This window comes from Kitasatospora sp. McL0602 (genome assembly GCF_052076145.1).
GTDB lineage: Bacteria > Actinomycetota > Actinomycetes > Streptomycetales > Streptomycetaceae > Kitasatospora.
This window is the reverse complement of record NZ_CP197246.1, coordinates 5,622,216-5,678,267: the sequence shown is the minus strand read 5'-3', so window position 1 is coordinate 5,678,267 and position 56,052 is coordinate 5,622,216. Positions and strand designations below refer to the sequence as shown.

Genomic DNA, 56,052 nt, shown 5'->3' with positions numbered 1-56,052 from the left:
TCCCCACCACCAGCTCGTCGCCCCGCCGGACGAGTTCGAGGTCGGCCCGGTCCGCGCCCGGCAGGGCGAGCTGCCAGACCAGCAGGCCGTCCTCGGCGAGCCGGTCCTCGACCGGCCAGGTCAGCGGCTCCGGCGACGGGCCGGGCCCGTCCCCGTACAGCTGGGCGGCCATGCCCTCCAGGGTGGCCTCCGGCTGGCGGCAGACCAGCACCGGCACCCGCACCGAGCCCGCCAGCTCGGCGAGCCGCTCCTGCTGGCGCTCGGCGAGGGCCGCCAGCCACGGGTCGGCCGAGCCCGCCGCGCCGACCGGCAGCGCGCGGTGGGCGATCAGGGCGTCCAGCCGGTGGCCGGCCAGGGCGAGTCCGGCGTGGATGCGGCGCAGCTCGTCGGCGCTGTGCGTCTCGGCGTCGAGCACCAGGCGGACGGAGGTGCCGGGCGCCTCGATCACGGCGCGGGCCTCGGCGAGCGCCTTCGCGGCCCAGCCCCGGGCCTCGAAGAGCCAGTCGGCGGGCATCGGCACTCCGGCGACGGCGGCGAGCAGCGGCCGCAGGGCGCGGGCGGCCTGGCGCTGCTCGGGCAGCAGCCGGGCGAGGTAGCGGTCGAGCTGCTCGGGCAGCGCGAGGGCGGCGAGGAGTTCGGCGGGCGGCGGCGCGGCGACGACCAGCACCTCGGCGTCGGCGGCGCGCAGCGCGCGGAGCAGGGCCAGCTGCCGGGTGCCGGGCAGCGCGGTGAGCTCCTCGGGGTCGAGCGGTGCGGCGCCGAGCAGGTCGAGGGCGGGCCGCAGGCGCGGGCCGAGCTCGCCGAGCGCCGTCCGGAAGGCGGCCTGCTCGTCGACCCGGGCGGCGCTGAGGTGCTCGGCGTACGGGGTGGGGTGCTCGGTGAGCCGGGTGCCGAGGACGGCGTCCAGCGTGCGGTGCGGGTCGTCGGCGGCGAGCAGCAGCGTCCGGCGGCCCTGGCGGGCGGCGTGGAGGGCGGTGGCGGCGGCGACCAGCGCCGAGCCGTCGCCGCTCACCAGGATGGTGCGGGCTACCACTAGCCTTCGACGCGCTTCTTCAGGCCGGCCAGGGCGCGGTCGATGATGACCTTCTCGGCCTTGCGCTTGATCATGCCGAGCATCGGGATCTTGACGTCGACGGCGAGCTGGTAGGTGACCTCGGTGCCGCCGGCGACGGCGGCCAGGGCGTAGGAGCCGTCGAGCGAGCGCAGCATCTGGCTCTTCACCAGCGTCCAGCTGACCTCGCGGTCGCCGTCCCAGGTGTAGGCGAGCACGTGCTCGTCGCGGATGGCACCGGCGTCGAGCAGCAGGCGCACCTCGGCGGCCCGGCCGTTCGGGGCCGTCTCCAGCACCTCGATCTCCTTGACCTCGCCCGTCCATGCCGGGTAGGCGGCGAAGTCGGCGATCACGGCCATCACCTCGGCCGGGGTCGCGGCGATGGTGATGCTCGACCTGGTGTGTTCCGCCATGGAACGGCCCTCCGCGTCTCTTCAGATGTGCGCCCAGGGCAGGTTATCGCGCCCGGCGGCGCCCGCTTGCCCTTGGGGCGCCTGTTCGTCTGTCGCTACCGGCGGGTCACGGAGTGGCTGTCATAAGGTGCGGGGAGAGGCCATCGGCACTCCGACCTGCGGGTGTGACTCTTCGAACACCGGGGCCGACTCCCCTGGCCGAATCCACCTACCGGGCAGTAACGTCCTGCCGTCCCGCAGCGTCGCAGACGAGGAGCAGCCTTGCTCGAGTTCAGCCTTCCGGCCCGCTACCAGGTACCGAGCGGCGGTAACCTCTCCGACCTCGTCCACCAGAACGCCGAGCAGTACCCGGGCGTCGCGGTGCTCAGCCGGAAGACCGACAGCGGGTGGGCCGACCTGACGGCAGCGCAGTTCCTCGCCGAGGTGCACAGCGCCGCCAAGGGCCTGATCGCCGTCGGCATCGCGCCGGGCGACCGGGTCGGCGTGATGTCCCGCACCCGCTACGAGTGGACGCTGCTGGACTTCGCGATCTGGTGCGCGGGCGCCGTCACCGTGCCGGTGTACGAGACCTCCTCCGCCGAGCAGGTGCAGTGGATCCTGGGCGACTCCGGCGCAGTCGCCGTGATCACCGAGACCGATGCGCACGCCGCCGTGGTCGAGCAGGTCCGGGGCTCGCTGCCCGATCTCGCGCACAGCTGGCAGATCGAGCGCGGTGCCGTGGCGGCCCTCGCGGCGGCGGGCGGCAAGGTCGCCGACGCCACCGTCACCGAGCGCCGCTCGACGGCCTCCGCCGACTCGCTCGCCACCATCGTCTACACCTCGGGCACCACCGGCCGCCCGAAGGGCTGTCAGCTGACGCACGGCAACTTCATGTCCGAGCTCGGCAACGTGACGGCCCGTCTGGAGCCGCTGTTCACCACCGGCGAGAGCTCGGTGCTGCTGTTCCTGCCGCTGGCCCACGTGCTGGGCCGGATCGCCGAGATCGCCGCCGCGATCGCGCCGATCAAGCTCGGGCACGTCTCCGACATCAAGGACGTCACGGCCGAGCTGGCCGCCTACCGTCCGACGCTGATCCTGGGCGTGCCCCGGGTCTTCGAGAAGGTCTTCAACACCGCGCGGGCCAAGGCCCAGGCGGACGGCAAGGGCAAGATCTTCGACCAGGCCGCCGACACCGCGATCGCGTACAGCCGCGCGCTCGACCAGGGCGGCGCCTCGCTCGCCCTCAAGCTCAAGCACAAGGTCTTCGACCGGCTGGTCTACTCCAAGCTCCGCGCGGCACTGGGCGGGCGGGCCACCCACGCGATCTCCGGCGGCGCGCCCCTGGGCGAGCGCCTCGGCCACTTCTACCGGGGCATCGGCTTCACCGTCCTGGAGGGCTACGGCCTGACCGAGACCTGCGCGGCGACCGCCTTCAACCCGCACGACAAGCCGAAGATCGGCACCGTCGGCCAGCCGCTGCCGGGCTCGGCGATCCGGATCGCCGAGGACGGCGAGGTGCTGCTCAAGGGCCCGCAGGTCTTCACCGGCTACTGGAACAACCCGACCGCGACGGCCGAGGCCCTGCGGGACGGCTGGTTCGCCACCGGTGACCTGGGCACCCTCGACGACGAGGGCTACCTCTCCATCACCGGCCGGAAGAAGGAGATCATTGTCACAGCGGGTGGCAAGAACGTCGCCCCCGCCGTGATCGAGGACCGCATCCGGGCCCACCCGCTGGTCGGCGAGGTGATGGTCGTCGGTGATCGCAAGCCCTTCATCGCCTGCCTGCTGACGGTCGACGAGGAGTTCTTCCCGAAGTGGAAGGAGCTCAACGGCAAGCCCGCAGCCGCGACGGTCGCCTCCCTCCAGGACGACCCGGACCTCCTCGCCGCCTTCCAGTCCGCCGTGGACGACGGCAACCTCGCCGTCTCGCACGCGGAGGCCGTCAAGAAGTTCCGCGTCCTCGACGCCGACCTCTCCGAGGCCAGCGGCCACCTCACGCCGTCCCTCAAGCTGAAGCGCAACCTCGTCCTCAAGGACTTCGCCGCCGACGTCGAGGCGCTGTACCAGCGCTGAACAGCTGAGAGCAACCACCACAGGGGCGCGGGGAAGTTCCCCGCGCCCCTGTCGGTTCAACAGTTGCGTCAAGCGGCGAGCAGCGACGTGAGCCGCCCCGCGAGGGTGTCCCAGCGCCAGGAGCGTTCGACCCAGCGGCGGCCGGCCTCGCCCATCCGCTGCCGCAGTGCCGGGTCGTTCAGCAGCCGGACGATCCGCTCGGCGAGCGCGTCGGTCGAGCGCCCGGGGACGACGTAGCCCGTCTCGCCCTCCAGGACGGCGTCGGGCGCCCCGCCGGAGTCCCCGGCGACGACCGGCAGGCCGGTCGCGGAGGCCTCCAGGTAGACGATCCCGAGGCCCTCCACGTCCAGGCCGCCGCGCCGGGTGCGGCATGGCATCGCGAAGACGTCCCCGGCGCCGTAGTGGGCGGGCAGCTCCTCCCACGGCACCGCGCCGGTGAACCGGACCGAGCCGGACACGCCGACGCTCGCGGCGAGCTTCTCCAGGTCGGCCCGGTAGGGGCCGCCGCCGACGATCAGCAGCACCGCGTCCGGCACGTCCCGCAGGATCTGCGGCAGCGCGGAGATCAGCGTGTCCTGCCCCTTGCGCGGCACCAGCCGGGAGACGCAGACGATCACCGGACGGTCCGTCAGCCCGAGCCGGGCGCGGATCTCGGCGCCGCCGGAGTCGGGGCGGAAGGTCTGCTCGTCGACCCCCGGCGGGAGCTGCACCATCCGCCCGGCCGCCTCCGGCCCGACGGCGGCGGCGATCCGCGAGCGGGTGTACTCGCCCAAGTAGGTCAGCACGTCCGTGCCCGCGCCGATCCGCCGCAGCAGCTGCCGGGAGCCGGGCAGCTGGGCCCAGGCCGCCTCGTGGCCGTGCGTCATGCCGAGCAGCTGCCCGGCCCCCGCCCGGCGCAGCGCGGGGGCCATCAGACCGAGCGGTGCGGCGGCGCCGAACCAGACCGAGTCGCAGCCCTCCGCCCTGAGGATCTGGGCGGCCCGCCGGGTGACCCGGGGGGTGGGGACCATCATCTTCGTCCGGTCCCTGATGACCGGGAATGGCTGTTCGGCGTCGAACTTGGCGACCTCGCTGCCGTCCCGCCAGGTCGAGGCGTAGACCACGATGCTCCCGGCGGGCTGGCGGACGGCCATGTTGTGGACGAAGGCCTGGATGCCGCCGGGGCGCGGCGGGAAGTCGTTGGTGACGATGAGGGTCTTGTGCATCCACGGCTCGCTCGGTCGGGGGGTGCTCGGTGTACCCCTCTCTGATCCGTACCATAGGTCAACACCACCGCTCGCCGGGAACGCCGTCGGGCCGCGCACCGTTCGTCATAGGTCGCGCCGGCCGGAGCGCCGGGGCGGTGTCCGGGGGCATCCAGCGCGCGGCCGAGGTGCGCGGTGTCCGAGAGATGCGAGGAGCACAGTGGAGTTGGTCCCTGCCGGTCGTACCGGCGCCACCGGCAACGGCGGCAGTACCGCGCTCTCGCTGCCTCCCTCCCCGGCGGGCGGTGCCCTCTGGGGCCTCGGTGCGGCCTGGGTCGTCACCCGGGTACTGATCGTCCTGATGGTGCTCGGCATCGTCAGGATCTCCGGCACGGACGTGACGGCGGACGTCTCGGTGATCTACCACGGCTGGTACGAGGTGCTGCAGACCGGCACCTTCCCGCTCGACGACGTGACCTGGCAGTACCCGCCCGGCGCGGCGCTGGTCATCCTGCTGCCGGGGCTGCTGCCCTGGTCGTACCTGATCTCCTTCTACGTGCTCTGCGGGGTCTTCGACGCCGTCACGACGGGGCTGCTGATGCGGGCCGGCTCGCGCCGGGGCCGCAGCTTCACCGGCGCCTGGGTCTGGGTGGCGGGCGTGCCGCTGCTCGGGCCGACGGTCTACTGCCGGTACGACCTGATCGTCACGGCGATCGCGGTGGCCGGGCTGCTGGCGGTGCTGCGGCGTCCGGCGCTGGGCGGGGTGCTGCTGGGGATCGGCGGCATGGTGAAGATCTGGCCGGTGCTGGCCCTCGCGGGCACCCCGCGCGGCCGCCGCACCCGGCGCTCCTGGACGGCCGCGCTGGCCACCCTGAGCGCGCTCGGCTTCCTGCTCGCGGCGGGGATGAACGGGGCCTTCGAGTTCCTCAAGTTCCAGCGCGACCGGGGCATCGAGGTCGAGTCGCTGAGCGCGCTGCCGCTGCACTTCGCCCGCCTGGCGGGCAGCTGGCACGGCCAGGTCTCGATGAACTACGGCTCGCTGGAGCTGCTCGGCCCCTGGGTCACGGTGATCTCCAAGGTCTCCGTGGGGGCGACGGCCGTCGGCTTCGGCTGGCTGCTGGTCTGGCGGCTGCGGGCCCAGCGCTGGCAGCCCTCCACCCCGTACGACGCGGCGCTGGCCGCGCTGCTGGTCTTCACCGTCACCAGCCGGGTGATCAGCCCGCAGTACCTGGTCTGGCTGGTCGGTGTCGCGGCGGTCTGCCTGACCGTCCGTGGCACCAGCCAGAAGCCCGTCGCGGTGCTGGTCCTGGTCGCGACCCTGGTCACCACGCTGGAGTTCCCGGTCCTCTTCGGCCAGGTGCACGCCAGCCAGCCCTGGGGCGTCGCGGTGCTGACCGTGCGCAACCTCCTGCTGCTGGCCGCCGCGCTGCTCTCCTGCCGCCGCCTCTGGCGCTCCACCCGGGCCCCCGAGCCGGCCCGCACCGTCGTCCTCCCGGCCCTGGAGTCCGCCACCCCGGCGGCCTACTCCGTCCGCCCGGGTATCGCGTACGAGCAGCACCTGCTCAAGTAGCCGGCGGGGCCACTAAGAGAGCGTCCGCCTGAGCTCGGCGACCCACAGCCGCAGGAAGTCGTCCAGGCCGATCCCCAGCCGGTCGCGGAGCAGCCCGTCCAGCCACTGCTCGCGGGAGCCGGTCGGCCCGGCCGCGCCGACCGCGCGGTAGAAGGCGGTCAGCTGCGGCTCGCCGTACTTGGCGGCGATCAGTGAGCAGGCCGACCAGCCCTGCTCGTACGCCTGCGCTATGCCCGCCGAGCCGGCCTTGAAGTCGGCGTCGGCGGGGAGGGCGGTGGGCAGGCGGCCGGCCTTGACGTCCTTGGCCAGTTCGGGGGCGATCTGCCGGGGGGTGCGGCCGCTGGTGCGGTAGCCGGTGTAGTCGGCGACGCCCTCGGAGAGCCAGAGCGGGGTCCAGGCGTGGGTGTCGGCCCGGGTGGCGACGTGGGTGGCCTCGTGGGTGGTGACGACGCGTCGGCCGAGTTCGGTGAGTTCGGCGTAGGCCTCGGGGTTGACCAGGATGCGGTCGGCGGCGGCGTGCAGCGGTGCTCCGGCGGCGGCCGTGGTGACGGCGGCTATGCCCTGGTAGTCCTCGGCCCTGACGCCGAGCAGCTGCGCGAACTGCGCCTGGGTCGCGGGGGTCTCGACCAGCAGGCGCCCGGCCCAGCCGGTGCCCCAGAGGGCGCTGACGGCGGGCACGGCGTGGTCGGCGAGCGCCGCCGTCCGGGCCAGCTCTGCGGGCTCGGCGAGGCCGAGGACGACGCTGTGCTGCCCCCGGGCGACGTGCACGGCGCCGAGGTCCCAGAGCGCGACCGCCCCGGCGGGCTCCTCGGCGGCGAGCAGCCAGCGGCCGCCGGGCCGGGTGAAGGTGAGCGTGCGGGTGAGCAGCGCGGGGTGGTCGTCGGTGCCGCGCAGGCAGTAGCCGAGTTCGGCGGTGGCGGTCACCCGGTCGGCGCCGGGGGCGGCCGGTTCGGTGAAGGCGGTGATCCGGTAGTCGAGGTCGTCCAGCGGCAGCTGGGCCAGCCGGTCGAGGGTGGCCAGCTGGGCGGCGGCGGCCTCGGGGGCGGCGCCGGCCAGCAGGGCGGCCCGGTCGGGGCGCAGCAGGGCGGCGGAGCGGGCGGCGAGCAGGGCCTCCAGCTGCGGCCGGACGGGCGGCGTCGTGGCGGGCGGGGGTTCGGTGGCGAGCGCGGTGCGGCGGCCGTAGGGGGGCGAGAGCAGGGCGAAGGCGCCGGCGGCGAGCAGCAGGGCCCCACGCCGGGGCAGCACGGTGCGACCCGCCCCGGGTGTCCTGGGCAGGTCGCCGACCAGCTGCTCGCCGTCCGCGCTCAGACCCGCACCACCCCGCTGACGGGCATCGCACTGACGCTCTCGAAGCGGACCCGGGCGCCGGGGTAGGGCGCGTGCACTACGACACCGCCGCCGGCGTACATGCCGACGTGGTGGCTGTCCTTGTAGAAGAGCACCAGGTCTCCCGGTCGGGCCTCGGAGAGGCTGATCCGCTGCCCCGCGTGGGCCTGTTCCTGCGAGGTGCGCGGCAGCGAGACTCCGGCCTGCCGCCAGCTCCAGTACATCAGACCGGAGCAGTCGAAGGTACGGGGGCCGGTGGATCCGTAGACGTACGGGGAGCCGATCTTGCCGATCGCGGCGGCGAGCGCGGCGGCGGCGCGTTCGGAGGAGGCGGGCTGGCTGCCGAGGTCGAGGCGGTCGGTGCCCCGGGTGGCCCGGGTCTCGGCCTCCTGGGCGTCCTGGGCGACGAGCCGGGCCCGTTCGGTGGCACCGAGGCTGTCGAGCAGGCGCTGGGCCTTGGTGAGCCGCTGCTGGACCTGCTGCTTGCTCTCGGCGAGCGAGCGGCGGACCTGCTCCAGCTCGGCCAGTTTGGCGGCGGTCTCGGCGCGGTGCTGGTCGAGGCGGCGCTGACGGTCCACCACCTGGTGCAGCGTCTCGCTCTGCCGCTCGGCGGCCTGGTCGAGGCTGCGGGCCCGGGTGAGATAGGCGGCCGGGTCGGAGCTGAGCATCAGCTGCACGGTGGGGTCGATGCCCCCGGCCCGGTACTCGGCGGCGGCGACGGCGCCGAGGTCGGCGCGCATCCGGTTGACCTCGGCCTGCCCGGCGGCGACCTGGTCCTCCAGGGCGCCGGTCTCGCCCTGCAGCCGCTTCTGGTACTCCTGCGCCGCGTTGAACTTCTCGGAGGCCTGCTCGGCCTCGTCGTAGAGCTGGTCGACCTGGGCCTTGACGTCCTTGCGGGTGGGCGGCTCGGCGGGTGCGCCGGGGGCGGCCTGGGCGGTGCCGCCGACGGCGGCGCCGATGACGCCGGTGGCCGCTGCGGTGATGGCCAGCGCACGGGCGAACCGGTGGACGCCCGGCAGGGGGGAACGGCGGGGCGTCGGCATGCGGCGGCTGCTCCATCTCTGCGGCCGGGCCACCGCCGCCGCCCGGAGTGGGCGGCCGTCCTCACGGAGGTCCGGGGGCAGACGTTAGCGAGTCCCGGCGATCTAGTCCAAACCTCCGCAAGCTCGAATATTCGCCCACTAATCGGACATCAGATCCACTTCGGGGTAACGCCGCAGGCCCGGCACCCCACCGCGGAGGTGGAGGTGCCGGGCCTGCTGGAGCCGTGGGCGGTGCGTCAGGTGCGTCCGGTGCGTCCGGTGCGTCCGGTGCGTCAGACCCGGACGATGGCCGAGACGCCCATCGTCGACGCGGACTCGTACCGGACGACCGCGCCCGTGTGCGGGGCGTGGACGACCTGGCCGCCACCGACGTACATGCCGATGTGGTGCGCGTCGGCGCCGAAGACGATCAGGTCGCCGGCCTTGGCGTTCGCGAGGTCGGTGCCCAGGTTCGTCCCGGCGTGGGCCTGCTCCTGCGAGGTACGCGGCAGCGTGACACCCGCCTGGGCGTACGCCCACTGCATCAGACCGGAGCAGTCGAAGTTGTTCGGGCCCGCTGCGCCGTAGACGTAGTCGGCGCCGAGCTTGCTCTCCGCGGCGGCGAGCGCGGCGGCGGCGAAGGAGCTGCCAGGCGCGGCGCTGCCCGGTGCGGGGGTGCCGAGGGTCGGGCGGCTGGTGCCCCGCGAGGCCCGGTCGGTGGCCTGGTTGGCGGCGGCCTTGGCGTCGGCGGCGGCCTTCGCCTCGGCGGCGGCGAGCGCGTCGCGCTCCTGCTGCGTCAGGGTGTCGAGCAGCGCCTGGGCCTTGGCCAGCTTGGCCTGGACGTCGTCCTTGTCGGCCTTGAGGCTCTTGGTGGTCGCGTCGAGCTCGGCGAGCTTGCCCTGCGCCTCGGCCTTCTGGTCGTCGAGCTTGTGCTGCTCGTCCTTGAGGGTCTTCAGCGCGTCGGCCTGCGAGGTGCCGATCTGGTTGACGGCCCCGGCCTGGGTCAGGAAGGAGTCCGGCGAGGCGGAGAGCATCAGCTGGACGGTGGGCGAGATGCCGCCGTTGCGGTACTGCTCGGCGGCTATCTCGCCGAGGCTGCCCTGGATCGTGCTCACCTGGGCCTGCTGGCGGGCGACCTGGTCCTGGAGGGAGCCGACCTGCTTCTGCAGGGCCTGCTCCTTCTCGGTGGCCGCGTTCAGCTTCTCGGTCGCGACCTCGGCCTGCTGGTTCAGCTGGTCGACCTGGGTCTTGACCTCGTCCTTGGTGGGCGCCGGGTCTGCATGGGCGCCGGCCTGGGACGAGAGTGCCACCGCGGTGGCGGCAGCCGCGGTCATCAGGGTGATCCGGGTGCGACTTGCGGGCTTGGGACGACGATGGGACGCCACGAAGGCGGGCTCCTTCTTCCTACGGCCGCCTACCGGGTGAGCTGACGGGTTCGGGCTGGAAGAGATGCCCTACGACGCCTCACCGGTGGGCCGTCTCGCGACGGCCGCCCGACCTGGCGCCGATTCACCCCGAGGAAACGTGGTTCCCCGGCTCCGATACACAGCTCCCCCGCAGGGGATTCCCCGTAAGGCAGGTGACCCTGCCCCGCTGCTTCTCGAACTCGGCGGTAACCACCGCCGCCACCCGGCTGGGTGATCGACTGTGCGGTGGTTCGAGGCACGACCCTAGTAACGGAACCGTGATCCGTTCAAATCCTTGTCGGAAAAAAGTCTGAGCATGAGCCAAGTTCGATTGTGATTACGACCGAGCGTGACGATCCCTGCACGATCGGCTGACAAATGTTCAACTCCCGGTCATGAAACAGGCCCGTCGAAGGTGTCCCGGATCACAGGACGGTTTCGACGGGCCCGCGCGTGTCACTGGCCGTCAGATGTACCACCTGACAGCAGTTGTCCGCTTTTGCGGCATTCGACAGTGGGTCAGACGCGAGTGGGTCAGACGCGGCGGATGGTCTTGATGGTCAGCGTGTTGGCCGGCATCAGCTTCACCACGTCGCCGGTCTTCGGCGCGTGCACCACCATGCCGCCGCCGACGTACATCCCGACGTGGTGCGCGTCGTTGAAGAAGATGACGATGTCGCCGGGCTGGGCGTTGGCGATGTCGGTACCGACGTTCGTCCCGACGTGCGCCTGCTCCTGCGAGGTGCGCGGAAGCGAGACGCCCGCCTGCGCGTACGCCCAGACCATCAGGCCCGAGCAGTCGAAGGTGTTCGCACCCTCGGCGCCCCAGACGTAGTCGTGGCCGCGCTTGCTCAGCGCGGCGCTGACGGCCACGCCCGCGTAACCGCTCGCCTGCGGGAGGTCGGCGGGGAGGGGGCTGCGGGCGTCGCTGCGCGAGGCCCGGTCTGCCGCCAGCAGGGCGGCCCGGTCGGCGCTGCTGAGCTGGCTCAGCAGCGTGCGGGACTCCTGCAGCTTCTGCTGCACCTGCGCCTTGGCGTCGTTCAGGACCTTGGTGCTCTGGTCGAGCTCGGCGAGCACGTCCGCGGCTTCCTGCTTCTGCTGGTCCAGCCGGCGCTGCTGGTCCTTGAGGCCCTTCAGCGTCTGGGCCTGCGTCGCCGTGACCTCCTCGGCGCTGGAGGCCTGCGCCAGGTAGCCACTGGGGTCCGCGGAGAGCATCAGGGCGACCGAGGGGTCGATGCCGCCGTTGCGGTACTGCTCGCCCGCGACGGCCGCGAGGCCCGTCGCCAGCACGCTCATCTGCTCCTGGCCGCGGGCGACCTGGTCCTGCAGCTGGTCGGCCTGCTTGTGCAGCTGGTCGGCCCGCTCCTTGGCGCCGTTGTAGACCTCGGCGGCCTTCTCCTGGTCGTCGGTCAGCTTGTCGATCTGTGCCTTGACCTCGTCCTTGGACGGCTTGGCGGGCGCAGCGTGCGCGCTCACCTGGGCGGACAGGGCGACCGCGGTCGCTGCGGCAGCGGTCAGCACGGTGACCCGTGCGCGGCTCGGCTGCTTGGGGCGGCGGTGGGAGGCCAAGGGACTTGCTCCTTCTTCCTGCTGGACACACCCGTTCGGGCGACTGTCCGGAAAATAGGTTTGACGCCAGACCCTAGTGAAGTTGACGGATTAACGCCACTCTCCTGCCCCTACGAACTTCCCCATCGGGACAGGCTTTCACCGCACCCACACATCCCCGCCATGTCGGGCCGGTGAAGCCCCGTCAGCTGCGGGATCAGCTGCCGGATCAGCTGTGCGATCAGCTGCGCGAGAGCCGGTTGAGCAGCAGCACCGATGCGACCGGCCGGGCCCCGGCCTTGCGGACGCCGTCGGCGACCTCCCGGTCGGCGGAGACCACCACCACCGGCCTGCCCTGCGGCTCGGCCCGCACCAGCCGGCGGATGAGCTCGTCCGCCGTCTCCCCCGTCCGGCTGAAGCGCACCCGGACGCCGCGCGGCGGCGCCATGATCACGGGCACGTCCAGGTCCTGCCCGTCGAACACACAGGTGACCTCCGCCTGGGTGCGCTGGGCCAGCATCGCCAGCCCGCCGAGCAGTCTGATCCGCTGCTGCTCCAACGGCAGCGCCGGGTAGCCGGTCTTGGTGACGTTGTAGCCGTCCACCACCAGGTGCACCTGAGGGATCGCCAGCAGCTGGTCGAGCAGCGCCGGGTCGTCCTCCGCCAGCGCCCGCCGGGCGATGTCGTGCGGCGAGGCCGAACCCGGCACCACCGCCTCCACCAGATCGGCCGGGTGGATCTGGGAGACCGGCAGCGCCAGCTCCCGCTGGAGGCCCTGCGCCGACTGCAGCACGGTGTCCAGCAGCAGCCGCAGCCGCATCTCCTCCACCGTGCGGCCCTCGCGAGCCGACCGGCGCCCGGCCTCCAAGGCCGTCTCCAGCTCCGAGACCCGGTGCCGCAGCCGCCGCGCCTCGCTCTCGGCGGCGCTGCGCTCGGCCGAGGTCAGCGCCCTCGCCGCGTCCAGCTCGGACTGCAGCTTGCGCGCCTCCGCCTGCGCCCGCCGGGTGTCGCTCTCCAGGCTGCGCACCTTCTTGCGCAGCGACTCCGCCTCCCGCCGCACGCTCTCGCCCTCGGCCCGCTGACGGTCCAGGTCGGCCCGCGAGTGGGTCCGCAGCTCGGCCAGCTCGGCCTGCAGCTTCTCCACCAGCCGGGTCGCCTCGGCGGCCATCCCCTCGGCGCCCGCCCGCTCGACCTGCTCACCGGCGTCGGCGACGAGCCGGCTCCAGCCGGCCGGGCGCAGCAGGTACGCCGCGGCGGCGACGTCCATCGGGTCGGCGGCGCCGGGCACGCTGCCCGCCTCCAGGGCCTTCACCAGATCGGGCTGCCCCAGCCGCAGCCGGTCCGCTATCCGCACCCGGAAGGCGGGCTCGGCCTCCAGCGCGGCGGCCAGCGCCGGGGCGGCGTACTTCGCCCGGCGGGCCGGGGTGAACTTCGCGTACTGGCGCAGCGTCGCGGGCAGTTCGGCCGCCGGGAGGCCGCCCAGCGCGTCGGCGGCGATGCCGACCACCCGACGGCGGACGCCCTCGGGGAGCGGCCGGTCCAGCCGCTCGACGGACGCCGCGGTCTCAGCAGCAGGCTCAGCAGTCGGCTCAGCGGCCGGTTCCGGAGCCTGCTCCGGGGCCTGCGAGAGCGCGTCGGCGGTCTCGGTGCCGGGCTCGGCGGGCGGCTGCCCCTGCGGCTCGGCGGGCCCCCTCGCTTCGTCCACCACGTCCTCGGCTCCGATTCTGCTCTGCGGGGTCCGTGCGGCCCGGTGCCGCTGCCCTCAAACCCACCGCTCTCTGCAATTGTCCCGGGTACCGTGCCCCACCCGGGACCACGCCACACTCCGGCCCGGACCGAGGAGTACCGATCCTGCACCCGGACGGCCGTCCCCCGGCCGGACCGGCCAGGAGTCGGCTGCTCAGCGCCTGCTCAGTCCTCGGCGCCGGGGCGCGCCACCAGCTCGACCTGGTCGACGGCGTTGCACCAGCGGCAGCGGACGGACTCCAGCGTCTCGGTGACGACCTCGGTCTCCTCCACCTTGGCCTCACCGGCCAGGTCGAAGTGCAGGAACTCGATCACCTTGGACGACCTGGTCACGTCGAAGCGGGTCAGGTTGCCGCAGAGCGTGCAGCGCCAGCGGGTCTCAGCGGTAGGGGCGGCGATGGTCATCGGGAGGTCCTCTCGGCTGTCACCCAGTTCTGGATGGAGGCAAGCCTATTGCCTGGCCTCACCCCCCTGTTCACCGGTCCGGACGCTCAGGCGCGTTAACCCACACGCAGTACACCCCGTGTCGGCACCGACCCCTGGAGGAATGCTCGCCCTATGGCGCTCTCCGTCCTCGACCGGCTCGGCACCCGTGACGCCGACCCGGCAGCCCGGCGGCCGGTGGTCACCCTCGCGCTGATCGCCCTGAGCGCCCTCGTCCTGCTGACCGGCCCGAGCTTCGGCCTCAACCCCGGCTACGGCACCGGGCAGGCGAGGGTCTGCGCCGAGCAGCGGTACGAGCAGCGCTGGGGCGCCGTACCGGTCGAGCTGACGACCGGCCACCCCCTGACCGCCGATCGGCTCGCCGCCCTGCCCAGGGCCACCCCCGACTGCGAGGTCTCCCCCACTCCGGCCAAGATCCCGGTTCTCTCGGTCCTCAGTTCGCTCTTCGTCCACGCGGGCTGGCTGCACCTGCTGGGCAACGTGCTCTTCCTCTTCGTCTTCGGCCCCGGCGTGGAGGAGCGCTTCGGCCGGATCCGCTTCCTGCTGCTCTACCTGGCCATGGGCTACCTCGCCACGTACGGCTACGCCCTCGCCGAGACCCACACGACGGACAGCGTCCGGGCCGTGGTCGGCGCCTCGGGCGCGATCGCCGGGGTGCTCGGCGCCTACCTGCGGCTCTATCCGCACGCCCGGGTCACGACGCTGGTGCCGCTGCTCCTCTTCCTCCCGCTGCGGCTGCCCGCCTGGCTCGTCCTGGGCCTCTGGTTCGTGCTCCAGTGGTGGTCCGTGCACACCGGCGGGCCCGGCGTGGCCTACCTCGTCCACGTGATCGGCTTCTCCGCCGGGTACCTGACCGTCTGGGCCGTGACGGTCCGCCGGATACGCTGGCAGCGACCCCCACGGCAAGGAGAGCCCGAGTGATCACCGCGATCGTTCTGATCAGGACCAGCGTCGACCGCATCCCCGAGATCGCCGAGGCGATCGCGGCGATCGAAGGCGTCAGCGAGGTGTACTCGGTGACCGGCGGCTACGACCTGGTCGCCATGGTCCGCGTCCGCCGCCACGACGACCTCGCCGCGGTGATCCCCGGCCAGCTCAACAAGGTCCCCGGCGTCGAACACACCGAGACCCAGATCGCCTTCCGCACCTACTCCCAGCACGACCTCGAGGCCGCCTTCGCCCTCGGCTTCGACGACGAGTAACCGCTCACCAGGGGCGTGGAGCCCTACCGCCGGGTGTCGGCCACGCAGCGGCCGCCCTCGTTGCGGTAGCTCCACGCCGCGCCGTCCGTGACCAGCTCCCGGACGGCGGCGAGGAAGCGGTCCAGGTGCTCCTCCGGGGTGCCGGCGCCGAAGCTGACCCGGATGGCGTTGAGGCTGCGCTCGCCCGGGAGCGACGGCTCCGGCGCGCCGCACTCGGACGGCGCGGCGTCCTCCCCGCCCAGCAGCGTCCGCACGAGCGGGTGCGCACAGAACAGCCCGTCCCGGACGCCGATGCCGTACTCGGCCGAGAGCGCGGCGGAGAAGTGCGAGCTGTTCCACCCCTGCACCACGAACGACAGCACCCCGACCCGGGCCGCGTCGTCGCCGAAGAGGCTGAGCACCTTGACCTCGGGGATCGCCGCCAGCCCGGCCTTCAGTCGGGCGATCAGCGCCTGCTCGCGAGCCTCCAGCGCGTCGAACCCGGCCTCGGTGAGCGCCCGGCAGGCGGAGGCGACGGCGTATGCACCGATCACGTTCGGCGAGCCGGCCTCGTGCCGCGCGGGGCCGCTGTGCCACTCGACGGCCACCGAACCGTCGGCCTCCCGGGCGACGGTACGGCTGGCGCCGCCACCCGCGAGGTACGGCTCCGCCGCGTCCAGCCAGTCGGCCCGGCCGGCCAGCACGCCGGCGCCGAACGGCGCGTACAGCTTGTGGCCGGAGAAGGCCACCCAGTCGACGCCCGACTCCCGGACGGACACCCGGTGGTGGGGGGCCAGCTGGGCGGCGTCCAGGACGACGCGGGTGCCGTACCGGTGCGCGGTCTCGGTCAGCTCGGCGACCGGCCACAGCTCGCCCGTCACGTTGGAGGCGCCGGTGACGCAGAACAGCTTGGGGCCCTCGGGGGCGGCGGCCAGGGCCTCCGCCAGGCGGGCGACGGCCTCGGCGTGCGAGCGCGGGGCGCGGAGGTAACTGACCGTCAGGCCCGCCCGGCGCCAGGGCAGCAGTGAGGCGTGGTGCTCGGTCTCGAAGGCGAACACCCGGGTGCCCTCGGGGAGCACCCCGGCGAGCAGGTTCAGCGAGTCGGTGGTCGCCCGGGTGAAGACGACCTGGTCGCCCTCCCGCAGGTCGAGGAAGTCCTCGACCGTGCGGCGGCTCTGCTCGAAGAGGTCGGTGGAGAGCTGCGAGAGGTACCCGGCGCCGCGGTGCACGCTGCCGTAGTACGGCGCGTAGGCGGCGACGTCGTCCCAGACCCGCTGGAGCGCCGGGGAGCTGGCGGCGTAGTCGAGCGCGGCGTACTCGACCTTCTCACCGGAGACCAGCGGCACCTGGACATCGTGGCCGAGGACGGCGAGCGGGGCGCAGAGTTCGGTGGCGACGGACATGAGGGTGCACTCCTTCGGGGACAGGACCCCGGGAGTGCAGAGAGACACCGGTGGTCCGCGCTTGCCACGCGGACGGATCGCCGCGGAGCCCGGTCCTCACCCAGGGCACCCCGCCACGGACGGAGGGTTGCCGGACAGCAAGCTGGGGCTTGTCGCTGTCACTCATGACCTGTCCCCGACTCTAAGCAGCAGACCAGCACGTGGTCAAACACCCGTCCGCCATCCGAGACCCCCGCCGTCCCTACTCAGCGCAGCGAGGCCTCCGCCCAGGCCTTGAGGGTCGCCTCCGCCGCACCGGAGTCGATGGCCGTCGCCGCCCGTTCCATCCCGGCGGCGAGCTGCTCGGTCAGCGGAGCGTCCGTCAGGTCCAGTGCCGCCAGCCCGGCGGCGGTGTTGAGCAGCACCGCGTCACGGACGGCGCCGCGCTCGCCCGCGAAGACCCGGCGGGCGACGGCGGCGTTGTAGGTGGGGTCGGCGCCGCGCAGCGCCGAGATCTCGACCAGCTCGATGCCGACGTCCCGGGGGTCGAAGGCGGTCTCCTGGACCTTGCCGTCCTTCACGATCCACACCTGCGAGGTGGTGCAGGTGGTCAGCTCGTCCAGCCCGTCGTCGCCGCGGAAGACCAGGGCCGAGTGGCCGCGCTGGGCGAAGACCCCGGCGATCAGCCCGGCGAGCCGGGTGTCGAAGCAGCCGACGGCATGGGCGGTGACGCGGGCGGGGTTGGTGAGCGGCCCGAGGATGTTGAAGGCGGTGGGCACGCCGAGTTCGCTGCGGGTGGGGCCGGCGTGCCGCATCGCGGGGTGGAACCTGGCGGCCGCGCAGAAGGTCAGCCCGACCTCCTCGGCGATCTCGGCGACCCGGCGGGGGGTGATGTCGGGGCTGATGCCGAGCTTCTCCAGCACGTCGGTGGAGCCGCTGGCGGAGGAGGCGGCCCGGTTGCCGTGCTTGACGACCTTGGCCCCGGCCGCAGCCGCGACGATCGCCGACATGGTGGAGATGTTGACGGTCTTGGCGCGGTCGCCGCCGGTGCCGACGATGTCGACGGCGGGGCCGGGGATGTGCAGCGGCTCGGCGTGCGCGTACATCGCCTCGGCCAGGCCGGAGACCTCCTCGACCGTCTCGCCCTTGGCCCGCAGCGCGATCATGAACCCGGCGATCCGGACCGGCCCGGCCTCGCCCCGCATGATCCGGTCCATCGCCCAGGCGGTGTCCTGCTGGGTGAGGTCGGCGCCGCTGAGCAGCGTGCCGAGGAGATCCGGCCAGGTGCGGACCACCTGCGCGGGGTCGCTACCGCCGTTCGCAGGCTGCACGTTCACCATGGCTGACTCCAGCTCTCATCGCTTCATCGAACAAGGGACGGAGTCAGCCTAGCGAGCGGCACCGCACCGGTGCCGGAGTCTTCGGGTGTCTTCTCTCCTACTGAGACAACCCGTGCGGGACAACCCTCGGCGGCCGCCGCTAGTGCGCCGCCGGCGTCCGCCCCGCGCAGCGGGCCCGCAGCAGCGTCTCGGCCGCCCCCACGAGGGCGACCGGGTCGACGGGGTGCGGGACGGCGGCGTCGGCCCGGCTCCAGGCGGCCAGCCAGGAGTCCTGCGGCCTGCCGATCAGCACCAGCACCGGCGGGCAGCCGTAGATCTCGTCCTTGACCTGCCGGGCGACGCCGAGTCCGCCGGCGGGGGTGGCCTCGCCGTCCAGGACGCAGAGGTCGACGCCACCCTTCTCCAGCGCCTTCATGACGGCGGGCAGCGTCGCGCACTCCAGGTACTCGAGCTCGGGGAGATCGGCGGCCGGGCGCCGGCCGAGCGCGAGCGACACCTGCTCACGGGTGTTGCGGTCGTCGCTGTAGACAAGAACAGTGAGCGTCTCGTCGGTCGTGTGCGCCATGGGTCCTGCTCCCCGGGACTCGTCCTCTTATACGACTTACTCATAGCCGACCCGGATGTGACCCGGGCCACGTTCACTTCCGGATGCTACTCCCGAGCACCCCTCGCGGTGACCCCTTGACGCGATCTCTCTCAAGCCGCCGCGCGGGAGCCGTCGCCCACCTGGAGGACGGTCCGTCACCCTGGCGCACTTACATCACCCGTACGGCTCACCTGCTAGCGCACCGCACCCGCCACCAGGCGGAGGGACACGCCGGGCAGCCGGGTGAGCACGGCCCTCCGACCCCTCCGAAGAACTGTCAGAAAACGGACACCAGCCCCTCAGGCCCCTCGTCGGACGCCCCGTCGGACCTCAACAGGGCATACCGCACGCACCGGACACTCCGAGGTACACCCCCCGGCGTGAAGACGGAATAAGGGACCGACATAATGTCCGTCGTGGCGACAGCAACAGCAACAGAAACCGGACACGCGCACGGAGCGGTCAACAGGCCGAACCTCGTCAGCGTCGGAACCATCGTCTGGCTGAGCTCCGAGCTGATGTTCTTCGCGGCCCTCTTCGCGATGTACTTCACGCTCCGCTCGGTCAAGGGCCCTGAGTTCTGGGCGGAGAAGGCTCACGCCCTCAACGTCCCCTTCTCCTCGGTGAACACCACGATCCTGGTGCTCTCCTCCCTCACCTGTCAGCTCGGCGTCTTCGCCGCCGAGCGCGGTGACGTGAAGAAGCTCCGCTCGTGGTTCTCCATCACCTTCGTGATGGGCGCGATCTTCATCGGCGGCCAGATCTTCGAGTACACCGAGCTGGTCAAGAAGGACGGCCTCTCGCTGTCCTCCGACCCGTACGGCACGGTGTTCTACCTGACCACCGGCTTCCACGGCATGCACGTGACGGGTGGTCTGATCGCCTTCCTGCTGGTCCTGGGACGGACGTACGCAGCCAAGCGGTTCACGCACGAGCAGGCCACCGCCGCGATCGTGGTGTCGTACTACTGGCACTTCGTCGACGTCGTGTGGATCGGCCTGTTCGCGACCATCTACCTGATCAAGTAACCAGCTGATCAGGTCGCTGGCTGCCGGCGGACACGCAGGTGCCTGACCGCCGACCGCGCGCATCCCCAGCCGGGTAGAAGCCCCGGCACCCGGGCGCACTCACCAGCCGACCAGATCCTGACACCGGGGTTATTCCGTGAAAAAGCTCTCCGCACGACGGCGCCACCCATTGGCGGCGCTGGTCGTCCTACTCTTCGCCCTGGCGGTGACCGGGGGGCTGTACGCCGCGTTCGTGCCCGCCCAGGCGGCTCAGGCCGACACCTCGGCGCAGTCGCTCGCGATCGACGAGGGCAAGCGGCTCTTCGCCGTCGGCTGCTCGTCCTGCCACGGCCTCAACGGCCAGGGCAGCTCCGACGGTCCGAGCCTGGTCGGCGTGGGCTCCGCCGCGGTCGACTTCCAGGTCGGCACCGGCCGCATGCCCGCGCAGCAGCCCGGCGCCCAGGTGCCGCGCAAGAAGGTCATCTACTCCCAGACCGAGATCGACCAGCTCGCCGCCTTCGTGGCCTCCCTCGGCCCCGGCGCGGTCGTCCCGACCCCCGAGCAGTACACCTCGACCAACCCGAACGACGTGTCGAAGGGTGGCGAGCTGTTCCGCACCAACTGCGCGCAGTGCCACAACTTCGCCGGTTCGGGTGGCGCCCTGACGCAGGGCAAGTACGCGCCGTCCCTGGACGGTGTGGACGCCAAGCACATCTACGAGGCCATGCAGACCGGCCCGCAGAACATGCCCTCCTTCCCCGACACCACCATGCCGGAGGAGCAGAAGCGTCAGATCGTGGCCTTCGTCCGCCACACCACCAACGACGAGCCCAACCCCGGCGGTCTCGCCCTCGGCAGCCTCGGTCCGGTGACCGAGGGTCTGTTCGGTTGGATCTTCGGTCTCGGCGCTCTCATCGCGGTCGCGATCTGGGTCGCCGCCCACACCACCAAGGCCAAGAAGTCATGAGCCACGAGATGCCTGAAGAGAAGTTGCCCCAGGCGCACGACGCCTCCCACGGCAGCGAGGTCGCCGTGAACGGCGACCCGTTCGCCGACCCGGGCCTGCCGGCCCACGAGCCGCGCCGCACCGACATCGACGAGCGGGCCGCCAAGCGGGCCGAGCGCCAGGTGTCGCTGATGTTCGTGGTGTCGATGCTGGCCACCGTCGGGTTCATCGCGAGCTACGTGGTCTTCCCGATCGACAAGATCGTCTACGTCTTCCCGATCGGTCACGTCAGCGCGCTGAACTTCGCGCTCGGCCTGACCCTGGGCGTGGCGCTGTTCTGCATCGGCGCGGGCGCGGTCCACTGGGCCCGCACCCTGATGTCGGACCACGAGCTCCCCGCCGAGCGTCACGCGATCGAGGCCGACGACGAGGTCCGCGCGGACGTCATCGAGCAGTTCCGCACGGGTGCCGCGGAGTCCGGCTTCGGCCGCCGCAAGATGATCCGCAACACCATGATCGGCTCGATGGCCCTGGTGCCGCTCGCCGGCGTCGTGCTGCTGCGCGACCTGGGCCCGCTGCCCGAGAAGAAGCTCGCGCACACCGGTTGGATCGAGGCCACCTCGGTCAAGCCCATCCAGCTCATCAACATGAACACCGATGAGCCGATGAAGGCCGAGGACATCCAGATCGGCTCGCTCACCTTCGCCAAGCCCGAGGGCCTGACCGAGGCGGACGAGAAGTTCCAGGAGAAGATCGCCAAGGACGCCCTGATGCTCATCCGGATCGCTCCGGAGGACATCAAGGACGACAAGTCCCGCGACCTGGGCTTCGAGGGCATCCTCGCCTACTCGAAGATCTGCACGCACGTCGGCTGCCCGATCAGCCTCTACGAGCAGCAGACCCACCACGCGCTGTGCCCCTGCCACCAGTCGACCTTCGACCTGGCGGACGGCGCCCGCGTGATCTTCGGGCCGGCCGGTCACCCGCTGCCGCAGCTGAAGATCACCACTGACGAGAAGGGCTTCCTGGTCGCCACCGGCGACTTCGCGGAGCCCGTCGGCCCGAGCTACTGGGAGCGCTCCGCATGAGTTCCGCGAGCAGCGCCACCTCCGGCGCGACCAAGCCGAGCAGCACGCGAGCCAAGCCCGCCAACAAGGCGGAGGCGGCTGCGGACTACCTCGACGGCCGGCTGGGGATCTACTCCCTCGCCAAGGCCAACCTGCGCAAGATCTTCCCGGACCACTGGTCCTTCATGCTCGGCGAGATCTGCCTCTACACCTTCGTCATCATCATCCTGACGGGCGTCTACCTGACGCTCTTCTTCAAGCCCAGCATGGGCGAGGTCGTCTACCACGGCACCTACGCCCCGCTGAACGGCATCAAGATGTCCGAGGCCTACGCCTCGACGATGGACATCAGCTTCGAGATCCGCGGTGGCCTGCTGATCCGTCAGATCCACCACTGGGCCGCGATCGTGTTCGTCGCCGCGATGCTCGTGCACATGATGCGCGTGTTCTTCACCGGCGCGTTCCGCAAGCCCCGTGAGATCAACTGGGTCTTCGGCTTCCTGCTGCTCTTCCTGGGCATGTTCGACGGCTTCATGGGCTACTCCCTCCCGGACGACCTGCTCTCCGGTACGGGCATCCGCTTCATGGAGGGCGCCGTCCTGGCGATGCCGCTGGTGGGCTCGTACCTCCAGATGTTCATCTTCGGCGGCGAGTTCCCCGGCACCGACATCGTGCCGCGGCTCTTCACCGTGCACGTGCTGCTCATCCCGGGCATCATGCTCGGCCTGCTGGTGGCCCACCTGATCCTGGTCTTCTACCACAAGCACACGCAGTTCGCGGGTGCCGGCAAGACCGAGGAGAACGTCGTCGGCATGCCGCTCATGCCGGTCTACATGGCCAAGGCCGGTGGCTTCTTCTTCCTGGTGTTCGGCCTCATCGCCGCCATCTCGGCGATCGCCACCGTCAACCCGATCTGGGCCTACGGCCCGTACCGCCCCGACCAGGTGTCCACCGACGCCCAGCCGGACTGGTACATGGGCATGCCCGAGGGTCTGATCCGCGCCATGCCCGGCTGGGAGATCCCGATCTGGGGCCACACCCTCAACCTGGGTGTGTTCATCCCGCTGATGCTCTTCCCCGCGGTGCTCTTCTCGATCGCCTTCTACCCCTTCATCGAGGCGTGGATCACCGGCGACAAGCGTGAGCGCCACATCCTGGACCGCCCGCGCAACGCGCCCGTCCGCACCGCTGTCGGCGCGGCCTGGATCAGCGAGTACATCGTGCTCCTGATCGGCGGTGGCAACGACCTCGTCGCGACCCACCTGCACCTCTCGATCAACGACATCACGTACTTCGTCCGGGTGTCCTTCTTCGTGATGCCGGTGATCGTCTTCTTCATCACCAAGCGCTGGTGCCTCGGCCTGCAGCGCCGCGACAAGGAGAAGGTGCTGCACGGTCGCGAGACCGGCGTCATCAAGCGCCTGCCGCACGGTGAGTTCGTCGAGATCCACGCGCAGCTGCCGCAGGACAAGCTCTTCAAGCTCACGGCCCACGAGCAGCAGCAGCCGCTGGAGCTCCCGGCCGAGGTCGACGAGAACGGCGTCAAGCGCAAGGTCGGCCAGGCCACCAAGCTCCGCGCCAAGCTCTCCAAGGGTTACTTCGCCGAGGGCAACCAGATCAACAAGCCCACGGCCGAGGAGCACCACGAGATCACCAGCGGCCACGGCCACCACTGATCCCGGCCGGTCCGATCCGCCACCTGAGGCCCCTTCCCCGGCACCCGCCGGGGAAGGGGCCTCGGCCGTTCCCCCAGGAGCCCAGGAGCCCCCATGCAGCTGACGATCGACCCCGCCGCCGCCACGCCCCCGTACGAGCAGCTCCGCGCCCAGATCGCCGACCAGGCCCGCACCGGCACCCTCCCGACCGGCCTGAAGCTCCCCACCGTCCGCGCCCTGGCCGAGGAACTCGGCCTGGCCCCCAACACCGTCGCCCGCGCCTACCGCGAACTCGAGGCCGACGGAGTCGTGGAGACCCACGGCCGCCGCGGCACCCTCGTCGCCGCCCCCGGCGACACCGCCCACCGCCTCGCCGCAGGCGCGGCGGCCGAGTACGCGGAGCGCGCCCTCCGCCTGGGCATCACCCACGACGAAGCCCTGGCGGCAGCAGCCAACGCCATCGCGCTCGCGTACGGGACGGGCTGACGTCAGGGGGCGCGGGGAACTGCGCGAGCAACCGTGCACCTTCGTGGGTGCCTGGTCGCGCAGTTCCCCGCGCCCCCTGAGGTTGGCCGTAAGCGTCAGATCTCGGGCGACGGACCGTCCGTCAGAGCGCTGGTCTCCAGCGGGCCGGCCGTGGAGACGGGCTGGCCCAGGGCGCTGTGCTTGACCCAGCTGTCCCAGGCGATGTTCCAGTCGCCGAAGCCGTTGCCGAAGGGCTCCATCTGGGCGCCGAGGCTGTTGACGACCTGGACGATGTCGCCGACCCGGGTCTGGTCGAAGAACCACTTGGCGTTGTCGGTGCTCATCCCGGTGCAGCCGTGGCTGACGTTCTCGACGCCCTGGGAGCCGACCGACCACGGCGCCGCGTGGACGTACTCGCCGCTCCACGTCACCCGGGTCGCCCAGTGGACCTCCAGGTCGTACGCCTCCTTGCTGCCCGTCGCGATGCCGATGGTCTCGCCGTTCATCCGGACGAGTGACTCCTGGCCGAGCACCACCTTGATGCCGTTGCGGGTGGAGAAGCCGGGCTTGCCGGTGGTGACCGGGATGGTGGTCACCACCTGGCCGTTCCGGCGGTACGTCAGTTGGTGGGCGGCGGCGTCGACCACGGCCTCGACCCGGTCGCCGATCCGGAAGCTGCGGCTGCCCGGCTCCCCCACGTACCGGCCGTCGGAGACCTTGGCCCCCGGCCGGTCGTAGCTCAGCTTTATCCGGGCGCCGGCCGGCCAGTACTCCTGTGGGCGGAAGTGCAGGTTCTTGTCGTCGACCCAGTACCAGGCGCCGGACACGGCGGGCTCGGAGACGACCTTCAGGCTCTTCTCGATCTCCTGCCGGGCTCCGGGCTCCTTGACCGCCTCGGAGAGCTGCACGGTGAGCGGCTGGCCGACGCCGTAGATGCCGCTGCCGGAGGAGTCGGGCCCGAGCTGGGCGGTGATCTGGTCCGTCGGGGTGAGGGTGCCGAAGGTGCCGGAGGTCTCGCCCCGGCCGCCCTTGCCGTCGTCGGCGGTGACCTTGACGGTGTAGCGGGTACCGGCCCGGAGGCCGCCGGCGGCCTGCCAGCTGTGCTGGTCGGCCGCGAGCCGCCCGGCCACCGTCCGGCCGTCCGCCGAGCTCAGCGTCACGTCGGTGAGCCGGCTGCCCGGCTCGGCGGTGACGGTGAAGGGCTGGGACGGGTCCACGTCGCCCGCGGAGGGCAGGTGCACCAGCGCACCGACGTCCACCGCCGTGGGTGCCCCGACGGTGTCGTCCGGGCCCTGCGAGGAGCATCCCGCGACCGGCGCCAGCAGCGCCAACGCCGCCGTGGCGACCCCGCACCGGAGAAGTCTGCCTGTCATCATCGCTGCCTCCAAGGGGTCCGATGATCTAACAGATCGTAGGAACGTGCCGCGACACACGGCACTCCCACAGCCCCGAACGGGTGAGCGGACGACGGTCGGCGGACGACGGACACGGCAAAGGGCCGGGCACCCCCGAAGGGATGCCCGGCCCGGTGCGCGGTGCGGAGGGGAACCTACTGGTTCTGGTCCTCGCCCCGGTAGAACTCGAAGACCCAGCCGTAGAGGCCGATCAGGATGATCGGGATCGACCAGTACAGCAGCCACCAGCCGAAGATGACGCCCATGAACGCGAGCGCGCCACCGATGGCCAGCGAGAGCGGCTGCCAGCTGTGCGGAGCGAAGAAGCCCACCTCGCCGGCGTCGTCGGCGACCTCGGCCTCGGGGTTGTCACCCGCGCCGCTGTCCACCCGACGGGCGGTGAAGGCGAGGTAGTAACCGATGAAGGCGCAGAGGCCGAAGGCCAGGAAGAGCGCCGTGGTACCGGCGGCCTCCGTGCCGTGCTCGCTGTGCGAGGTCCACAGGCCGTACGTGATCGCCATCGCCAGGATGAAGACCGCGAAGCCGAGGAAGATCTTGCCCTGTTCCTTCATCAGCCGTTGCCTTCCTTCTTCTTGGCGTCCAGCTTCGGGGCGTCGTACGAAGCGGGGGTCACACCGGCGAAGTGCTTGGGCAGCTCGCCGTGGTGCTCCAGGTAGTCCAGCGCCGCGATGTCCGGGTGGTGCAGGTCGAACGCCGGGGATTCGGAGCGGATCCGGGGCAGGGTGAGGAAGTTGTGCCGCGGCGGCGGGCAGGAGGTCGCCCACTCCAGCGAACGGCCGTAACCCCACGGGTCGTCGACCTCGACCTTCTCGCCGTACTTGGCGGTCTTCCAGACGTTGTAGAGGAACGGCAGGATCGACATACCGAGCAGGAAGGAGCCGATGGTCGAGACGGTGTTCAGCGTGGTGAAGCCGTCCGAGGCCAGGTAGTCGGCGTAGCGGCGGACCATGCCCTCCGCGCCGAGCCAGTGCTGCACCAGGAAGGTGGTGTGGAAGCCGATGAACAGCGTCCAGAAGGTGATCTTGCCAAGGCGCTCGTCGAGCATCTTGCCGGTCATCTTCGGCCACCAGAAGTGGAAGCCGGCGAACATCGCGAAGACGACGGTGCCGAAGACCACGTAGTGGAAGTGCGCCACGACGAAGTACGAGTCCGAGACGTGGAAGTCGATCGGCGGGGAGGCGAGCAGAACGCCCGTCAGACCGCCGAACAGGAAGGTCACCAGGAAGCCGACCGTCCACAGCATCGGAGTCTCGAAGCTCAGCGAGCCCTTCCACATCGTGCCGACCCAGTTGAAGAACTTCACACCGGTCGGGACGGCGATCAGGAAGGTCATGAAGGAGAAGAACGGCAGCAGCACCTGGCCGGTGACGTACATGTGGTGGGCCCACACCGTCACGGACAGACCGGCGATGCCGATGGTCGCGGCGATCAGGCCGGAGTAGCCGAACATCGGCTTACGGCTGAAGACCGGGATGATCTCCGACACGATGCCGAAGAACGGCAGCGCGATGATGTACACCTCGGGGTGGCCGAAGAACCAGAAGAGGTGCTGCCAGAGCAGTGAGCCACCGTTGGCCGGGTCGAAGACATGTGCCCCGAATTTCCGATCCGCCTCCAGCGCGAAGAGCGCGGCGGCGAGGACCGGGAAGGCCAGCAGGACGAGCACGGCGGTGAGCAGGACGTTCCAGACGAAGATCGACATCCGGAACATCGTCATGCCGGGCGCGCGCATGCAGATGATGGTGGTGATGAAGTTGACCGCACCGAGGATCGTGCCGAAGCCGGAGAAGGCCAGACCCATGATCCACATGTCGGCGCCGACACCCGGCGAGCGGACGGCGTCCGACAGCGGGGAGTAGGCGAACCAGCCGAAGTCGGCCGCGCCCTGCGGGGTGAGGAAGCCACCGACCGCGATCGTCGAGCCGAAGAGGTACAGCCAGTACGCGAACATGTTCAGCCGCGGGAAGGCGACGTCGGGGGCGCCGATCTGGAGCGGCATGATCCAGTTCGCGAAGCCGGCGAAGAGCGGCGTCGCGAACATCAGCAGCATGATCGTGCCGTGCATCGTGAACGCCTGGTTGAACTGCTCGTTCGAGAGGATCTGCGTCCCCGGACGGGCGAGCTCGGCGCGCATGACGAGGGCGAGAATGCCACCGATCAGGAAGAACGCGAACGAGGTACCGAGGTACATCGTGCCGATCGTCTTGTGGTCGGTGGTGGTCAGCCACTTGATGATGGTCGAACCCGGCTTGCGGGTGCGCTCTGCCCCGCCGACCGTGACCGAGGCCCCGTGTGCCCCGCCGGCAGCGGCGGGCTCGTTGAGGATAGTCACTTCTCTTCACTTCCCATGGTCGTGATGCCCGAAGGCACCGCGCCGGTCTGGCCCTTGGCCCGCAGCTCCTTGAGGTGCTGCTCGTACTCGTCGTGGGTCACGACGTGGACGTTGAACAGCATCCGGGAGTGGTCGACGCCGCAGAGCTCGGCGCACTTCCCCTTGAAGGTGCCCAGCGCGGTCGGGGTGACCTCGAACTTGTTCACGACACCCGGCACGACGTCCATCTTCATCATGAAGTTGACGGGCCAGAAGTCGTGGATGACGTCCCGCGAGGTGAGGCGGAACTGCACCGTCTCGTTGATCGGCAGCCACAGCGTCGGCGGCTCGGCCGGCGTGCCGACCTCGTACGCGGCGTCGGTGTTCGCCGGGTCGGGGTTCTCGGTGTTCTCGTAGTTGAACGCCCAGCTCCACTGGAAGCCGACCACGTTGACGAAGTGCTGCGGCTTCGCCGACACCGTGGTCAGGCGCGACTCGTCGCGGGCGACGAAGTAGAAGAGCACCGAGACGATGACGATGGGGACCGCGGTGTACAGCGCCTCAAGGGGCACGTTGTACCGGGTCTGCGGGGGGAGCTCCACACCGGTGCGCTTGCGCCGGTGGAAGATCACGCTCCAGATGATCAGACCCCACATCAATGCACCGATCACCAGCGCCGCGATCCAGGAGCCCTGCCACATGTGAAGGACCAGGGGCCCTTCCTTCGTGACCGGGCTCGGGAGGCCAAGCCTGGGGAGGTCGTTGGCCGAGCAGCCGGTAGCGGTCGCGATGACGAGGCCCAGTGCCAGCGCCTGAGGCAGCTTCCGCCGCATCGTGCGCCGCGGCGAGCGGTCGGAGCCGTTGGGACTCACGTAGCGCCTTCCCGAAGTCTCGCCCGCGATCGCGTCGCCCCAAGGAGTGCTGTGCGCCTCCCCGGCGACCCGCCCACGGGCACGGTTTGAATGCTTATGCGGGCCAAACCCTACTCCAGCCTTATGCGCTCCTGACGGGCAGGTCCCGGTAACGCGCCGCCTGGCTACCCGATCAGCCCCGGCACTGACGGAGTCGCAGGTCATCGCAGGCTTACGAGGCTCGCACACCCGATCGGGGGACGGCGCTGCGACACATGGGTGACGGACCGTCGGACACTCCGAGAACCGGACAAAAAGGGTCATTGCCTGACGGCCAGTGAGCCGGAATAGGGTGGGTCGCGTGCCTCTTACCGACGCAGCCTATTTCGACGTGGCCTCGACCGCCCCGCTGCACCCCGTCGCCCGGCAGGCCCTGCTCGCCGCCCTCGACGAGGGCTGGGCCGACCCCGCCCGGCTCTACCGCTCGGGCCGGCAGGCCCGGATGCTGCTGGACGCCGCTCGCGAGACCGTCGCCGAGGTGCTCGGCGCCCGGCCCGACGAGATCTCCTTCACCGGCAGCGGCACCCAGGCCGTCCAGCTCGGCATGCTGGGCGCCCTGAAGGGCAACCGCCGCCGCGGCGCCCACCTGGTGCACTCCGCTGTCGAGCACTCCAGCGTGCTGCACACCGCCGAACTCCACCTCGCCCAGGGCGGCGAGGTCAGCACCGCCCCCGCCGACCGCCTCGGCCGCGTCGACCCGGCCGGGTACGAGCTGCGCCAGGACACCGCCCTCGCCGTCCTCCAGACGGCCAATCACGAGGTCGGCACCCTCCAGCCCGTCGAGGAGACGGCGGCCCGCTGCGCCGCCGCCGGAGTCCCACTGCTGGTCGACGCCGCCCAGAGCGCCGGCCGCCTGCCCGTCCCGCCCGGCTGGTCACTGCTCACCGCCAGCGCCCACAAGTGGGGCGGCCCCGCCGGGGTCGGCGTGCTCGCCGTCCGCAAGGGCGTCCGGTACTCCTCCCCGCTGCCCGCCGACGAACGAGAGAACGGCCGCGTCCCCGGGTACGTCGACGTCCCCGCGATCGTCGCGGCCGCCGCCTCGCTGCGGGCCGTCCGCGCCGAGGCCGAGACCGCGAACGCCCGGCTGCACGCCCTGGTCGAGCGCATCCGGGCCCGCGTCCCGCAGCTCGTCCCCGAGGTCGAGGTGGTCGGCGACCCGGCCCGGCGGCTGCCGCACCTGGTCACCTTCTCCTGCCTCTACGTGGACGGGGAGGTGCTGCTCACCGAGCTCGACCGGGCGGGCTTCGCCGTCTCCTCCGGCTCCTCCTGCACCTCCAGCACGCTGACGCCCAGCCACGTGCTGGCCGCGATGGGCGTCCTGACCGAGGGCAACGTCCGGGTCTCGCTCCCGTACGGCGCCTCCGAGGCCGAGGTGGACCGCTTCCTCGACGTCCTCCCCGGCCTGGTGGCCGGCATCCGCGCGCCCCTGGGCCTCGACCTCCCGCCCGTCGCGCCGATGCGGCAGACCCTGGTCATCGACGCCCTGGGCAAGCTCTGCCCGCTCCCGGTCATCGAACTCGCCAAGCACCTGACGGACGTGACCCCCGGCGGCACGATCGCCGTCCTGGCCGACGACGAGGCGGCGCGGCACGACATCCCGGCCTGGTGCAGCATGCGCTCGCAGGAGTACGTCGGCGAGGCCCCGGCCGCCGACTACGGCGCGGACCGGGGCACCGCCTACCTCGTGAAGCGGATCAGCTGACAGTCACAGCCGGGGCGTGAGGCTACTTGCTGAGCTTCGCGGCGACCTCGGCCGCGGCCGCTCCTCCGTACGCCACCGCGAAGCGCTCCAGGAAGGTGCTGTGGCGCAGCTCGTACTCCTGGGTGCCGACGGTCTCGATGACCAGGGTCGCCACCATGCAGCCGAGCTGCGCCGAGCGCTCCAGGCCGAAGCCCCAGGAGAGGCCCGCGAGGAAGCCGGCCCGGAAGCCGTCGCCGACGCCGGTCGGGTCGGCCTTGCGGTCCTCGGAGGGGCAGCCGACGGTGATGTCGGGCTCGCCCTTGCGCTCGATCCGGACGCCCTTGGGGCCGAGGGTGGTGATGCGGGTGCCGACCCGGTCGAGGATCTCCTCGCCCGACCAGCCGGTCTTGCTCTCGATCAGCGCGGCCTCGTACTCGTTGGTGAAGAGGTACGCGGCGCCGTCGACGATGTCGCGGATGTCCTCGCCCGCCAGGCGGGCCAGCTGCTGCGAGGGGTCGGCGGCGAAGGCGTAACCGCGGGTGCGGCACTCCTGGGTGTGCCGGACCATCGCCTGCGGGTCGTCGGCGCCGATCAGGACGAGGTCGAGGCCGCCGACGCGGTCGGCGACCGGCTTGAGCTCGATGTTGCGGGCCTCGGCCATCGCGCCCGTGTAGAACGAGGCGATCTGGTTGTGGTCCTCGTCGGTGGTGCACATGAAGCGCGCGGTGTGCCGGGTCTCGGAGATGTGCACCGAGTCGGTGTCGACGTTGTTGCGGCCCAGCCAGCTGCGGTACTCCTCGAAGTCCGCACCGGCGGCGCCGACCAGGATCGGCCGCAGGCCGAGTACGCCCATGCCGAAGGCGATGTTCGGCGCGACGCCGCCGCGGCGGATGTCGAGGGTGTCGACCAGGAACGAGAGCGAGACCGTGTGGAGCTGCTCGGCGACCAGCTGGTCGGCGAAACGCCCGGGGAAGGTCATCAGGTGGTCGGTTGCGATCGAGCCGGCGACGGCGATACGCACGAGAGGTCTCCTCAGAGGTGGCCCAGGGCCGAGAGCTGTGGACAGAACCCCCACACGGTACCGGGCCGGGCCCCGTCGGCCCTAGTGCGAGTCGGGCCCGGGGCCGCCCGCCCCGTACGAGTGGCTACCCCGGAGTAGCTCTGGCCGGGCGCCGCGTGGCGGCCTAGGGTCACAAGCACGGGGGCCGGAGACCGGCCCCGCGTGCGATCGGAGCGATGAGCGATGATGCCCAGCCACCCCACCCTGCGGCCGAGCCGCAGCCCGTACGCGCCCGCGACCGGGAAGGGTGACAGCGACCCCGACAGCCTTGACGCACTGGTCAGCACCTCGCGCCGGATGGGCCGGTTCTGGCCCTCCCCCGCCCCGCGCCCCGAGCCCGCCGCGACGATCCCCGTCGGGGTGTCCGTACCGTCCCGGGCGCAGCGGCTGGTGGCGGGGATGGCCGACTACGCGAACTGACGTCGGGAACCGAATTCCTCCGAGGCACGTCAAACCCGCGCAGTGCCGCTGGAGTGGCACGCGTGGACCTCTGGAGGAAGCACACCATGGACGAGAACACCTCAGTGGCACCGGCGGCCCGCAGGCGGCGCGCGGCCGCCCTGGCCGGGCTGCTGCTCGCCGCCGGGGCGCTCACCGCCTGCAACTCGGGCAGCGGAGGCACGGGGGCCAGCGCCTCGATGACCACCCCGCCGGCGAGCACCTCCGCCGGCACCCCGTCGACCGGCAGCTCCACCGGCACCCCGTCGGCGCCTCCGGCCACGCAGTCGCCGGTGCAGAGCCCGACGTCGGGCACGTCCACCCCGGCCACCAGCCCGACCAACCCGGGCATCGCCAGCGGTGAGCCCGCCCCGGTCAAGCTGCTGCCCGCGCTCGGTTACACCAGCCAGGGGACGACGCTGACCGTCTACTTCTACGGCGGCACTTGCGAGCAGTACGGGCTGAAGGCGGACGAGTCCAAGCCCGGCCAGGTGTCGGTGCGGGTGGTGGTCACCAAGGCCGCGACGCCCGGCCGGGTCTGCTCCCAGCTGGTGAAGAAGGACGCCGTCACCACCCAGCTCAGCCACCCGCTGGAGGGCCGCACGGTGATCGACCAGTCCAACGGCCAGGAGGTCCCGCTGGACTCGGGCCCGGCGGGCGGCCCGCAGTAGCGCGTACGGAAACGCGAGAGGCGGCCCCGGGTGATCCCGGGGCCGCCTCTCGCGTACTGCTGACCGACTGTGCTGCCGATCAGCTGTGCTGCCGACTAGCTGAAGCTGTCGCCGCAGGCGCAGGAGCCGGTGGCGTTCGGGTTGTCGATCGTGAAGCCCTGCTTCTCGATGGTGTCGACGAAGTCGACGGTGGCGCCGCCCAGGTACGGGGCGCTCATCCGGTCGGTGACGACCTTCACACCGTCGAAGTCCTTCACGACGTCGCCGTCGAGCGAGCGCTCGTCGAAGAACAGCTGGTAACGCAGGCCCGAGCAACCGCCCGGCTGGACGGCGACGCGCAGCGCGAGGTCGTCACGGCCCTCCTGGTCCAGCAGGCCCTTCACCTTGGCCGCAGCGGAATCGGTAAGGAGCAGACCACTCTCGACGGTGGTCTTCTCGTCCTGGACGGTCATCTGCTTACTCCCGGTCTTCGACGGCGATCTGCCGACAGTGCCAACCAGCGGCTGCCCGGTTTCAATTCCCGGCTCGGCCGTCCTGGCGAATCTGTGGTGGGTCTCTTGGGGGGTACTGCTCACAACCCACTCCCCCACGCACCCATGCTCGCACACCCCGGGGCCTCGGTCACCGCCCGATCGTGCCGTTCCGGCCCCGGGCGGCGGCCCCGGCCGCCAGGATGGACGCCGTGCTCATTCGCCAACTCCAGGACACCGCAGCCGATGCCGAGGCGGTGCAGTCCGTCGTGCGCCGCGCCTTCGACGACAGCCCGGACGTGATGCCCGACACTCGTCCCGGCCCCGGCCCCGGCCCCGGCCCTGCCCTCGGCCCCGACCCGGCGGCCGAGGTGCTGCGGCTGGCCAGGACCCGGCACCTGACCAGGACGGACCCGGGCGGCTGCTGGATAGCCGAGCAGGACGGCCGGCCGGTCGGTGCGGCGCTGTCGCTGCGGCGGGAGGGTGTCTGGATGCTGTCGCTGTTCGCGGTGCTGCCCGGCGCGCAGGGCTCGGGGGTCGGCCGGATGCTGCTGGAGCGGGCCGCCGGGCACGGCCGGGGCTGCCTGCGGGGGCTGCTGTGCGCCTCGCCCTCGCCCGCCGCGGCCCGCCGCTACCGGCAGGCCGGGTTCACCCTGCACCCGACGATGCGGCTGACCGGCAAGGTCGACCGCACCCGGCTGCTGGACCCGGGCGACATCCCCGTGCACCCCGGCGGCGCCGCCCAGACCCATCTGCTGGACTCGATCGACCGACGGCTGCGGGGCTCCGCCCACGGCCCGGACCACGCCTTCATGCTGGCCCACTTCGAGGAGCTGCTGATCGCGGACACCCTGGCCGGGAGCGGGTACTGCTACCGCGACGGCGGCGGTGTGAAGCTCCTCGCGGCGACCTCCAAGCGGATCGCCACCCGGCTGCTCCGCGAGGCGCTGGCCCGCGTCCCGGACGGCACCGAGGCCCAGGTCGAGTACCTCACCGCCGACCAGGAGTGGGCGGTCGACGTGGGTCTCGATCTGGGCCTCGCGCTCGGCACGGAGGGCTATCTGGCCGTCCGGGGGATGAAGCCCCCGGCGCCGTACATCCCGAACGGCGCCTTCCTCTGAGCACTCACGCCATGGTGGCGAGGATCTCGTGGACCATCTCCATCGTGGTGCCCGGGTGCAGGAAGGCGAACCGGGCGACGGTCTCGCCGTCCCAGCCGGTGGGGGTGACGAAGCCGATCTGGTCGGCGAGCAGCTGCTGCGACCAGCGGTAGTAGTCGGCGTTGGTCCAGCCCTTGCGGCGGAAGCAGACGGCGGAGAGCTGCGGGTCCTGCAGCAGCTCAAGGTGCTCGGTGTCGCGGATCACCTGGGCGGTGTCCCGGGCCAGCTTGAGGCCCTCCTCGATCGCGTCGGTGTACGCCTGGGTGCCGTGCACCGCGAGCGAGAACCAGAGCGGCAGGCCGCGGGCGCGGCGGGTGAGGTGGTAGGCGTAGTCGGTGGGGTTCCACTCGTCGCCCTCGGTGTGCAGGACGTCCAGGTAGGAGGCGTCCTGGGTGTGCACGGCGCGGGCGAGCTGCGGGTTGCGGTAGAGCAGCGCCGCGCAGTCGAAGGGCGCGAAGAGCCACTTGTGCGGGTCGACGACGAAGGAGTCGGCGTGCTCGATGCCGTTGTAGCGCTCCCGCACGGAGGGGGCGAAGAGCCCGGCGCCGCCGTACGCACCGTCGACGTGGAACCAGAGACCACGCTCACGGGTGACCTCGGAGAGGCCCTGGAGGTCGTCGACAATGCCCTCGTTGGTGGTGCCGGCCGTGCCGACGACCGCGATCACCGTCTCCGGGTTCGGGTCGGCGGCCAGCGCGGCGCGCAGCGCCTCGCCGGTGAAGCGGCGGTCGACGGCCGGGACGGGGAAGGCCTCGACGCCGATGATGTTGAAGGTGTTCTTTACCGAGGAGTGCACCTGGTCGGCGACGGCCACCCGCAGCCGCACCTCCGGGCCCACGCCCAGCTTGCGGCGGGCGGTGTCCCGGGCGACGACGAGGGCGGAGAGGTTGCCCGCCGAGCCGCCGGAGACGAAGGTGCCGCCCGCCGTGTCGGGCAGCCCGGCCCGGTCGGCTATCAGGCGCAGCACCTGGTTCTCGGCGGCGATCGCGCCGGCCGCCTCCAGCCAGGAGATGCCCTGCAGCGAGGCGCAGGAGACGACCATGTCGAAGAGCAGCGCGGCCTTGGTCGGGGCGCAGGGGATGAAGGAGAGGTAGCGCGGGCTGTCGGCGGAGATGACGGCGCGGGACAGCTCGTGGTCGTAGAGCTTGAGCACGTCGGCGGCGTTGTTGCCGTGCTCGTTCAGCAGCCCGGCCAGGTGGGTGCGCAGGTGGTCGCCGTCACCGGGGTGGTCGAGCGGCACGGGGTCGTACTGCAGCCGCTCGCGCATGTAGTCGAACACCAGGTCGACCAGCTCGTTGTCGGGCCGGTGCATGCGGTTGGGTGCTGCGGACACGGTGGTGCCTCTCGCTGAGGGTCTCGGGACGACCGGGGCGGACGGGGCCTGCCGGACATGATCAGCGTAGGCAGCGGGCCCGTCCGGGCGCGCGTCGGAACCCGGCTGCTCAGGCAGGATTCGAGCGCATTCGAGTACGGATGCGCAGCTTTCCTGCGCAGGCTCGCAAGGTGGCCCGGCGGGCGTCAGCCGATCAGCTGGGAGAGGACCACCGAGCTGCGGCTGCGCTGGACTCCGGGCTCCTTGCGGATGCGTTCGATGACGGCCTCCAGATGCCGGGTGTCGGCGGCCCGGAGGTGGACGAGCGCGTCGGGGTCGCCGGTGACCGTCCAGGCGGCGACGACCTCGGGGAACTGCCGGAGGCTGGCGAGGATCTCCTCGGGGGCGGTGCGTTCGCGGCAGTAGACCTCGACGAAGGCCTCCGTCCGCCAGCCGAGCAGGGCCGGGTCGAGGACGACGGTGAAGCCCCGGACGACGCCCCGGGAGCGCAGCCGGTCGATCCGGCGGCGGACGGCGGTGGCGGAGAGGTTGGCGAGCATGCCGATCTCGGCGTAGGAGGCGCGGCCGTCCCGGCTCAGGTGGCTCAGGAGGAGGCGGTCGGTCTCGTCCAGGGCGGCCCCGCCCAGCTCGGGCGGTCTACTCGTGCTCATGCGTGCGGGGCTCCACTGGTTGCTGCCGGTCTGCGGCGGGCCGCTGCAGAAACGACTCGCCGCTCCCATTCTGGCGAATAATCCTGGTCAGTCCACCAACAGGACGATCTTCCCCCTGGTCCGGCCCTCGGCGTTCAGGGCCTGGGCGCTGGCGGCCTGGGAGAGCGGGAAGGTGGAGGCGACGGGCACGGTGAGCTGCCCGGCGTCGGCCAGCTCGGCGAGGGCGGTGAGGTCGGCGGCGTCCGGGCGGACGAAGATGTAGCGGCCGCCGGCCGCGACCACGCCGTAGTCGGTGATCGAGGCGATCCGTCCCGGTGTCCTGAGCAGCCCGGCGGAGACCTCGACGGCTCCCCCGCCGACCAGGTCGAAGGCCGCGTCGACGCCGTCGGGGGCGAGTGCCCGGACGCGGTCGGCGAGGCCGTCGCCGTAGCTGACCGGCTCGGCGCCGAGCCCGCGCAGGTAGGCGTGGTTGCGTTCACTGGCGGTGCCGATGACGCGGGCTCCAAGGGCCTTGGCGATCTGCACGGCGAGGCTGCCGACGCCGCCCGCGGCGGCGTGGATCAGCACCGTCTCGCCGGGCTGCAGGGCCAGCGCCTTGACCAGCCCCTGGTAGGCGGTGAGCCCGGCGAGCGGGAGACCGCCGGCGGCGGCCCAGTCGAGGGCGGCGGGCTTGCGGGCAAGGGTGCGGACGGGGGCGGAGACCAGCTCGGCGTACGTACCGTGCTCGATCGAGTCCTTGCGGACGTACCCGATCACCTCGTCGCCGGGGGCGAACTCGGTGACGGCACCGCCGACGGCCTGGACCACCCCGGCCAGGTCCCAGCCCAGGATCAGCGGGAAGTGCGCGTCGATCGCCCCGTCGAGGTACCCCTCGCGGACCTTCCAGTCGACGGGGTTCACCCCGGCGGCCTTGACGCGCACCAGCACGGAGTCGGGGCCGACCTTCGGATCGGGGAGTTCGAGGTACTCGACGACCTCGGGGCCGCCGTACTGCCTGATCGCGATTGCCTTCATGCTCCCAGCCAACCGGAACCGGACCCGTCCGCACCTGGGAAGGGGCCGTCGGGGCGAGCCGATCTGATCACATCGACAGTCCGTCCATCGTCAGAGTGACGCGAACGGGTTATGATAGATAGCGTCAGATAGACGAAAAGGGCTGACTGATTCGGCCGATCAGGAGGGCACCCGCCCGTGAGCACCACCACCGAGACCTACGGCGTCGACCCCACCCCGACCCCGCTCGCACTGCTGCTGCTCGGCCGCGAGGCCGACCCGAACAGTGAGCGCGGCGTCGAGTGTCCGGGGGATCTCCCCGCCGCCTCCGACCCGGATCTCGTCGAGCGGGCCCGTGCGGCCAAGGCGAAGCTCGGTGACCGGGTCTTCATCCTGGGCCACCACTACCAGCGCGACGAGGTCATCGAGTTCGCCGACGTGACCGGCGACTCCTTCAAGCTGGCCCGTGACGCCGCCGCCCGCCCGGAGGCCGAGTACATCGTCTTCTGCGGTGTGCACTTCATGGCGGAGTCCGCCGACATCCTCACCGGCAGCGACCAGCAGGTCATCCTGCCGGACCTCGCGGCCGGCTGCTCGATGGCCGACATGGCCACCGCCGAGCAGGTCGCCGAGTGCTGGGACGTGCTCACCGACGCCGGCATAGCCGACGTGACGGTGCCGGTCTCGTACATGAACTCCTCCGCCGACATCAAGGCCTTCACCGGCAAGCACGGCGGCACCATCTGCACCTCCTCCAACGCCAAGCGGGCTCTGGAGTGGGCGTACGAGCAGGGCGAGAAGGTGCTCTTCCTGCCGGACCAGCACCTCGGCCGCAACACCGCCGTCCGGGACATGGGCTTCTCGCTGGACGACTGCGTGCTCTACAACCCGCACAAGCCGAACGGCGGCCTGACCCCCGAGCAGCTGCGGGACGCCAGGATCATCCTCTGGCGCGGGCACTGCTCGGTGCACGGCCGCTTCTCGGTCGACTCCGTCAACGACGTCCGTGCGCGCATCCCCGGCGTCACCGTGCTGGTGCACCCCGAGTGCAAGCACGAGGTCGTCTCGGCGGCCGACATGGTCGGCTCGACGGAGTACATCATCAAGGCGCTGGACGCTGCCGAGCCCGGCTCCAAGTGGGCCATCGGCACCGAGCTGAACCTCGTCCGCCGGCTGGCCAAGGCCCACCCGGACAAGGAGGTCGTCTTCCTCGACAAGGCGGTCTGCTTCTGCTCGACGATGAACCGGATCGACCTGCCGCACCTGGTCTGGGCCCTGGAGTCGCTGGTCGACGGCCGGGTGCCGAATGTGATCACGGTCGACCCGGAGACCGAGAAGTACGCCAAGGCCGCCCTCGACCGGATGCTGGCGCTTCCGTAAGGCGGTAAGGCGTTAAGGCGAAAGGGCGGGCACCCGGTGGGTGCCCGCCCTTCGTCGTGCCACGTGCCTGCTACTCCGCGAAGCCGGGGATGATGCCCTCGCCCTCGGACAGCAGCATTGCCTTGACCTGCTCGATCGTCGCCTCCGCGTCAGGGAGGATGAGGTCCGACGGCTCCAGCGCATCGTCGGGGAGCGGCGTGCCGTGCTCCCTGACCGCGTCGAGCAGCCGGCCGAGGGCCGTCCGGAACTGCGCCTCGTCGCCCGACTCCAGTGCGGTGAGCAGCTCGTCGTCGAGCTGGTTGAGCCGGTTCAGGTGGTCGTCGCCCACCTGGAACTGCCCCTCACCCATGACCCGCATGATCATGCCGGTGTTTCTCCCTGCTCTCCGAGCGGCTGTGTCACTTGTTGTAGTTGATCTTCGAGCCGTCCTGCTTGCCCTGCTCGATCGCCTGCGGGGCGGCCGCCGGGCTGCCGCCGGTGAGCTCGGCCTTCATCCGGGCCAGCTCCAGCTCGACGTCGGAACCGCCGGCCACCCGCTCCAGCTCGGCCTCGATGTCGTCCTTGCGGCCGAGACCGCTGGAGTCGTCGAGCGCGCCGGAGGCGAGCAGCTCGTCGATCGCACCGGCCCGCGCCTGCATCTGGGCCGTCTTGTCCTCGGCCCGCTGGATCGCCAGGCCGACGTCGCCCATCTCCTCGGAGATGCCGGAGAAGGACTCCGCGATGCGGGTCTGCGCCTGGGCGGCGGTGTACGTCGCCTTGATGGTCTCCTTCTTGGTACGGAAGGCGTCCACCTTGGCCTGCAGCCGCTGGGAGGCGAGCGTGAGCTTCTCCTCCTCGGCCTGGAGCTGCTGGTACTGCACCTCCAGGTCGGTGATCTGGGACTGCATGTTGGCCTTGCGGGTCAGGGCCTCACGGGCCAGGTCCTCGCGACCCAGCGAGAGCGCCTTGCGCCCCTGCTCCTCGTACTTCGCCGACTGCTGCTGCAGCTGCGTCAGCTGGAGCTCCAGCCGCTTGCGGGAGGTGGCAACGTCGGCGACGCCCCTGCGCACCTTCTGCAGCAGTTCGAGCTGCTTCTGGTAGGAGTAGTCGAGCGTCTCGCGCGGGTCCTCCGCCCGGTCCAGGGCCTTGTTCGCCTTGGAGCGGAAGATCAGCCCCATACGCTTCATGATTCCGTCGCTCATGGGCCTCGGGTGCCCCCTTCTCGGGCCTGCGGTCGTCTCGTGCTGACAGGCTGAAGTGTATGTGCTGCGAGCGGCTCGCCGCAGTGCACCTGCCTGCAACAAGAGTGCTACAACGCCGGGCACGACGGCATCGTCCCTGGGGTGGAGTCGACCCCCGACCATGATCCGCCGGACGAAGGGTCTCCCGTAGGGGACACGCCGCACACGTCCGATGCCGATCGATACCGGTTCGGGTCCAAGGGCACAGGAACATCCGCGCAGCCAGCACGTACGCTGGTGGTGTGTTCCGACGCCGCTCAGATGATGCCTCCTCCTCCGCCACCGCGCTGGCCGAGCAGGACGAAACGACCCAGCCCCGCGACCCGCAGGCGCCCAAGGGCCGCCCGACGCCCAAGCGCAGCGAGGCCGAGGCCAACCGCCGCACCAAGGTGACGGTGCCCAAGGACCGCAAGGAGGCCGCCAAGCAGTCCCGCGAGCGGATGCGCACCGAGCGGGAGAAGCAGCGCAACGGTCTGCTGACCGGTGACGAGCGCTTCCTGCCCGCGCGTGACAAGGGCCCCGTCCGCCGCTTCGCGCGCGACTACATGGACTCGCGCTGGTCGCTGGCCGAGTTCTTCCTGCCGTACGCGGTGCTCGTGCTGATCCTCAGCGTGACGAAGGTGCAGACGCTCCAGCTGCTCTCGACGCTGCTCTTCATGATCTTCTTCGTGCTCGTGATCGCGGACTTCGCCCGGCTGGGCCTCGGCCTGCGCAAGTCGCTGGCGAACCGCTTCCCCGGGCAGAACACCCGCGGCACCGTGGCCTACGCGCTGATGCGCACGCTCCAGATGCGGCGGCTGCGACTGCCGAAGCCGCAGGTCAAGCGGGGCGAGCGACCCTGACCGCCGAGCCCGCCCCGTCGCACTCCGGCTGGGCCGTCGCGCCCTCCTGGGCCGGGCAGCCCGGTGCGTACGCGCTGCCCAACCAGGGCGGCGGCGGGCACGACCTGCTGCCGGCCCGGGGTGCCCACCCGGCGGGTTCGTGGCTGGAGCGGCAGGGCGGGCTCCGCAATCTCGTCCGGCAGGAGCTGGTCGCCCGGCAGCTCGCCGAGCAGCTGGCCGGCCGGCACGGGCTGCGGGTGCTCGACGTCGGCTGCGGCCAGGGCACCCAGGCCCTGCGGCTGGCCCGCGCAGGACACCTCGTCACCGGGCTCGACCCGGACCCGGTCACGCTCGGCGCCGCCCAGGCCGCACTGGCGGCCGAACCGGCCGAGGTCCGCGAGCGCGTCCGGCTGCTCAGCGGGGACGGGCACCAGTGCGGTCGCTGGTTCGGCCCGCGCAGCTTCGACGTGGTGCTCTGCCACGGCCTCCTGATGTACCTGCCCGACCCGGACCCGATGCTCGCCTCGCTGGCCCGGATGCTGGCGCCCGGCGGGCTGCTCTCGCTGCTGGTGCGCAACGCCGACGCGCTCGCCATGCGGCCCGGCCTGACCGGCGACTGGCGCACGGCCCTCGGCTCCTTCGACAGCCCGCGCTACACCAACGGGCTCGGCCTCCCCGCCCGCGCCGACCGGCTCGCCGACCTCACCGTCACGCTCGCGGAGATCTCCGTCCCGCTCCGGCACTGGTACGGCGTCCGGGTCTTCACCGACGCCACCCCCGAGGACGCGGCCCCCGTCGACGGCCGCCAGCTGGCCCAGCTCCTCGACGCCGAGGAGCGAGCCGGCCGGCAGGACCCGTACCGAGGCGTCGCAGCTCTGCTGCACGTCTTCGCCGCGAAGAAGAGCTGACCCCCACCGGGCCCGGTGCGTCAGCTCTCGTGGAGGCCCATCGAGTAGATGACACTGTCGTCCTCGAGTAGGACGGCCTTGTCGATGCCGGTCTCCACCAAGTCCTTCCAGAATTCGCCGATCCAGGACTCGGCGTCGCCCTGGCCGGGGAACTCCTCGGAGGGGTGGTCGACCACGGTGCCGTCCGACTTCTCGTACCGCCACGTCCACGCCATGCCAGGGCTCCTCCCGATCGCCTCGCTGCTGTGCGAGTTGTGCGAACAGTAGCGTGCCCACCTCGCGGCGCCCCATGCCTCGTCAGGCAGGATGGGCCGCATGGCACACCCCCGCACCCTGATCCTCGGCGGCGCCCGCTCGGGCAAGTCGACCCGGGCCGAGCAGCTGCTGGCCGACCACGACGACGTGCTGTACGTCGCGACCGGCGGCACCCGGGACGGGGACGAGGAGTGGGCGCAGCGCGTCGACCTGCACCGTCGCCGCCGCCCGGCGAGCTGGCGGACGGCCGAGACCTGCGAGCTGGAGGCCGTCCTGGCGGACGCCGACGACCCGGCGCCGGTGCTGATCGACTGCCTGGCGCTCTGGCTGACCGCCGTGATGGACGAGTGCGGCGCCTGGGAGGACACCGTCTGGACGGCGGGCGGCGAGGCCGCGGTGCAGCGGCGGTGCGACGCGCTGGCGGCGGCCTGGCGGGCGACGGGGCGTCAGGTCATCGCGGTGAGCAACGAGGTCGGGATGGGGGTTGTCCCGGCGACCGCCGCCGGACGGCGGTTCAGGGACACCCTCGGGCGGCTGAACATGGCGGTGGCGGACGCCTCGGAGCGGGTGCTGCTGGTGGTGGCCGGGCAGGTGCTGACCGTCAAACCGCTTGGCGTGTAGCCTTCCCAGCGATGGACACCACCGTGGATCTCGATACCTTCTCCTCGCTCGTCGAGCGCCCCGACGAGAGCGCCCGGCGGGCTGCCGAGGAGCGCTGGCAGCAGCTGGACAAGCCGCGTGGCGGCCTGGGGCAGCTGGAGGAGCTCGGCGCCTGGCTGGCCTCCGTGCAGGGCGGTTCGCCCGTCCGACCGCTGACGGCGGCCAAGGTGCTGCTCTTTGCGGGCGACCACGGCGTGGCCTCGCTCGGCGTCTCCCGTGCCGACGCCCAGGGGCGGACGGCCGAGCGGGTGCACGCCGTGCTGGAGGGCACCGCCCCCGTCGCCGTGCTGGCCCGGCGCTACGGCGCCGACGTACGGGTGGTCGACCTGGCCGTGGACGCCCCCGTCGGGGAGTTCCCGGAGGAGGTGACCAGGCACCGGGTGCGCCGGGGCTCCGGGCGGATCGACGTCGAGGACGCGCTGACGCCCGAGGAGGCCGTCCGCGCGTTCCAGGCCGGGATGGCCGTGGCCGACGAGGAGGCCGAGCTCGGCACCGACCTGGTGGTGCTCGGTGATCTCGGGGTCGGCTCGACCACCGTGGCCGCCGTACTGATCGGCGCGCTCTGCGGGACGGACGCGGCGGCCGTGACCGGGCGCGGCTCCGGCATCGACGACCACGTGTGGATGGTCAAGTGCGCGACCGTCCGGGACGCGCTGCGCCGGGCCCGCCCGGTGCTGGGCGACCAGTTGGCGCTGCTCGGCGCCGTCGGCGGCGCGGACTTCGCCGCCGTCACCGGCTTCCTGCTCCAGGCCGCCGCGCGAAAGCTGCCGGTGGTGCTCGACGGTGTGGTCTCGGCCGCCTGCGCGCTCGTCGCGCAGCGGATCGCCTTCCGGGCACCGGAGTGGTGGCGGGCCGGGCAGATCTCGGGCGAGCCCGCGCAGGCGAAGGCCTTCGACCGGCTGACGCTGACCCCGCTCCAGAGCCTCGGCGTCTCGATGGGCGAGGGGGTCGGCGCGCTGCTGACTCTCCCGCTGCTCCAGGCCGCCTCCGACACGCTGGCCGAGCCCTCCGAGACCCTGCTGGTGACGAAGGTCGCCCGCGCTCCGCAGGAGCCGCGGCGGCTGCCGACCGCCGCGGAGCTGCTGGGCCGGGCCTGACCCCGGTGGGCCACGGGCTGCGCTTCGCCTTCGGCACGCTCTCCGTGCTGCGGGTGCGGGTCGACCGCTGGGACCGGCCGACGGCCGGGCGGGCGATGCTCGGCGCACCGCTGGTCGGGCTGGTGCTCGGGGCGCTCGCGGCCGGGGCCGGCGCGCTGGTCTCCTGGCGCGCGGGCGGGCTGCTCGGGGCGGTGGCCGCCGTGTCGGTGCTCGCCGCGCTGACCCGGGGCCTGCACCTGGACGGGCTGGCGGACGTCGCCGACGGCCTCGGCAGCGGCAAGCCCGCCGAGGACGCGCTGCGGATCATGAAGCAGTCGGACATCGGCCCCTTCGGGGTGCTCACCCTCGTGCTGACCCTGCTGGCCCAGATCGCCGCGCTGGCCGGGCAGTTCACCGTCTCCCCCGGGCGCGGGGCACTCGCCGTGCTGACCGCCGCCGTGGCCGCGCGCTGCGCGCTGGCCTGGGGCTGCCTGCACTCCGTACCCGCCGCCCGGCCGGGCGGGCTGGGGGCGATGGTCGCCGGTACGGTGCCGCTCGCCGGGGCGCTGGCGGTGTCGGCGGGCTCGGCGCTGGCGCTCTGGGCGGCGGGCTGGGCCGCTGGCTGGCCCTCCCCCCGGTACCCGTTGGCGCTGGTGCTGGGGCTCGGCTGCGCCTGGCTGCTGCTGCGGCGCTGCGTCCGGCGGTTCGACGGCATCACCGGGGACGTCCTCGGCGCGATGGCGGAGACGGCCGCGACCGGAGCCCTGCTCGCGCTGGCGGTCTGAACCCGGCCCGAAGCGGCCCACGCAGTCTGACGAGGCGTCACCACGGCGTGTCAGTTGACACCTTCGGCGGCATCGGCCTGCGGGAACGATTTCGCGGCCGGTACGGTGGCCGACAGCCGTCGGCATCATCCCAACATGCGGACTACCATGCGGGGAGCACCGTAGCCCTGTGCCCTGTTCCAGCGGAGCACGGCGGGGTTACGCCGATACGGCATCGGCGCCGTACCCGGTCGTGGACCGCGAAAGAACAGGACGCATTACGTGACTGCATTGTCTGTGAGCACCTCCTCCGCCGCCGCGCAGCGCGCGGACGCCCTGGTGATCGGCGTGGCAAAGGGCCCGAAGGGCCTCGTCCTCGCCGCCGGCGCCGAGGCCGTGGCCGAGGCGTTCGAGGGCAAGCTGGCCGACGTCCTCACCACCCTGGGCGCCAGCGGCGCCGAGGGTGAGGCCGTCAAGCTGCCCGCCGCCGCCGGCCTGAAGGCCGGGCTCGTGCTCGCGGTCGGCCTCGGCGACGCCGTCGAGGACGGCTACTCGGCGGAGACGCTGCGCCGCGCCGCCGGTGTCGCCGCCCGCACCCTGGGTGGCGCCAAGAAGGCCGTCCTGGCGCTGCCCGCCGCCTCCGCCGAGGAGATCGAGGCCGTCGCGCTGGGCGCCCTGCTCGGCGCGTACGCCTACACCACGTACAAGGGCGACGCGGGCAAGGGCCCGGTCGGCGAGCTCGTCGTGCTGACCGACCGCAAGGGCAGCAAGGACGCCAAGGCGGCCGTCGAGCGCGCCACCGCGATCGGCGAGGAGATGAACCGCGCCCGCGACCTCATCAACGCCGCTCCGAACGACCTCAACCCGAAGTCCTTCGCCGCGATCGCCCAGGCGGCCGGCAAGGAGCACGGCCTGAAGGTCGAGGTCCTCGACGAGAAGGCGCTGGCCAAGGGCGGCTTCGGCGGCCTGCTCGGCGTCGGCACCGGCTCGGCCAACCCGCCGCGGCTGGTGAAGGTGGCCTACACCCACCCGAAGGCGGAGAAGACCCTCGCGTTCATCGGCAAGGGCATCACCTACGACTCGGGCGGCATCTCGCTGAAGCCGGCCGGGCACAACGAGACGATGAAGTGCGACATGTCCGGCGCGGCCGCCGTGTTCGCCGCCGTCGTCGCCGCCAAGCGTCTCGGCCTGCGCGTCAACATCACCGCCTGGCTCGCCCTGGCGGAGAACATGCCGTCGGGCACCGCCACCCGCCCGGGTGACGTCCTGAAGATGTACGGCGGCAAGACCGTCGAGGTGCTCAACACCGACGCCGAGGGCCGCCTGGTGCTGGCCGACGCGATCGTGCGCGCGGGCGAGGAGACGCCGGACGTCATCGTCGACGTCGCCACCCTGACCGGTGCGATGGTGCTGGCGCTGGGCAACCGCACCTTCGGCGTGATGGCCAACGACGAGGAGCTGCGCACCCGCCTGCACACCACCTCGGAGACGGTCGGCGAGGCCTCCTGGCCGATGCCGCTGCCGGCCGACATGCGCAAGAGCATGACCGAGTCGAGCATCGCCGACCTGGCCAACATGGGCGAGCGGATGGGCGGCGGCCTGGTCGCCGGCCTGTTCCTCCAGGAGTTCGTCGCCGAGGGCATCTCCTGGGCGCACCTGGACATCGCCGGCCCGGCCTTCCACGAGGGCGCGCCGTTCGGCTACACCCCCAAGGGCGGCACCGGCAGTGCGATCCGCACCCTGGTCCGCTACGCGGAGGACGTCGCCGCAGGCGTCTGACCGCACACGTCCGAAGGGGCCCGGTGGAACACACCGGGCCCCTTCGGCGTTCTCCGAGACCGTAGGACAGTGTTACCAATCAGTAATCTGATGCATTGTGACGGGGCCATCTGTTCGCCCCGGGCGAAACTTTGTTCCGTACGGTGGAACTCCACCCCGACCGGGTGGCGGACGACCACTGGGCGGACATCAGGCGCACGGCTGTGAGCTGGGGATATACCCTTGCGGACGGGCCAACCGCCCCTCGACCCGGGCCTCGGGGCCGCCCTGCGGGGCAGCCCCGGACATCAGCCGCCGTGAACAAGTGCGAAGATGTATTTCCGGCATGACTGGGCGCCTTACAAGGCTGCCCGACCCAACCGGACCGCGACCGGCCCGGCGATCCGCACCTCATTTGCATGGAGGACGTGACGTGGCGAACGACGCCAGCACCGTTTTCGACGTAGTCATTCTCGGAGGCGGAAGCGGCGGTTACGCCGCGGCGCTCCGCGCCGCTCAGCTGGGTCTGAGTGTGGCCCTGATCGAGAAGGGCGAACTGGGCGGTACCTGCCTGCACCGTGGTTGCATTCCGACCAAGGCGCTGCTGCACGCCGCCGAGATTGCCGACGAGACGAAGGAGGCCGCCGAGTTCGGCGTTCTGGCCACCTTCCAGGGCATCGACATCAACGGCGTCCACAAGTACAAGGACGACGTCATCGCCGGCCTGTACAAGGGCCTGCAGGGCCTGGTGGCCTCCCGCAAGGTCACCTTCATCCAGGGCGAGGGCCGTCTCTCCTCGCAGACCTCGGTGGACGTGAACGGCCAGCGCGTCGAGGGCCGCCACATCGTCCTCGCCACCGGCTCCGTGCCGAAGTCGCTGCCCGGTCTGACCATCGACGGCGACCGCGTGATCTCCTCGGACCACGCCCTCAAGCTCGACCGCATCCCGAAGTCGGCCGTCATCCTCGGCGGCGGCGTGATCGGTGTCGAGTTCGCGTCTGTCTGGAAGTCCTTCGGCGTCGACGTCACCATCGTCGAGGCCCTGCCGCACCTGGCCCCGCTGGAGGACGAGAACTCCTCCAAGCTGCTGGAGCGCGCCTTCCGCAAGCGCGGCATCAAGTTCGAGCTCAAGGCCCGCTTCTCCGGCGTCGAGTACACCGCCGACGGTGTCCGCGTCTCCACCGAGAACGGCAAGCAGATCGACGCCGACCTGCTGCTCGTCGCCATCGGCCGCGGCCCGGTCTCGGCCGGCCTGGGCTACGAGGAGAACGGCGTCGCGATGGACCGCGGCTACGTCCTCGTCGACGAGTACATGCGCACCAACGTTCCCACCATCTCGGCCGTCGGCGACCTCGTCCCGACCCTCCAGCTCGCCCACGTCGGCTTCGCCGAGGGCATCCTGGTCGCCGAGCGCCTCGCGGGCCTCAAGGCCGTGCCGATCGACTACGACGGCGTGCCGCGCGTGACGTACTGCAACCCCGAGGTCGCGTCCGTCGGCATCACCGAGGCCAAGGCCGTCGAGCTGTACGGCAAGGACAAGGTCGTCACCCTCAAGTACAACCTCGCGGGCAACGGCAAGAGCAAGATCCTCAAGACCGCCGGCGAGATCAAGCTCGTCCAGGTCAAGGACGGCGCCGTGGTCGGCGTCCACATGGTCGGCGCCCGCATGGGTGAGCAGGTCGGCGAAGCCCAGCTCATCTACAACTGGGAGGCGCTGCCCGCCGAGGTCGCGCAGCTCATCCACGCCCACCCCTCGCAGTCCGAGGCCCTGGGCGAGGCGCACATGGCGCTGGCCGGCAAGCCGCTGCACGCCCACGACTGATCGTGCCGCTTCCTTCCCCCATCCCGCACGCAAGACTTGATAGGAGTCGCTGAAACCATGGCGGTCTCAGTAACACTGCCCGCACTGGGCGAGAGCGTTTCCGAAGGCACGGTCACCCGCTGGCTCAAGGCCGAGGGCGAGCGCGTGGAGGTCGACGAGCCGCTGCTCGAGGTCTCCACCGACAAGGTCGACACCGAGATCCCGGCGCCGGTCTCCGGCATCCTGGCCTCGATCAAGGTCGCCGAGGACGAGACGGTCGAGGTCGGCGCCGAGCTGGCCATCATCGATGACGGCTCGGGCGCTCCGGTCGCCGCCGCCGCCCCGGTCGCGGAGGCCGCTCCGGTCGCCGCGCCGGCGCCGGTCGTCGCGGCTCCGGCCCCGGTCGCCGCGCCGGCCCCCGTGGCCGAGGCTGCTCCGGCCGCTCCCGCCGCCGGCACGCCGATCGTGCTGCCCGCGCTGGGCGAGAGCGTCTCCGAGGGCACGGTCACCCGCTGGCTCAAGGCCGAGGGTGACACCGTCGAGGTCGACGAGCCGCTGCTCGAGGTCTCCACGGACAAGGTCGACACCGAGATCCCGTCGCCGGTCGCCGGTGTGCTGGTGAAGATCCTGGTCGGCGAGGACGAGGTCGCCGAGGTCGGCGCCCAGCTCGCGCTGATCGGTGCCGCGGGTGCGGTCGCCGCTGCTCCGGCTCCCGTCGCTGCTCCGGCTCCCGTCGCCGCCCCGGCCCCCGTCGCCGCCCCGGCCCCGGTCGTCGAGGCCCCGGCTCCGGTCGCCGCCCCGGCCCCCGTCGCCGCCCCCGTGGCTGCTCCGGTCGCCGCCCCGGCGCCGGTTGCCGCTGCCCCGGTCGCTGCTGCCCCGGTTGCCGCTGCCCCGGTTGCCGCTCCGGCCGCCGACAGCACGGACGCGTACGTGACCCCGCTGGTCCGCAAGCTCGCGGCCGAGCAGGGTGTCGCCCTCGGTTCCGTCACCGGCAGCGGTGTCGGCGGGCGCATCCGCAAGCAGGACGTCATCGCCGCTGCCGAGGCCGCCAAGGCCGCCGCGCACACCGTTGCCGCCCCGGCTGCTGCCAAGGCTCCGGCCGCCGCAGCGTCCCCGCTGCGCGGTCAGACCGTCAAGCTGACCCGCATGCGCAAGGTCATCGCCGACAACATGCTGAAGTCGATCCAGTCGTCGGCCCAGCTGACCACCGTGGTCGAGGTGGACGTCACCAACGTGATGCGTCTGCGCGAGAAGGCCAAGGCCGGCTTCCTCGCCCGCGAGGGCGTCAAGCTCTCGCCGATGCCGTTCTTCGTCAAGGCCGCGACCGAGGCCCTCAAGGTGCACCCGGTCATCAACTCGCGCCTGAACGACGACGACACCATCACCTACTTCGACGCCGAGCACGTGGGCATCGCGGTGGACACCGAGAAGGGCCTGATGGTCCCGGTCATCCACGGCGCGGGCGACCTCAACATCGCCGGCATCGCGAAGAAGACCGCCGACCTGGCCGCCCGCACCCGGGACAACAAGGTCAAGCCGGACGAGCTGGGTGGTGGCACCTTCACCATCACCAACACCGGCTCGCGCGGTGCGCTCTTCGACACCCCGATCATCAACATGCCGCAGTCGGCGATCCTCGGCATCGGCGCGACGGTCAAGCGCCCCGTCGTGGTCACCACGCCGGAGCTCGGCCAGACCATCGCGATCCGCGACATGGTCTACCTGGCCCTGTCGTACGACCACCGGGTCGTGGACGGCGCCGACGCCGCCCGCTTCCTGGGCAGCGTCAAGGCCCGCCTGGAAGAGGGCGCCTTCGAGGGCGACCTCGGCCTCTGAGGCTCCGGCCTCCCGGTCTTCGGGCCTGATTGAGCACAGCGCCCCCGCCCCGTCCTTCCCGGACGGAGCGGGGGCGCTGTCGTTCAGCGGTCAGCGGTCAGCGGTCTAGGGCGATGGGCATCAGGATCGAGAAGGTGTCCTTGCGGTCGGGGAAGCGGATCGCCAGCGGGGCGATCGGGCCGCCGAGTTCGAGGACGAGTTGGGGCTGGGCCCCGGCGGCCAGGGCCTCCAGGAGGAAGTCGCGGTTCACGCCGACCAGCAGCTCCCCCGCCGCCGTGTCGCGCTCGACCACGGTGAGGCCGCCGTCCCCGTCCAGGCTCAGCACGGAGACGTCGTAGGCGGCGCCGTCCTGGCCGTGCCGGCCGGTGTGGGTGGCGCCGGTGCCGAGGGTCTCGCGCAGGGCACCCGCCGCGACCTCGACCTGGTGGGTCGGCCGCAGCCGCAGCATCGGGCGGTAGTCCGGGTAGTCGTGGTCGAGCCGCTCGCCGCCGACCTGGCGGCCGCCGACCGTCGCCGTCAGCAGCTGCCCGTCGATCTCCAGCTCGACCGTGCCGCCCGTCAGCAGGGGCCGCAGCTCGTCCACGAAGGAGGCCGGGGCGATCACCCGGGCCGCAGGGCCGCTCTGCCCGGTGATCGGTGCCTGGGAGACGGCGAGCCGGTAGCGGTCGGTCGCGACGGCGCGCAGGACGTCCGCCTCGGCCTCCAGCAGGACGCCCGTCACGGCGGGCATCGCGGCGTCGGCGCCGACGGCGAAGCGGACCGCGTCGAGGGCGGCGGCGAGCTCGGTGGCGAGGCAGGTCAGGCGGGTGGTGCTCATCGGGATCTCCCTGAGGTCGAGTAGCGTCCGGACTGTGGAGAGCTCGCGGCGGGCGTCGGTGAGGCCGTCCTCCAGCCGTCGCAGGTGCTCGTCGAGCACCTGCCGGGCCTGCGCCTGCGGGGCCGTCAGCACGACGGAGATCTCCGCCAGCGGCATCCCGACCCGGCGCAGCCGGGCGATCAGCCGGGCGTCGGCCAGCTGCTCGGCGGCGTACCAGCGGTAGCCCGTGCGCGGGTCGACCCGGGCCGGGCCGAACACCCCCGCGCCGTCGTAGAACCGCAGCGCGCTCACGCTGAGCCCGCTCTCCCGTGCCATCTCGCCGATGCTCCGCATCTCGTTCTCCACACCCCGGACTCTGTGGCCTCGACCTGGTCGAGGGTCAAGGGTGCCATCTGCCATCTCCTTTCAGGCCATCAGGAGGAGGTGGGGGCGTCAACGCATGCGTTCGGGCCGGTGACCGTGGATGCTGGAGCGGTGATGTACGAGACGGACTTCTGGCAACTCATCGACGAGAGCAGGGTCGCGGCGGACGGCGACCCGGACGAGCAGGCCGACGCGTTGGTGGAGCGGCTGGCCCAGCTGACGCCGGACGATGTGATCGACTTCGCCCGGCTGTTCGAGGCACGGTTCCAGCGGGCCTACCGGCGGGAGCTCTGGGGGGCGGCGTACCTGCTGCTCGACGGGGCGTCGGAGGACACCTTCGACTTCTTCCGGTGCTGGCTGATCGGGCAGGGCCGCGAGGTCTTCGAGGGTGGGCTGCACCACCCCGACGACCTGGCGGACCTGCTCTCCGACTTCGACGAGGAGGAGGACGGCGAGGCCGAGGACCTCGGCTACGCCGCCGACGAGGCGCACGAGCAGCTGACCGGGCTACCGCTGCCGGATCTCGGCGTGCGGCAGCCCGCGGTGCCCGAGGGCGAGCCGTTCGACTTCGAGGACGCGGCGGAGATGAAGGACCGGTACCCGAAGCTCTGGGAGCGCTACCGGGGCTGAACCCCGCATCGACGTCAGTCGGTGAGGCGGCGGCTCATCCAGACGTCGTCGACGAACGCGCCGTCGATCCAGAACTCCTCCGGCGAGACGCCGTCGACCTGGAAGCCGCAGCGGCCGTAGAGCCGCCGGGCCGGGGCGTTGTGGGCCAGCACCCGCAGCGTCATCCGGCGGGCGCCGGCCTCGCGGGCGACGGCGCAGGCGGCCTCGACCAGGGCCTTGCCGACGCCGAGGCCACGGCTCGCCGGGGAGACGGCGAGGCCGCGGATCTGGCGGATGTGCTGGTTGCTGGCCAGCGGGGTGGGCGGGGCCTGGCGGATGTAACCGAGGATCAGGCCGCCCGCCTCGGCGACCAGGAACTGCGACGGCGGGCAGCGCTCGTCGAACAGCCGGGCGTCCACGGGCGGCTGCGGGATGACATCGCTGACCCATGACCAGGCGGCCCGGTCCAGCACGGCGAGAGCGGGCTCGTCCTCGGGGCGGGCGGTACGTATCGTCAGGTTCTCGGCGGGCATGGGCGCCATGGTAGAGCTCCGCTCGGGAGGCTCGCCATGCACTACCCAGGGGCGCGGGGAACTGCGCGAAACCGGGAGGGACGGCGCCGCACCTTCCGCCTCGCGCACGCAGTGAATCAAGCAGAGCCTCGCGCCCCTGGGTAGTGCATGGCGAGCCTCCTGCAAGGATGGAGGGCATGCGCATCGCGGTGACAGGTTCGACGGGTCTGATCGGTTCTGCTCTGGTTCGCTCGCTGCTGGCGGACGGGCACGAGGTCGTGCGGCTGGTGCGGCAGCGTTCGCGGACGGGGCCGCAGGCGGACGGGACGACCGGGGTGGGGTGGAACCCGCAGGCGTTGCAGGTGGACGTGGCGGGCCTGGCCGGGGTCGAGGCCGTGGTGCACCTGGCGGGGGCCGGGATCGGTGAGCGGCGCTGGACGGCCGCGTACAAGGAGGAGATCCGGTCGAGCCGGGTGCTCGGCACGGAGGCGATCGCGGGCGCGCTGGCGGGGATGAAGGAGCCGCCCCGGGTGCTGGTGAACGGTTCGGCCGTCGGGTACTACGGGCAGACGGGCGCCCGGGTGATCGACGAGGAGGCGCCGCTCGGCGACGACTTCCTCGCCGAGGTCTGCGCCGCCTGGGAGGCGGCGGCCCGGCCCGCCGAGGAGGCCGGGGTGCGGGTCGCGTACGCGCGCAGCGGGATGGTGCTGTCGGCCTCGGGCGGGGCGGGGGCGCGGCTGTTCCCGCTGTTCCGGCTGGGGCTGGGCGGGCGGCTGGGCTCGGGTGAGCAGTACTGGAGCGTGGTCTCGCTGGCGGACGAGGTCGCGGCGCTGCGCTTCCTGATCGACACCGACGGGCTGAGCGGGCCGTTCAACCTGACCGGGCCGGAGCCGGTGACGAACCGTGAGCTGACGGCGGTGATGGGCCGGGTGCTGGGCCGTCCGACGCCCTTCCCGGTGCCGGAGTTCGCGCTCAAGGTGGCGCTCGGGGAGATGGCCGTGGAGGTGGCGGGCAGTCACCGGGTGGTGCCACGGCGGCTGTTGGAGGCCGGGTTCACCTTCCGGCACCCGGACGCCGAGGCGGCGGTGCGGGCGGCGCTCTAGCCCGGCCGGACACCGGGTCGCCGGGGGCCGTCCGGTCCGGCCGGGGGCGGCGCAGGGGGCGCACAGTGGCACGCGCACGGCGCGTTGCACGCCCCTGGTGACCGTACGCGCCCGGTGGCCCGCTCTGGCGGGCCTTCAGGAGCACGCTGGGTGCCCGTGCTCCCGCCCTGTGCCACCGCGCCCCTCCCGTACCCCACGATTCGCCCGAACGTGTCTGCCTGATCCTGACGTTGACGGGGCATCACCTCGTCGGACCGTGTCCCGGTGCCCTGCCGCCCTTCCTGGCCGCAACCCGGGACCAGGGAGGGAGCACGCCCGTGCCCGCATACGACATCACCCGCCGCACCCGCCGACACGCCGACCCGGACGTCGTCGTCGTCGGCGCCGGACTCGCGGGCCTGGCCGCCGCCCGCGCGCTGACCGGCAGCGGCCTCACCGTCCAGCTCCTGGAGGCGACGGAGCAGGTGGGCGGCCGGATGGCCACCCGCGAGCTCGACGGCTTCCGGCTGGACAACGGCAGCCAGCTGCTGAACAGCGACTTCCCCGAGCCGGCCAGGCACCTCGACCTGGCCCGGCTGGAGCTGCGCCCGCTCGCCCCCGGCGTGCTGGTGCACAGCGCGGGGCGCCGCCACCGCTACGGCGACCCGCTCCAGGCACCCGCCCGCCAGGCCGCCGCCCGGGGCCCCCTCGGCACCCCGCTCGACAAGGCCCGGCTCGGCGCCACCCTCGGGCGGCTCGCCGCGACACCCGTCGGCCGCCTGCTAGCCCGGCCGGAGACCACCGCCGCCCGCGCCCTGGCCGAACGCGGCCTGGCCCCCCGGACGGTGGACGGCCTGCTGCGCCCGCTGCTCGGCGCCCTGCTCAGCGACCCGGCCCTCGGCACCAGCAGCCGCGTCGCCGACCTGGTGCTGCGCAGCTACGCGCGCGGGCGGCTCTGTCTCCCGGCCCTCGGGGCGGCCTCCCTGCCGGAGCAGCTCGCCGGGGGCCTCCCGCCGGGCGTGCTGCGGCTCGGGGTGCGCGTCACCTCCGTCTCGGCCGACGGCGTCGACACTGCCGGGCACGGCCGGGTGACGGCCCGTGCGGTGGTGATCGCCACCGACGCGCGCTCGGCCGCCGCCCAGCTGCCTGGCCTGCGGCTGCCGGACTTCCACCCCGTCACCACGTACTACCACGCGGCCGACCGCTCGCCGCTGGGCGAACCGGTGCTGCTGCTGGACGCGGACCGCCCCGCCGGGCGCTCGGCCGTCTCGCACTCGCTGGTGCTGAGCGACGTCGACGCGTCGTACGCCCCGGCCGGCCGGGCGCTGATCGCCACGACGGTGCTCGGGCGGCACACCTTCGAGAGCGGCGGCCCCGCCGGGCACGAGCCGGAGGTCCGCAAGCGGCTCGCCGAGCTGTACGGCACGCCGACCTCGGGCTGGGAGTTCCTGAGCGTGCGGCACGTCCCGGACGCGGTGCCGGCCATGCCCCCGCCGCACAACCTGCGCCGCTCGGTGCGGGTGCTGGCCGGGCTGTACGTCTGCGGGGACCACCGGGACACCAGCACCGTGCAGGGCGCGCTGGTGTCGGGGCGCAGGGCGGCGGAGGCGGTGCTGCGGGACCTGCGGGTGCCGCAGGCTCCGCAGGTCGCCGAAGCCGCGGCCTGAGCGGGGGCGCGGGGAAGAGCGCGGGGAGCAGCGGGTGCAGCGCGCTGTCTTCCGATTTCGCGCCGTCCCCGCGCCCCTCGGGGCCGGCCTGGTGCGCGAGCTCTAGCATGGCGATATGACGCATAGTCGGACAAAAAGGTGAGCGCCGCCGTCGATGCCGAGTCGCTGGTGCTGATCCCCGCGTGTGCGGTGGCGGCGCCGCTGCTGGCCGACCGGGCGCTGCGGTGGCTGCCGGTGCCGACGGTGGTGTTCGAGATCGTGCTCGGCGTGCTGGTCGGGCCGGACGTGCTGGGGTGGGCGCAGGTCGGTGACCTGATCGACTCGCTCTCGCACTTCGGGCTGGCGATGCTGATGTTCCTCGCCGGGTACGAGATCGACTTCGTCCGGCTGCGCGGCGGCCCGCTCAAGCGGGCGGGCGCCGCCTGGCTGGTCTCGCTGGTGGCCGCGCTCGGGGTGGGGGCGCTCGTCAACCGCGACCCGCTGAACGGCGCCTTCGCCGGGCTCGCGCTGACCACCACCGCGCTCGGCACCATCCTGCCCATCCTGCGGGACTCGGGTGAGCTGCCGACGCCGTTCGGCGCGATGACGATGGCAACTGGTGCGGTCGGCGAGTTCGGGCCGATCATCGCCATCGCCGTGCTGCTCAGCGGCAACTCACCGGGCCGGTCGGCCGTCATCCTGGCCGCCTTCGCGGCGATCACGGCGGTGGCCGTCGGCTACGCCCGCCGCCCCCGGCCGGACTGGGCGACCCGGCTGATCCGCCGGACGCTGCGGACGTCCGGTCAGTTCGCCGTGCGGACGGTCATCCTGGTGCTGACCGTGATGGTCTCCGCCGCGATCTGGCTCGACCTGGACATGCTGCTCGGTGCGTTCACCGCCGGGATCGTCTCCAAGCTGCTGCTGGCGGGCGTGCCGGAGAGCGAGGAGGAGGTCATCGAGGCGAAGCTCGAAGGGATCGGCTTCGGCTTCCTGGTGCCGGTCTTCTTCGTGGTCAGCGGGATGAAGTTCGACCTCCGGGCACTGCTCGACGACCCCGGGACGCTGCTGCTGGTGCCGGTCTTCCTGCTGCTGCTCGCGGTCGTCCGGGGACTGCCGATCGCACTGTTCGCCCCGTCCGGGCTGAAGCCCCGGGAGAAGGGCGCACTGGCGCTCTACGGGGCGACGGCGCTGCCGCTGGTGGTGGTGATCACCACCATCGAGGTGGACGACGGCCACCTGCCGTCCTCGACGGCCGCCGCGCTGGTGGGGGCCGGGATGCTCTCCGTCCTGCTCTTCCCACTGCTCGCCCAGCGGCTCCGGGGTGGGGCTCCCACCGCTCCCCCGGACCCGGATCGGCCCCGGGTCCGGGCGGAGAGCTGGTAGCCCGTCACAGAACGGGCCAACCCCTCAGGGGCGCGGGGAACTGCGCGAAACGGGAGAGACGGCCGGTACCTTCCGCCCTCGCGCAGTTCCCCGCGCCCCTGGATGGTGCAACTGGATCAGACGACTCCCGCCTGGCGGGCTGCTTCGTCGAAGGCTCGGGCGGCCTGGCTGACGCGGTAGGGGGTGAGGCGGCGGTGGAAGTCCCGGAGGTACTCGACCGTGCGGGCGGACCGCATCTCGCCCGCTGCGCGGAGGGATTCGGTGGCCATCGCGCAGGCGTCGTCGACGTCGCCCATGCCCAGGCGGGCGGTGGCGAGGACCATCCGGCAGAAGATCCGGCTGCGGGCGTAGGCGGGGGCCCGCAGGCGTAGTGACTTCTCGGCGTGCTGGGCGGCCGGGCGCCACTGCTGGAGGTCGCGGTAGCAGTGCGCGAACTCGTCGGCGAGCTGGGCCTCGTCGAAGAACCGGGCCCAGGACGGCACTTCGTCGCTCGGCCGCCCGCTCGCGAGGGTGCGCTCGCACCGCACCAGCGCCGTGGTGCACGAGCGGACGTCGCCCATCAGGGCGTGCCCGCGAGCCTCGGCGGCGTGCATCAGGGACTGCACGACGGGCGCGGCGGCCGTGCCGACGCCCTGCTGGGCGACCCGGGCGAGCTGGATCGCCTCCCGTCCGTG

53 protein-coding genes and 2 riboswitches (2 of these 55 running past the window's edge) are annotated in these 56,052 nt (G+C 72.1%); of the genes, 26 read left to right on the top strand and 27 right to left on the bottom strand.

The annotated features are described in order from the left end of the window. Together ACR68M_RS25880 and ACR68M_RS25875 are read right to left on the bottom strand one after the other, a co-directional pair. Positions 1-1,033: the 5' portion of an ArsA-related P-loop ATPase gene (locus ACR68M_RS25880; RefSeq protein ID WP_441246515.1), read on the bottom strand. Its footprint begins 128 nt before the window's first position; the window shows 1,033 of its 1,161 coding nt (coding positions 1-1,033); its start codon is at positions 1,031-1,033; the stop codon falls past the left edge of the window. Then, entirely contained in the window at positions 1,033-1,464 is a 432-nt protein-coding gene (locus ACR68M_RS25875; RefSeq protein WP_441246514.1) for an SRPBCC family protein, read from the bottom strand. Before ACR68M_RS25875 ends, ACR68M_RS25880 begins: the two co-directional genes overlap by 1 nt. Positions 1,465-1,725: 261 nt before the next feature. Here ACR68M_RS25875 and ACR68M_RS25870 point away from each other — a divergent pair, with 261 nt between their 5' ends. Continuing rightward, complete coding sequence (locus ACR68M_RS25870; RefSeq protein ID WP_441246513.1) at positions 1,726-3,519, top strand: AMP-dependent synthetase/ligase; 1,794 nt, start codon at positions 1,726-1,728, stop codon at positions 3,517-3,519. A gap of 68 nt (positions 3,520-3,587) precedes the next feature. Here the strand turns inward: ACR68M_RS25870 and ACR68M_RS25865 are convergent, their stop codons facing one another. Then, positions 3,588-4,724 carry a glycosyltransferase family 4 protein gene (locus ACR68M_RS25865; protein WP_441246512.1) on the bottom strand — a complete coding sequence of 379 codons (1,137 nt, stop codon included), beginning with the start codon at positions 4,722-4,724 and terminating at the stop codon, positions 3,588-3,590. 199 nt (positions 4,725-4,923) lie between these two features. Between ACR68M_RS25865 and ACR68M_RS25860 the strand changes: the two genes are divergently transcribed. Continuing rightward, entirely contained in the window at positions 4,924-6,273 is a 1,350-nt protein-coding gene (locus tag ACR68M_RS25860) for a glycosyltransferase 87 family protein (protein ID WP_441246511.1), read from the top strand. Positions 6,274-6,285: 12 nt separating this feature from the next. Here the strand turns inward: ACR68M_RS25860 and ACR68M_RS25855 are convergent, their stop codons facing one another. From ACR68M_RS25855 to ACR68M_RS25830, 6 genes are all read right to left on the bottom strand, one after another. Next, complete coding sequence (locus ACR68M_RS25855; RefSeq protein ID WP_441246510.1) at positions 6,286-7,518, bottom strand: hypothetical protein; 1,233 nt, start codon at positions 7,516-7,518, stop codon at positions 6,286-6,288. Between the two features lie 59 nt (positions 7,519-7,577). After that, positions 7,578-8,642, bottom strand: coding sequence for an NlpC/P60 family protein (locus tag ACR68M_RS25850; protein WP_441246509.1), 1,065 nt, complete (start codon positions 8,640-8,642; stop codon positions 7,578-7,580). Between the two features lie 272 nt (positions 8,643-8,914). Beyond that, positions 8,915-10,006, bottom strand: a complete 1,092-nt coding sequence (locus tag ACR68M_RS25845) for an NlpC/P60 family protein (protein ID WP_441246508.1) — start codon at positions 10,004-10,006, stop codon at positions 8,915-8,917. A 10-nt stretch (positions 10,007-10,016) separates the two neighbouring features. After that, positions 10,017-10,202, bottom strand: a riboswitch (cyclic di-AMP (ydaO/yuaA leader). Positions 10,203-10,561: 359 nt separating this feature from the next. Next, positions 10,562-11,596 carry an NlpC/P60 family protein gene (locus ACR68M_RS25840; RefSeq protein WP_441246507.1) on the bottom strand — a complete coding sequence of 345 codons (1,035 nt, stop codon included), beginning with the start codon at positions 11,594-11,596 and terminating at the stop codon, positions 10,562-10,564. Between the two features lie 220 nt (positions 11,597-11,816). Next, positions 11,817-13,118, bottom strand: a complete 1,302-nt coding sequence (locus ACR68M_RS25835) for an NYN domain-containing protein (RefSeq protein WP_441251715.1) — start codon at positions 13,116-13,118, stop codon at positions 11,817-11,819. A 368-nt stretch (positions 13,119-13,486) separates the two neighbouring features. After that, positions 13,487-13,726 carry a hypothetical protein gene (locus ACR68M_RS25830; RefSeq protein ID WP_441246506.1) on the bottom strand — a complete coding sequence of 80 codons (240 nt, stop codon included), beginning with the start codon at positions 13,724-13,726 and terminating at the stop codon, positions 13,487-13,489. 153 nt (positions 13,727-13,879) lie between these two features. Here ACR68M_RS25830 and ACR68M_RS25825 point away from each other — a divergent pair, with 153 nt between their 5' ends. Together ACR68M_RS25825 and ACR68M_RS25820 are read left to right on the top strand one after the other, a co-directional pair. Then, on the top strand, positions 13,880-14,686 hold the full coding sequence (locus ACR68M_RS25825) for a rhomboid family intramembrane serine protease (protein WP_441246505.1): 807 nt from the start codon (positions 13,880-13,882) through the stop codon (positions 14,684-14,686). After that, positions 14,683-14,967 carry an Lrp/AsnC ligand binding domain-containing protein gene (locus ACR68M_RS25820; RefSeq protein WP_441246504.1) on the top strand — a complete coding sequence of 95 codons (285 nt, stop codon included), beginning with the start codon at positions 14,683-14,685 and terminating at the stop codon, positions 14,965-14,967. Before ACR68M_RS25825 ends, ACR68M_RS25820 begins: the two co-directional genes overlap by 4 nt. Before the next feature lie 23 nt (positions 14,968-14,990). On the opposite strand, the gene ACR68M_RS25815 is transcribed toward ACR68M_RS25820, so the two are convergent. From ACR68M_RS25815 to ACR68M_RS25805, 3 genes are all read right to left on the bottom strand, one after another. Further along, entirely contained in the window at positions 14,991-16,349 is a 1,359-nt protein-coding gene (locus ACR68M_RS25815; protein WP_441246503.1) for an aminotransferase class V-fold PLP-dependent enzyme, read from the bottom strand. Between the two features lie 52 nt (positions 16,350-16,401). Continuing rightward, positions 16,402-16,519: riboswitch (SAM riboswitch) on the bottom strand. A gap of 75 nt (positions 16,520-16,594) precedes the next feature. Beyond that, positions 16,595-17,668: an anthranilate phosphoribosyltransferase gene (trpD, locus tag ACR68M_RS25810; RefSeq protein ID WP_441246502.1), complete on the bottom strand. Its 1,074-nt coding sequence runs from the start codon at positions 17,666-17,668 to the stop codon at positions 16,595-16,597. 139 nt (positions 17,669-17,807) lie between these two features. Then, positions 17,808-18,233, bottom strand: a complete 426-nt coding sequence (locus ACR68M_RS25805) for a hypothetical protein (RefSeq protein ID WP_441246501.1) — start codon at positions 18,231-18,233, stop codon at positions 17,808-17,810. Between the two features lie 428 nt (positions 18,234-18,661). On the opposite strand from ACR68M_RS25805, the gene ctaE reads away from it, so the two are divergent. From ctaE to ACR68M_RS25780, 5 genes are all read left to right on the top strand, one after another. After that, positions 18,662-19,282: an aa3-type cytochrome oxidase subunit III gene (ctaE, locus tag ACR68M_RS25800; RefSeq protein WP_441246500.1), complete on the top strand. Its 621-nt coding sequence runs from the start codon at positions 18,662-18,664 to the stop codon at positions 19,280-19,282. Between the two features lie 136 nt (positions 19,283-19,418). After that, on the top strand, positions 19,419-20,228 hold the full coding sequence (qcrC, locus tag ACR68M_RS25795; RefSeq protein ID WP_441246499.1) for a cytochrome bc1 complex diheme cytochrome c subunit: 810 nt from the start codon (positions 19,419-19,421) through the stop codon (positions 20,226-20,228). Positions 20,229-20,236: 8 nt separating this feature from the next. After that, the gene (gene qcrA / locus ACR68M_RS25790; RefSeq protein ID WP_441246498.1) at positions 20,237-21,295 is read left to right on the top strand and encodes a cytochrome bc1 complex Rieske iron-sulfur subunit; all 1,059 of its coding nucleotides are present in this window, start codon (positions 20,237-20,239) and stop codon (positions 21,293-21,295) included. Further along, a complete protein-coding gene (gene qcrB, locus ACR68M_RS25785; protein WP_441246497.1) occupies positions 21,292-22,950 on the top strand; it encodes a cytochrome bc1 complex cytochrome b subunit in 1,659 nt (552 codons plus the stop codon). The genes qcrA and qcrB overlap by 4 nt, the downstream gene beginning before the upstream one ends. A gap of 93 nt (positions 22,951-23,043) precedes the next feature. Further along, positions 23,044-23,415, top strand: coding sequence for a GntR family transcriptional regulator (locus ACR68M_RS25780; protein WP_441246496.1), 372 nt, complete (start codon positions 23,044-23,046; stop codon positions 23,413-23,415). Between the two features lie 95 nt (positions 23,416-23,510). Here ACR68M_RS25780 and ACR68M_RS25775 read toward each other — a convergent pair whose 3' ends face one another. The 4 genes from ACR68M_RS25775 to ctaC all read right to left on the bottom strand — a co-directional run bounded on the left by ACR68M_RS25775 (position 23,511) and on the right by ctaC (position 27,992). Continuing rightward, positions 23,511-24,767: an Ig-like domain-containing protein gene (locus ACR68M_RS25775; protein ID WP_441246495.1), complete on the bottom strand. Its 1,257-nt coding sequence runs from the start codon at positions 24,765-24,767 to the stop codon at positions 23,511-23,513. A 176-nt stretch (positions 24,768-24,943) separates the two neighbouring features. Continuing rightward, positions 24,944-25,360 carry a cytochrome c oxidase subunit 4 gene (locus ACR68M_RS25770; RefSeq protein ID WP_441246494.1) on the bottom strand — a complete coding sequence of 139 codons (417 nt, stop codon included), beginning with the start codon at positions 25,358-25,360 and terminating at the stop codon, positions 24,944-24,946. Continuing rightward, positions 25,360-27,141 (bottom strand): aa3-type cytochrome oxidase subunit I, encoded by a 1,782-nt coding sequence (ctaD, locus tag ACR68M_RS25765; protein WP_441246493.1) that lies wholly within the window; start codon positions 27,139-27,141, stop codon positions 25,360-25,362. The genes ACR68M_RS25770 and ctaD overlap by 1 nt, the downstream gene beginning before the upstream one ends. Next, on the bottom strand, positions 27,138-27,992 hold the full coding sequence (ctaC, locus tag ACR68M_RS25760; RefSeq protein WP_441246492.1) for an aa3-type cytochrome oxidase subunit II: 855 nt from the start codon (positions 27,990-27,992) through the stop codon (positions 27,138-27,140). The genes ctaD and ctaC overlap by 4 nt, the downstream gene beginning before the upstream one ends. Positions 27,993-28,362: 370 nt before the next feature. On the opposite strand from ctaC, the gene ACR68M_RS25755 reads away from it, so the two are divergent. After that, positions 28,363-29,733 (top strand): cysteine desulfurase/sulfurtransferase TusA family protein, encoded by a 1,371-nt coding sequence (locus ACR68M_RS25755; protein ID WP_441246491.1) that lies wholly within the window; start codon positions 28,363-28,365, stop codon positions 29,731-29,733. A gap of 22 nt (positions 29,734-29,755) precedes the next feature. On the opposite strand, the gene ACR68M_RS25750 is transcribed toward ACR68M_RS25755, so the two are convergent. Then, positions 29,756-30,733, bottom strand: a complete 978-nt coding sequence (locus ACR68M_RS25750; RefSeq protein ID WP_441246490.1) for a carbohydrate kinase family protein — start codon at positions 30,731-30,733, stop codon at positions 29,756-29,758. Between the two features lie 225 nt (positions 30,734-30,958). On the opposite strand from ACR68M_RS25750, the gene ACR68M_RS25745 reads away from it, so the two are divergent. Together ACR68M_RS25745 and ACR68M_RS25740 are read left to right on the top strand one after the other, a co-directional pair. Further along, positions 30,959-31,192: a hypothetical protein gene (locus ACR68M_RS25745; RefSeq protein ID WP_441246489.1), complete on the top strand. Its 234-nt coding sequence runs from the start codon at positions 30,959-30,961 to the stop codon at positions 31,190-31,192. 86 nt (positions 31,193-31,278) lie between these two features. Further along, positions 31,279-31,881, top strand: a complete 603-nt coding sequence (locus tag ACR68M_RS25740) for a hypothetical protein (RefSeq protein ID WP_441246488.1) — start codon at positions 31,279-31,281, stop codon at positions 31,879-31,881. A 95-nt stretch (positions 31,882-31,976) separates the two neighbouring features. Here the strand turns inward: ACR68M_RS25740 and erpA are convergent, their stop codons facing one another. Then, entirely contained in the window at positions 31,977-32,333 is a 357-nt protein-coding gene (gene erpA, locus ACR68M_RS25735) for an iron-sulfur cluster insertion protein ErpA (RefSeq protein WP_441246487.1), read from the bottom strand. Positions 32,334-32,563: 230 nt separating this feature from the next. Between erpA and ACR68M_RS25730 the strand changes: the two genes are divergently transcribed. After that, the gene (locus ACR68M_RS25730; RefSeq protein ID WP_441251714.1) at positions 32,564-33,472 is read left to right on the top strand and encodes a GNAT family N-acetyltransferase; all 909 of its coding nucleotides are present in this window, start codon (positions 32,564-32,566) and stop codon (positions 33,470-33,472) included. A gap of 4 nt (positions 33,473-33,476) precedes the next feature. On the opposite strand, the gene ACR68M_RS25725 is transcribed toward ACR68M_RS25730, so the two are convergent. The 3 genes from ACR68M_RS25725 to ACR68M_RS25715 all read right to left on the bottom strand — a co-directional run bounded on the left by ACR68M_RS25725 (position 33,477) and on the right by ACR68M_RS25715 (position 36,508). After that, the gene (locus ACR68M_RS25725) at positions 33,477-34,844 is read right to left on the bottom strand and encodes a pyridoxal phosphate-dependent decarboxylase family protein (RefSeq protein ID WP_441246486.1); all 1,368 of its coding nucleotides are present in this window, start codon (positions 34,842-34,844) and stop codon (positions 33,477-33,479) included. 185 nt (positions 34,845-35,029) lie between these two features. Further along, positions 35,030-35,494 (bottom strand): Lrp/AsnC family transcriptional regulator, encoded by a 465-nt coding sequence (locus tag ACR68M_RS25720; RefSeq protein ID WP_441246485.1) that lies wholly within the window; start codon positions 35,492-35,494, stop codon positions 35,030-35,032. A gap of 87 nt (positions 35,495-35,581) precedes the next feature. Beyond that, on the bottom strand, positions 35,582-36,508 hold the full coding sequence (locus ACR68M_RS25715; RefSeq protein WP_441246484.1) for an NADP-dependent oxidoreductase: 927 nt from the start codon (positions 36,506-36,508) through the stop codon (positions 35,582-35,584). A gap of 177 nt (positions 36,509-36,685) precedes the next feature. Between ACR68M_RS25715 and nadA the strand changes: the two genes are divergently transcribed. Beyond that, positions 36,686-37,867, top strand: coding sequence for a quinolinate synthase NadA (nadA, locus tag ACR68M_RS25710; RefSeq protein WP_441246483.1), 1,182 nt, complete (start codon positions 36,686-36,688; stop codon positions 37,865-37,867). Positions 37,868-37,937: 70 nt separating this feature from the next. On the opposite strand, the gene pspAA is transcribed toward nadA, so the two are convergent. Further along, complete coding sequence (gene pspAA, locus ACR68M_RS25705) at positions 37,938-38,231, bottom strand: PspA-associated protein PspAA (RefSeq protein ID WP_441246482.1); 294 nt, start codon at positions 38,229-38,231, stop codon at positions 37,938-37,940. A 34-nt stretch (positions 38,232-38,265) separates the two neighbouring features. Next, a complete protein-coding gene (locus ACR68M_RS25700) occupies positions 38,266-39,024 on the bottom strand; it encodes a PspA/IM30 family protein (RefSeq protein ID WP_441251713.1) in 759 nt (252 codons plus the stop codon). 305 nt (positions 39,025-39,329) lie between these two features. Between ACR68M_RS25700 and ACR68M_RS25695 the strand changes: the two genes are divergently transcribed. Further along, entirely contained in the window at positions 39,330-39,929 is a 600-nt protein-coding gene (locus ACR68M_RS25695; protein WP_441246481.1) for a DUF3043 domain-containing protein, read from the top strand. 143 nt (positions 39,930-40,072) lie between these two features. Continuing rightward, the gene (locus ACR68M_RS25690) at positions 40,073-40,816 is read left to right on the top strand and encodes a class I SAM-dependent methyltransferase (protein WP_441251712.1); all 744 of its coding nucleotides are present in this window, start codon (positions 40,073-40,075) and stop codon (positions 40,814-40,816) included. Positions 40,817-40,836: 20 nt separating this feature from the next. Here the strand turns inward: ACR68M_RS25690 and ACR68M_RS25685 are convergent, their stop codons facing one another. Then, positions 40,837-41,031 (bottom strand): hypothetical protein, encoded by a 195-nt coding sequence (locus tag ACR68M_RS25685; RefSeq protein WP_441246480.1) that lies wholly within the window; start codon positions 41,029-41,031, stop codon positions 40,837-40,839. Positions 41,032-41,131: 100 nt separating this feature from the next. On the opposite strand from ACR68M_RS25685, the gene cobU reads away from it, so the two are divergent. The 6 genes from cobU to sucB all read left to right on the top strand — a co-directional run bounded on the left by cobU (position 41,132) and on the right by sucB (position 48,966). Next, positions 41,132-41,692, top strand: coding sequence for a bifunctional adenosylcobinamide kinase/adenosylcobinamide-phosphate guanylyltransferase (gene cobU / locus ACR68M_RS25680; RefSeq protein WP_441246479.1), 561 nt, complete (start codon positions 41,132-41,134; stop codon positions 41,690-41,692). An 11-nt stretch (positions 41,693-41,703) separates the two neighbouring features. Then, positions 41,704-42,828, top strand: a complete 1,125-nt coding sequence (locus ACR68M_RS25675; RefSeq protein ID WP_441246478.1) for a nicotinate-nucleotide--dimethylbenzimidazole phosphoribosyltransferase — start codon at positions 41,704-41,706, stop codon at positions 42,826-42,828. Positions 42,829-42,833: 5 nt separating this feature from the next. Further along, positions 42,834-43,592 (top strand): adenosylcobinamide-GDP ribazoletransferase, encoded by a 759-nt coding sequence (locus ACR68M_RS25670; protein ID WP_441246477.1) that lies wholly within the window; start codon positions 42,834-42,836, stop codon positions 43,590-43,592. Positions 43,593-43,853: 261 nt separating this feature from the next. Beyond that, positions 43,854-45,350: a leucyl aminopeptidase gene (locus tag ACR68M_RS25665; RefSeq protein WP_441246476.1), complete on the top strand. Its 1,497-nt coding sequence runs from the start codon at positions 43,854-43,856 to the stop codon at positions 45,348-45,350. Positions 45,351-45,762: 412 nt separating this feature from the next. Continuing rightward, positions 45,763-47,151: a dihydrolipoyl dehydrogenase gene (lpdA, locus tag ACR68M_RS25660; RefSeq protein WP_441246475.1), complete on the top strand. Its 1,389-nt coding sequence runs from the start codon at positions 45,763-45,765 to the stop codon at positions 47,149-47,151. Positions 47,152-47,208: 57 nt separating this feature from the next. Next, on the top strand, positions 47,209-48,966 hold the full coding sequence (sucB, locus tag ACR68M_RS25655) for a 2-oxoglutarate dehydrogenase, E2 component, dihydrolipoamide succinyltransferase (RefSeq protein WP_441246474.1): 1,758 nt from the start codon (positions 47,209-47,211) through the stop codon (positions 48,964-48,966). A 97-nt stretch (positions 48,967-49,063) separates the two neighbouring features. Here the strand turns inward: sucB and ACR68M_RS25650 are convergent, their stop codons facing one another. Then, positions 49,064-50,128 (bottom strand): MerR family transcriptional regulator, encoded by a 1,065-nt coding sequence (locus ACR68M_RS25650; RefSeq protein ID WP_441246473.1) that lies wholly within the window; start codon positions 50,126-50,128, stop codon positions 49,064-49,066. 132 nt (positions 50,129-50,260) lie between these two features. Here ACR68M_RS25650 and ACR68M_RS25645 point away from each other — a divergent pair, with 132 nt between their 5' ends. Next, complete coding sequence (locus ACR68M_RS25645; protein WP_441246472.1) at positions 50,261-50,776, top strand: DUF4240 domain-containing protein; 516 nt, start codon at positions 50,261-50,263, stop codon at positions 50,774-50,776. Positions 50,777-50,790: 14 nt separating this feature from the next. Here ACR68M_RS25645 and ACR68M_RS25640 read toward each other — a convergent pair whose 3' ends face one another. Further along, positions 50,791-51,288, bottom strand: a complete 498-nt coding sequence (locus ACR68M_RS25640) for an N-acetyltransferase family protein (protein WP_441246471.1) — start codon at positions 51,286-51,288, stop codon at positions 50,791-50,793. A gap of 167 nt (positions 51,289-51,455) precedes the next feature. Between ACR68M_RS25640 and ACR68M_RS25635 the strand changes: the two genes are divergently transcribed. The 3 genes from ACR68M_RS25635 (at position 51,456) to ACR68M_RS25625 (ending at position 55,378) form a co-directional block, all read left to right on the top strand. Then, complete coding sequence (locus ACR68M_RS25635) at positions 51,456-52,370, top strand: TIGR01777 family oxidoreductase (RefSeq protein WP_441246470.1); 915 nt, start codon at positions 51,456-51,458, stop codon at positions 52,368-52,370. 317 nt (positions 52,371-52,687) lie between these two features. Further along, entirely contained in the window at positions 52,688-54,016 is a 1,329-nt protein-coding gene (locus ACR68M_RS25630; RefSeq protein WP_441246469.1) for an FAD-dependent oxidoreductase, read from the top strand. Between the two features lie 138 nt (positions 54,017-54,154). After that, positions 54,155-55,378 (top strand): cation:proton antiporter, encoded by a 1,224-nt coding sequence (locus ACR68M_RS25625; RefSeq protein ID WP_441246468.1) that lies wholly within the window; start codon positions 54,155-54,157, stop codon positions 55,376-55,378. 116 nt (positions 55,379-55,494) lie between these two features. Here the strand turns inward: ACR68M_RS25625 and ACR68M_RS25620 are convergent, their stop codons facing one another. Beyond that, positions 55,495-56,052, bottom strand: the end of a protein-coding gene (locus ACR68M_RS25620) for a regulator (protein WP_441246467.1). 1,164 nt of this gene lie beyond the right edge of the window; only the last 558 of its 1,722 coding nucleotides appear in the window; its start codon lies beyond the right edge, outside the window; the stop codon is at positions 55,495-55,497.

Coding starts and splice junctions, on each gene's coding strand:
- ACR68M_RS25875 (WP_441246514.1), bottom strand. CDS start 1,464: ATGGCGGAACACACCAGGTCGAGCATCACCATCGCCGCGACCCCGGCC.
- ACR68M_RS25865 (WP_441246512.1), bottom strand. CDS start 4,724: ATGCACAAGACCCTCATCGTCACCAACGACTTCCCGCCGCGCCCCGGC.
- ACR68M_RS25850 (WP_441246509.1), bottom strand. CDS start 8,642: ATGCCGACGCCCCGCCGTTCCCCCCTGCCGGGCGTCCACCGGTTCGCC.
- ACR68M_RS25830 (WP_441246506.1), bottom strand. CDS start 13,726: ATGACCATCGCCGCCCCTACCGCTGAGACCCGCTGGCGCTGCACGCTC.
- ACR68M_RS25825 (WP_441246505.1), top strand. CDS start 13,880: ATGGCGCTCTCCGTCCTCGACCGGCTCGGCACCCGTGACGCCGACCCG.
- ACR68M_RS25815 (WP_441246503.1), bottom strand. CDS start 16,349: ATGTCCGTCGCCACCGAACTCTGCGCCCCGCTCGCCGTCCTCGGCCAC.
- trpD (WP_441246502.1), bottom strand. CDS start 17,668: ATGGTGAACGTGCAGCCTGCGAACGGCGGTAGCGACCCCGCGCAGGTG.
- ACR68M_RS25805 (WP_441246501.1), bottom strand. CDS start 18,233: ATGGCGCACACGACCGACGAGACGCTCACTGTTCTTGTCTACAGCGAC.
- ctaE (WP_441246500.1), top strand. CDS start 18,662: ATGTCCGTCGTGGCGACAGCAACAGCAACAGAAACCGGACACGCGCAC.
- qcrA (WP_441246498.1), top strand. CDS start 20,237: ATGCCTGAAGAGAAGTTGCCCCAGGCGCACGACGCCTCCCACGGCAGC.
- qcrB (WP_441246497.1), top strand. CDS start 21,292: ATGAGTTCCGCGAGCAGCGCCACCTCCGGCGCGACCAAGCCGAGCAGC.
- ACR68M_RS25780 (WP_441246496.1), top strand. CDS start 23,044: ATGCAGCTGACGATCGACCCCGCCGCCGCCACGCCCCCGTACGAGCAG.
- ACR68M_RS25775 (WP_441246495.1), bottom strand. CDS start 24,767: ATGACAGGCAGACTTCTCCGGTGCGGGGTCGCCACGGCGGCGTTGGCG.
- ACR68M_RS25770 (WP_441246494.1), bottom strand. CDS start 25,360: ATGAAGGAACAGGGCAAGATCTTCCTCGGCTTCGCGGTCTTCATCCTG.
- ACR68M_RS25745 (WP_441246489.1), top strand. CDS start 30,959: ATGCCCAGCCACCCCACCCTGCGGCCGAGCCGCAGCCCGTACGCGCCC.
- ACR68M_RS25740 (WP_441246488.1), top strand. CDS start 31,279: ATGGACGAGAACACCTCAGTGGCACCGGCGGCCCGCAGGCGGCGCGCG.
- erpA (WP_441246487.1), bottom strand. CDS start 32,333: ATGACCGTCCAGGACGAGAAGACCACCGTCGAGAGTGGTCTGCTCCTT.
- ACR68M_RS25720 (WP_441246485.1), bottom strand. CDS start 35,494: ATGAGCACGAGTAGACCGCCCGAGCTGGGCGGGGCCGCCCTGGACGAG.
- ACR68M_RS25715 (WP_441246484.1), bottom strand. CDS start 36,508: ATGAAGGCAATCGCGATCAGGCAGTACGGCGGCCCCGAGGTCGTCGAG.
- pspAA (WP_441246482.1), bottom strand. CDS start 38,231: ATGATCATGCGGGTCATGGGTGAGGGGCAGTTCCAGGTGGGCGACGAC.
- ACR68M_RS25700 (WP_441251713.1), bottom strand. CDS start 39,024: ATGGGGCTGATCTTCCGCTCCAAGGCGAACAAGGCCCTGGACCGGGCG.
- ACR68M_RS25685 (WP_441246480.1), bottom strand. CDS start 41,031: ATGGCGTGGACGTGGCGGTACGAGAAGTCGGACGGCACCGTGGTCGAC.
- cobU (WP_441246479.1), top strand. CDS start 41,132: ATGGCACACCCCCGCACCCTGATCCTCGGCGGCGCCCGCTCGGGCAAG.
- ACR68M_RS25675 (WP_441246478.1), top strand. CDS start 41,704: ATGGACACCACCGTGGATCTCGATACCTTCTCCTCGCTCGTCGAGCGC.
- sucB (WP_441246474.1), top strand. CDS start 47,209: ATGGCGGTCTCAGTAACACTGCCCGCACTGGGCGAGAGCGTTTCCGAA.
- ACR68M_RS25645 (WP_441246472.1), top strand. CDS start 50,261: ATGTACGAGACGGACTTCTGGCAACTCATCGACGAGAGCAGGGTCGCG.
- ACR68M_RS25640 (WP_441246471.1), bottom strand. CDS start 51,288: ATGCCCGCCGAGAACCTGACGATACGTACCGCCCGCCCCGAGGACGAG.
- ACR68M_RS25635 (WP_441246470.1), top strand. CDS start 51,456: ATGGAGGGCATGCGCATCGCGGTGACAGGTTCGACGGGTCTGATCGGT.